This window comes from Kutzneria buriramensis (genome assembly GCF_003387475.1).
GTDB lineage: Bacteria > Actinomycetota > Actinomycetes > Mycobacteriales > Pseudonocardiaceae > Kutzneria > Kutzneria buriramensis.
Genome location: NZ_QUNO01000032.1, coordinates 1 through 56684 on the forward strand (window position 1 = coordinate 1; position 56684 = coordinate 56684).

At 69.9% G+C, this 56684-nt stretch carries 55 protein-coding genes (1 of these 55 running past the window's edge); 28 read left to right on the forward strand and 27 right to left on the reverse strand.

All coding sequences use genetic code 11. The features are described from left to right. Positions 1-169: 169 nt before the first annotated feature. Positions 170-610: a GNAT family N-acetyltransferase gene (locus tag BCF44_RS51120; protein ID WP_116181859.1), complete on the reverse strand. Its 441-nt coding sequence runs from the start codon at positions 608-610 to the stop codon at positions 170-172. A gap of 22 nt (positions 611-632) precedes the next feature. Continuing rightward, on the reverse strand, positions 633-1190 hold the full coding sequence (locus tag BCF44_RS51125) for a CGNR zinc finger domain-containing protein (protein ID WP_116181860.1): 558 nt from the start codon (positions 1188-1190) through the stop codon (positions 633-635). Positions 1191-1306: 116 nt separating this feature from the next. On the opposite strand from BCF44_RS51125, the gene BCF44_RS51130 reads away from it, so the two are divergent. The 6 genes from BCF44_RS51130 to BCF44_RS51155 all read left to right on the forward strand — a co-directional run bounded on the left by BCF44_RS51130 (position 1307) and on the right by BCF44_RS51155 (position 5635). Continuing rightward, positions 1307-1711, forward strand: coding sequence for a DinB family protein (locus tag BCF44_RS51130; protein WP_116181861.1), 405 nt, complete (start codon positions 1307-1309; stop codon positions 1709-1711). A gap of 31 nt (positions 1712-1742) precedes the next feature. Then, positions 1743-2714, forward strand: a complete 972-nt coding sequence (locus BCF44_RS51135) for a GlxA family transcriptional regulator (RefSeq protein ID WP_170218212.1) — start codon at positions 1743-1745, stop codon at positions 2712-2714. Continuing rightward, complete coding sequence (locus tag BCF44_RS51140) at positions 2707-2889, forward strand: hypothetical protein (protein WP_116181863.1); 183 nt, start codon at positions 2707-2709, stop codon at positions 2887-2889. Before BCF44_RS51135 ends, BCF44_RS51140 begins: the two co-directional genes overlap by 8 nt. Before the next feature lie 66 nt (positions 2890-2955). After that, the gene (locus BCF44_RS51145; RefSeq protein ID WP_116181864.1) at positions 2956-3480 is read left to right on the forward strand and encodes a D-alanyl-D-alanine carboxypeptidase family protein; all 525 of its coding nucleotides are present in this window, start codon (positions 2956-2958) and stop codon (positions 3478-3480) included. Between the two features lie 29 nt (positions 3481-3509). Then, complete coding sequence (locus tag BCF44_RS51150) at positions 3510-4199, forward strand: response regulator transcription factor (protein WP_116181930.1); 690 nt, start codon at positions 3510-3512, stop codon at positions 4197-4199. Then, positions 4196-5635: a sensor histidine kinase gene (locus BCF44_RS51155; RefSeq protein ID WP_116181865.1), complete on the forward strand. Its 1440-nt coding sequence runs from the start codon at positions 4196-4198 to the stop codon at positions 5633-5635. Before BCF44_RS51150 ends, BCF44_RS51155 begins: the two co-directional genes overlap by 4 nt. Here BCF44_RS51155 and BCF44_RS51160 read toward each other — a convergent pair. Continuing rightward, positions 5559-6380 carry an SDR family oxidoreductase gene (locus BCF44_RS51160; protein WP_116181866.1) on the reverse strand — a complete coding sequence of 274 codons (822 nt, stop codon included), beginning with the start codon at positions 6378-6380 and terminating at the stop codon, positions 5559-5561. The two genes, BCF44_RS51155 and BCF44_RS51160, sit on opposite strands and share 77 nt — an antisense overlap. Positions 6381-6452: 72 nt before the next feature. Here BCF44_RS51160 and BCF44_RS51165 point away from each other — a divergent pair, with 72 nt between their 5' ends. Together BCF44_RS51165 and BCF44_RS51170 are read left to right on the forward strand one after the other, a co-directional pair. Next, positions 6453-6899, forward strand: a complete 447-nt coding sequence (locus BCF44_RS51165; protein ID WP_116181867.1) for a MarR family winged helix-turn-helix transcriptional regulator — start codon at positions 6453-6455, stop codon at positions 6897-6899. A 149-nt stretch (positions 6900-7048) separates the two neighbouring features. After that, a complete protein-coding gene (locus BCF44_RS51170; protein WP_246016291.1) occupies positions 7049-8515 on the forward strand; it encodes a cellulose binding domain-containing protein in 1467 nt (488 codons plus the stop codon). Here BCF44_RS51170 and BCF44_RS51175 read toward each other — a convergent pair. Next, positions 8512-9987 (reverse strand): MFS transporter, encoded by a 1476-nt coding sequence (locus BCF44_RS51175; RefSeq protein WP_116181869.1) that lies wholly within the window; start codon positions 9985-9987, stop codon positions 8512-8514. The two genes, BCF44_RS51170 and BCF44_RS51175, sit on opposite strands and share 4 nt — an antisense overlap. Positions 9988-10300: 313 nt before the next feature. On the opposite strand from BCF44_RS51175, the gene BCF44_RS51180 reads away from it, so the two are divergent. Next, a complete protein-coding gene (locus BCF44_RS51180) occupies positions 10301-10642 on the forward strand; it encodes a histone-like nucleoid-structuring protein Lsr2 (RefSeq protein ID WP_116181870.1) in 342 nt (113 codons plus the stop codon). Between the two features lie 420 nt (positions 10643-11062). Here BCF44_RS51180 and BCF44_RS51185 read toward each other — a convergent pair whose 3' ends face one another. Then, positions 11063-11590, reverse strand: coding sequence for a dihydrofolate reductase family protein (locus tag BCF44_RS51185; protein WP_170218213.1), 528 nt, complete (start codon positions 11588-11590; stop codon positions 11063-11065). Positions 11591-11699: 109 nt separating this feature from the next. On the opposite strand from BCF44_RS51185, the gene BCF44_RS51190 reads away from it, so the two are divergent. From BCF44_RS51190 to BCF44_RS51195, 3 genes are all read left to right on the forward strand, one after another. Beyond that, complete coding sequence (locus tag BCF44_RS51190; RefSeq protein WP_116181872.1) at positions 11700-13436, forward strand: pyruvate dehydrogenase; 1737 nt, start codon at positions 11700-11702, stop codon at positions 13434-13436. A 321-nt stretch (positions 13437-13757) separates the two neighbouring features. Next, positions 13758-14024, forward strand: coding sequence for a nucleoside hydrolase (locus BCF44_RS55070; protein WP_147329003.1), 267 nt, complete (start codon positions 13758-13760; stop codon positions 14022-14024). 24 nt (positions 14025-14048) lie between these two features. After that, a complete protein-coding gene (locus BCF44_RS51195; RefSeq protein ID WP_116181873.1) occupies positions 14049-16292 on the forward strand; it encodes an ATP-binding protein in 2244 nt (747 codons plus the stop codon). On the opposite strand, the gene BCF44_RS51200 is transcribed toward BCF44_RS51195, so the two are convergent. Genes BCF44_RS51200 through BCF44_RS51210 form a run of 3 tightly spaced genes read right to left on the reverse strand, consistent with a single transcriptional unit; the run spans position 16234 to position 19801 of the window. Then, positions 16234-17130, reverse strand: coding sequence for a 3-methyladenine DNA glycosylase (locus BCF44_RS51200; protein WP_116181874.1), 897 nt, complete (start codon positions 17128-17130; stop codon positions 16234-16236). The two genes, BCF44_RS51195 and BCF44_RS51200, sit on opposite strands and share 59 nt — an antisense overlap. A gap of 20 nt (positions 17131-17150) precedes the next feature. Then, positions 17151-18590: a purine-cytosine permease family protein gene (locus BCF44_RS51205; protein ID WP_116181875.1), complete on the reverse strand. Its 1440-nt coding sequence runs from the start codon at positions 18588-18590 to the stop codon at positions 17151-17153. A gap of 59 nt (positions 18591-18649) precedes the next feature. Next, positions 18650-19801, reverse strand: a complete 1152-nt coding sequence (locus tag BCF44_RS51210) for an FAD-dependent monooxygenase (protein WP_116181876.1) — start codon at positions 19799-19801, stop codon at positions 18650-18652. Between the two features lie 110 nt (positions 19802-19911). Between BCF44_RS51210 and BCF44_RS51215 the strand changes: the two genes are divergently transcribed. From BCF44_RS51215 to BCF44_RS51230, 4 genes are read left to right on the forward strand one after another with little or no spacing between them, the layout of a single operon-like run. Then, on the forward strand, positions 19912-21252 hold the full coding sequence (locus tag BCF44_RS51215; RefSeq protein WP_211353638.1) for an extracellular solute-binding protein: 1341 nt from the start codon (positions 19912-19914) through the stop codon (positions 21250-21252). Continuing rightward, positions 21249-22199, forward strand: a complete 951-nt coding sequence (locus BCF44_RS51220; RefSeq protein WP_116181877.1) for a carbohydrate ABC transporter permease — start codon at positions 21249-21251, stop codon at positions 22197-22199. The genes BCF44_RS51215 and BCF44_RS51220 overlap by 4 nt, the downstream gene beginning before the upstream one ends. Beyond that, positions 22196-23044 carry a carbohydrate ABC transporter permease gene (locus BCF44_RS51225; RefSeq protein ID WP_116181878.1) on the forward strand — a complete coding sequence of 283 codons (849 nt, stop codon included), beginning with the start codon at positions 22196-22198 and terminating at the stop codon, positions 23042-23044. Before BCF44_RS51220 ends, BCF44_RS51225 begins: the two co-directional genes overlap by 4 nt. Next, complete coding sequence (locus BCF44_RS51230) at positions 23041-25848, forward strand: glycoside hydrolase family 2 TIM barrel-domain containing protein (RefSeq protein WP_116181879.1); 2808 nt, start codon at positions 23041-23043, stop codon at positions 25846-25848. The genes BCF44_RS51225 and BCF44_RS51230 overlap by 4 nt, the downstream gene beginning before the upstream one ends. 44 nt (positions 25849-25892) lie before the next feature. Here the strand turns inward: BCF44_RS51230 and BCF44_RS51235 are convergent, their stop codons facing one another. Then, a complete protein-coding gene (locus BCF44_RS51235; protein WP_116181880.1) occupies positions 25893-27122 on the reverse strand; it encodes a hypothetical protein in 1230 nt (409 codons plus the stop codon). 253 nt (positions 27123-27375) lie between these two features. After that, on the reverse strand, positions 27376-27642 hold the full coding sequence (locus BCF44_RS51240) for a hypothetical protein (RefSeq protein ID WP_116181881.1): 267 nt from the start codon (positions 27640-27642) through the stop codon (positions 27376-27378). Between the two features lie 262 nt (positions 27643-27904). Between BCF44_RS51240 and BCF44_RS51245 the strand changes: the two genes are divergently transcribed. After that, positions 27905-28783 (forward strand): DUF4436 family protein, encoded by an 879-nt coding sequence (locus BCF44_RS51245; protein WP_116181882.1) that lies wholly within the window; start codon positions 27905-27907, stop codon positions 28781-28783. Here the strand turns inward: BCF44_RS51245 and BCF44_RS51250 are convergent. The 15 genes from BCF44_RS51250 to BCF44_RS51320 all read right to left on the reverse strand — a co-directional run bounded on the left by BCF44_RS51250 (position 28780) and on the right by BCF44_RS51320 (position 42388). Further along, complete coding sequence (locus BCF44_RS51250; RefSeq protein ID WP_246016292.1) at positions 28780-30576, reverse strand: long-chain-acyl-CoA synthetase; 1797 nt, start codon at positions 30574-30576, stop codon at positions 28780-28782. The two genes, BCF44_RS51245 and BCF44_RS51250, sit on opposite strands and share 4 nt — an antisense overlap. A 43-nt stretch (positions 30577-30619) precedes the next feature. Further along, the gene (locus BCF44_RS51255; protein ID WP_116181884.1) at positions 30620-31108 is read right to left on the reverse strand and encodes a hypothetical protein; all 489 of its coding nucleotides are present in this window, start codon (positions 31106-31108) and stop codon (positions 30620-30622) included. Further along, entirely contained in the window at positions 31105-31584 is a 480-nt protein-coding gene (locus BCF44_RS51260; protein ID WP_116181885.1) for a hypothetical protein, read from the reverse strand. Before BCF44_RS51260 ends, BCF44_RS51255 begins: the two co-directional genes overlap by 4 nt. Positions 31585-31592: 8 nt before the next feature. Continuing rightward, positions 31593-32684, reverse strand: a complete 1092-nt coding sequence (locus BCF44_RS51265; protein WP_116181886.1) for an MCE family protein — start codon at positions 32682-32684, stop codon at positions 31593-31595. After that, positions 32684-33607, reverse strand: a complete 924-nt coding sequence (locus BCF44_RS51270; RefSeq protein ID WP_116181887.1) for an MCE family protein — start codon at positions 33605-33607, stop codon at positions 32684-32686. The genes BCF44_RS51265 and BCF44_RS51270 overlap by 1 nt, the downstream gene beginning before the upstream one ends. Continuing rightward, complete coding sequence (locus tag BCF44_RS51275) at positions 33607-34578, reverse strand: MCE family protein (protein WP_147329004.1); 972 nt, start codon at positions 34576-34578, stop codon at positions 33607-33609. Before BCF44_RS51275 ends, BCF44_RS51270 begins: the two co-directional genes overlap by 1 nt. Further along, positions 34578-35564: an MCE family protein gene (locus BCF44_RS51280; RefSeq protein ID WP_211353639.1), complete on the reverse strand. Its 987-nt coding sequence runs from the start codon at positions 35562-35564 to the stop codon at positions 34578-34580. The genes BCF44_RS51275 and BCF44_RS51280 overlap by 1 nt, the downstream gene beginning before the upstream one ends. After that, on the reverse strand, positions 35561-36568 hold the full coding sequence (locus BCF44_RS51285) for an MCE family protein (protein ID WP_116181890.1): 1008 nt from the start codon (positions 36566-36568) through the stop codon (positions 35561-35563). The genes BCF44_RS51280 and BCF44_RS51285 overlap by 4 nt, the downstream gene beginning before the upstream one ends. A 109-nt stretch (positions 36569-36677) precedes the next feature. Further along, positions 36678-37823 (reverse strand): MCE family protein, encoded by a 1146-nt coding sequence (locus BCF44_RS51290; RefSeq protein ID WP_116181891.1) that lies wholly within the window; start codon positions 37821-37823, stop codon positions 36678-36680. After that, positions 37820-38605, reverse strand: a complete 786-nt coding sequence (locus BCF44_RS51295) for an MlaE family ABC transporter permease (protein ID WP_116181892.1) — start codon at positions 38603-38605, stop codon at positions 37820-37822. Before BCF44_RS51295 ends, BCF44_RS51290 begins: the two co-directional genes overlap by 4 nt. Continuing rightward, on the reverse strand, positions 38605-39336 hold the full coding sequence (locus BCF44_RS51300; protein ID WP_116181932.1) for an MlaE family ABC transporter permease: 732 nt from the start codon (positions 39334-39336) through the stop codon (positions 38605-38607). Before BCF44_RS51300 ends, BCF44_RS51295 begins: the two co-directional genes overlap by 1 nt. Before the next feature lie 14 nt (positions 39337-39350). Further along, the gene (locus BCF44_RS51305) at positions 39351-40295 is read right to left on the reverse strand and encodes an ABC transporter ATP-binding protein (protein ID WP_116181893.1); all 945 of its coding nucleotides are present in this window, start codon (positions 40293-40295) and stop codon (positions 39351-39353) included. Further along, the gene (locus BCF44_RS51310) at positions 40295-40957 is read right to left on the reverse strand and encodes a hypothetical protein (protein ID WP_116181894.1); all 663 of its coding nucleotides are present in this window, start codon (positions 40955-40957) and stop codon (positions 40295-40297) included. Before BCF44_RS51310 ends, BCF44_RS51305 begins: the two co-directional genes overlap by 1 nt. A gap of 119 nt (positions 40958-41076) precedes the next feature. Beyond that, on the reverse strand, positions 41077-41556 hold the full coding sequence (locus BCF44_RS51315) for a hypothetical protein (RefSeq protein ID WP_147329005.1): 480 nt from the start codon (positions 41554-41556) through the stop codon (positions 41077-41079). A gap of 85 nt (positions 41557-41641) precedes the next feature. Then, positions 41642-42388 (reverse strand): DUF427 domain-containing protein, encoded by a 747-nt coding sequence (locus BCF44_RS51320; RefSeq protein ID WP_116181896.1) that lies wholly within the window; start codon positions 42386-42388, stop codon positions 41642-41644. 174 nt (positions 42389-42562) lie between these two features. On the opposite strand from BCF44_RS51320, the gene BCF44_RS56295 reads away from it, so the two are divergent. Continuing rightward, positions 42563-43801 (forward strand): DUF6801 domain-containing protein, encoded by a 1239-nt coding sequence (locus BCF44_RS56295; RefSeq protein ID WP_170218214.1) that lies wholly within the window; start codon positions 42563-42565, stop codon positions 43799-43801. 80 nt (positions 43802-43881) lie between these two features. Here the strand turns inward: BCF44_RS56295 and BCF44_RS56300 are convergent, their stop codons facing one another. Further along, positions 43882-44835 carry a DUF6801 domain-containing protein gene (locus tag BCF44_RS56300; protein ID WP_170218215.1) on the reverse strand — a complete coding sequence of 318 codons (954 nt, stop codon included), beginning with the start codon at positions 44833-44835 and terminating at the stop codon, positions 43882-43884. 263 nt (positions 44836-45098) lie between these two features. On the opposite strand from BCF44_RS56300, the gene BCF44_RS51340 reads away from it, so the two are divergent. Continuing rightward, positions 45099-46241, forward strand: a complete 1143-nt coding sequence (locus tag BCF44_RS51340; protein ID WP_116181900.1) for a PucR-like N-terminal domain-containing protein — start codon at positions 45099-45101, stop codon at positions 46239-46241. A 10-nt stretch (positions 46242-46251) separates the two neighbouring features. Continuing rightward, complete coding sequence (gene paaI / locus BCF44_RS51345) at positions 46252-46626, forward strand: hydroxyphenylacetyl-CoA thioesterase PaaI (protein WP_246016293.1); 375 nt, start codon at positions 46252-46254, stop codon at positions 46624-46626. 6 nt (positions 46627-46632) lie between these two features. Here the strand turns inward: paaI and BCF44_RS51350 are convergent, their stop codons facing one another. Continuing rightward, a complete protein-coding gene (locus BCF44_RS51350) occupies positions 46633-47625 on the reverse strand; it encodes a glycosyltransferase family protein (protein WP_116181902.1) in 993 nt (330 codons plus the stop codon). 445 nt (positions 47626-48070) lie between these two features. On the opposite strand from BCF44_RS51350, the gene BCF44_RS51355 reads away from it, so the two are divergent. The 8 genes from BCF44_RS51355 to BCF44_RS51390 form a co-directional block, all read left to right on the forward strand. Next, positions 48071-49564, forward strand: coding sequence for a sugar transferase (locus BCF44_RS51355; RefSeq protein WP_379801634.1), 1494 nt, complete (start codon positions 48071-48073; stop codon positions 49562-49564). Positions 49565-49595: 31 nt separating this feature from the next. Further along, entirely contained in the window at positions 49596-50477 is an 882-nt protein-coding gene (locus tag BCF44_RS51360; protein ID WP_170218216.1) for an NAD-dependent epimerase/dehydratase family protein, read from the forward strand. 67 nt (positions 50478-50544) lie between these two features. Continuing rightward, complete coding sequence (locus tag BCF44_RS51365) at positions 50545-51213, forward strand: polysaccharide deacetylase family protein (protein WP_116181933.1); 669 nt, start codon at positions 50545-50547, stop codon at positions 51211-51213. A gap of 65 nt (positions 51214-51278) precedes the next feature. Then, positions 51279-52193: a glycosyltransferase family 2 protein gene (locus BCF44_RS51370; protein ID WP_116181905.1), complete on the forward strand. Its 915-nt coding sequence runs from the start codon at positions 51279-51281 to the stop codon at positions 52191-52193. Continuing rightward, positions 52193-53242, forward strand: coding sequence for a GNAT family N-acetyltransferase (locus tag BCF44_RS51375; RefSeq protein ID WP_116181906.1), 1050 nt, complete (start codon positions 52193-52195; stop codon positions 53240-53242). The genes BCF44_RS51370 and BCF44_RS51375 overlap by 1 nt, the downstream gene beginning before the upstream one ends. Before the next feature lie 64 nt (positions 53243-53306). Next, positions 53307-54638, forward strand: a complete 1332-nt coding sequence (locus BCF44_RS51380; protein ID WP_116181934.1) for a nucleotide sugar dehydrogenase — start codon at positions 53307-53309, stop codon at positions 54636-54638. Continuing rightward, on the forward strand, positions 54628-55806 hold the full coding sequence (locus tag BCF44_RS51385; protein WP_116181907.1) for a glycosyltransferase family 4 protein: 1179 nt from the start codon (positions 54628-54630) through the stop codon (positions 55804-55806). The genes BCF44_RS51380 and BCF44_RS51385 overlap by 11 nt, the downstream gene beginning before the upstream one ends. Then, positions 55803-56684 carry the 5' portion of an acyltransferase family protein gene (locus BCF44_RS51390; protein ID WP_116181908.1) on the forward strand. The gene runs 210 nt beyond the window's last position, so 882 of the gene's 1092 nt are visible here — the first part of the coding sequence; its start codon is at positions 55803-55805; its stop codon lies off the right edge, out of view. Before BCF44_RS51385 ends, BCF44_RS51390 begins: the two co-directional genes overlap by 4 nt.

Sequence of the window (56684 nt, forward strand, 5' to 3'; positions counted from 1 at the left end):
ATGGAGACCAGGAGCAGTGGGAGGACGAGGACGGCCAGGCCGATCCATTCGCGTCGTCCGGCGAGGTGGGGGGTTTGCGTGGCGTGTGTCATGCCCAGAACCATACACACGTCCCACACATTTGTATAGTACGTACGTTTAAACTGGCCTTGACCTGCGGTGATGGCCCTCAGATCAGCGGATGGTCGTAGCTGATGAAGCCCCGAAAGGTGGCCACCTTGTCGTAGAGGGCGCGGGCACGGTCGTTGTCCTGCTTGGTGTGCCAGTACAGCCGGGCCGCGCCGCGGGTCCGAGCCTCCTGCGCGACGTGCTCGATCAGCGCCCGCGCCGCGCCCTGGCCGCGCGCCGCCTCGTCCACGTACAGGTCCTGGAGGTAGCACGAGCCGGACGACCACGGGTTGGCGTGGAACAGATAGTGCGCGATGCCGACCACCGGTCCGCCGTCGAGCCGCGCGGCACAGCCGAAAACGTCCTCGGCCCGCAGCAGCCGCTGCCAGGTCCGCTCGTACTCCTCGTCGGACACCTCGGTCCGGTAGAACTCCTTGTATCCGCGCGCCAACACTTCCCAGCGGTCCCGGTCCTCCGGCCGCAGCGGACTGATCTCGATCATGCCGCCATTGTGTCCCGGAGGATCAGTTGGCGGGGGCGAGATTGCCGCGCTGGCGGGCCCGGTAGGTCGCGCCCTTGACCTTGTTGCCGCAGGTCGTCATCGAGCACCATTCCCGCCGGAAACCGCGGGACCGGTCGATGAACACCTGATTGCACTCGGGCCGCTGGCATTCCTTGAGCAATTCCACATCGGGTCCGCCGAGCAGTTCGATGGCGGCTCGAGCGACCATGGACAGCCCCTGCCGCGCGGTGGCCTCGACCCGGCGGCCGGCCGGCGTGAGCTCGACGACCCCGGGCACGGGCCGGGCGTACTCGTTGAGCATCGCCACGTCCGTGTCGTTGCGGACGTCGCCGAACAGCCGGACCGCCACCAGCGCGTATATCGACTCCCGCAGCGCGATCGCGCTGGTCAGGTCGGGCACGGAGGCCGGCGGGCCGGCGTCGATCAGCTTCGACTCGCGGAACCAGGCGTCGAGGGCGGCGGGCCCGTCGAGCATCTCCAGCGGGCCCTCGAAGCGGCGGCCGCGCAGGGTGCCGACGAAGTCCAGCGCCGGGTGGTCGCACGGGAAGCGGTGAACCATGCGCACCAGTTTGACAGGTGCGCGGACCCCGTGCAACGCTACGCACCGTTCTAACCGGTGCGCAAAGGTCGCGGCGAACTCCGCACCGGTCCGACAGGTGCCGACTGGAGGCGTTTGTGATCACGCGAGCGCAGTACCTCGACTTCTTCGCCAACGCGCTGACGGGAATGTCCGACATCGTCGCCGAGCTGGGCGACGACCGGGCCAACCGGCGGCTGCCGCAGCCCGGCTCGAACACGCCGTACGCGCTGCTCACCCACTGCCTCGGCGCCATCGACTACTGGGTCGGCGAGGTGGCGCTCGGCCGGCCCGCGCACCGCGACCGGGACGCCGAGTTCACCGCGTCCGGGCCGGTCGCGCCGCTGCTCGATCGCGTGCAGGCGACGATCGACCAGCTGGCCAAGGACGTCGCCGCCGCTCGCGAGGACGTCGACACCGGCGGCGCGCTGCTGCACGTCTACACCGACGTCGTCCAGCACCACGGCCAGCTCCAGATCACCCGCGACGTACTCGTCGCATGAGGCCGTCATGCAGATGAAGGCCCCTTTGGCGATGAAATCCCCTCCGGTCTCCCGAGGCCGCGACCGGCACGTGATCGCGGTGCCGGTCCTGCCGGACTCGGTGCCGTTGGAAGTGGCTGTGGTGCAACAGGTTTTCGGCCGCCGCCCGTTCCCGGGCGCGGGCGACCTGTCGAGCCGCTACCGGGTCGTGCTGTGTGGCGAGCGCCGTCGGCAGCCCCTGTACTGCGGCGTCGACCTGGGCGATCTCGCCCCGTTGGAGACCGTCCTGACCGCCGACACCGTGCTGGTCCCCGGCGTCGAAGATCCGTTCGCGCCGCGCAGCCGGTCGCTGCTGACCGTGCTGCGGGCCGCTTTCCTCGGCGGGGCGCGGATGGTCGGCCTGTGCGGCGGCGCGTTCCTGTTGGGCCGCGCCGGCGTGCTCGACGGCCGGCGCGCCACCACGCACTGGCTGTACTCGCAGGCGTTCCGCGAGGAGTTTCCGTTGACCCACGTCGAAACCGACCGCGTCCTCGTCGCCGACGGGACCGTGCACACGTGCGCCGGCGAACTGTCCACTGCGGACATCGCGCTGCACCTGCTGTCGCTGGACATCGGCGACGCCTACGCCGAGGCCATCGGCCGGCTGCTGGTCGTGCCCGGCGAACAGCGGTCCCAGCACGACCGGTTCATGGAGGATTTTCTCAGCTGGCTGCGGGAACACGTGCACGAACCGCTGACGTTGAACCAGCTGGCGGCCCACGCGCACGTCAGCCAGCGCAGCCTGGTGCGGAAGTTCCGGCAGGCCACCGGAACCAGCATCTTCGACTGGATCGGCGCCGAGCGGGTGGCCCGCGCCAAGACGCTGCTGGAGACCACCGACCACCTGATCGCCGACATCGCCGTGATGGTCGGCTTCGGCTCGGCGGAATCGCTGCGCCGCAACTTCGACAAGCACGTCGGCACCTCGGCCCGGGCCTACCGGGCCAAGTTCCGGCCCACCAGGAAAGGCGTCGATCATGGCTGACACGACCACCACCGCGGGGATCACCGACGAAGAGGCCGCCGCCCGCCGCCGCGAACGCTTCGGCACGCTGCCCGCGCGGGTGCCGGCCGACCACACCGTCGAGACGGTGCCGCCGGACCGGTTCGAGTTCGGCGTCGACCCCGACACCGAGTGGATGATCCGCTACAGCGCCTGAGTGACTGTCACAAACCCGTGACACTCCTAAGCCGGGGTGCGCACACAGGGTCTTCACGCTGGGCACATGACCCGAACGACCCTGCTCGAGATCGCCGCCAAGGCGCTGGCCCGGCTGTTCCTGCCGGCCGCCGCCGTCCGGCATCCGCGCCGCGGCCGCCACCACGCCGCCCAGTGGGCCCTGGGCCTGCGGTTCCCGCGGGAATGCCTGGACGGCCTGCACCCTCACACCAGGGCCGCCTTCGAGGCGGCCCGGGCGGAGGCGTTCTGGCGGGACGGTCAGCTGATCGGCCTCACCTCGGGTCACCGCGACGCCGCCGAGCAGTACCGCCTGTACACCGAAGCTGTGCGTGCCGCCGGCTCGCACCAGGCAGCCCGGCACTGGGTGCTGCCGCCGAGCGAGTCGTGCCACGTCCAGGGCACGGCGCTGGACGTCCGGCCGTCCGAGGGGGCGGCGTGGCTGGAGCGGCACGGCGACCGGTTCCACCTGTACAGCCGGTACGACAACGAGCCCTGGCACTTCGAGCTGTGGCCGGCGCGGCCGGCCCGCCAGCCGCATCCCGGTGCGGCGCCGTTGCGCCGTTCGTGCTAACCACTGTGTATCCGAACGAAGGAGGCACGGTGGCCGAACTGTTGCTCGTCGAGGACGACGCCGTGCTGGCCGAGGCCCTGTCCCGCGCGCTGACGGCCCTCGGCCACCAGGTGACGGTCGCGCCCACCGGCGAACTCGCCCTGGAGGCGTTGTTCGAGCGGCGCTCCCCCGCCGATCTGGTGCTGCTCGACGTGATGCTGCCCGGCATCGACGGCTTCGAGGTGTGCCGCACGATTCGAGCCAAGTCCACGGTTCCGGTCGTGCTGCTGACGGCCCGTGGCGATCCCGTGGACATGGTCGTCGGCCTGGAAGGCGGCGCGGACGACTACGTGGTCAAGCCGGCCGAGCCGCGGGTGATCGATGCCCGGATCAAGACCATTCTCCGCCGCGCGTCCTCGTCACCCGCGCCGAGCACCGCGGTGCACACGTTCGGCGACCTGACCGTGGACAGCGACGCGATGATCGTCAGCCGCGGCGGCGAGGAACTGCACCTGACGTCGACGGAGATGCGACTGCTGCTGGAGTTCGTCGATCACCCGGGCCAGGTGCTGTCCCGGCAGACCCTGCTCAAGCGGGTGTGGGACTACGGGTTCGCCGGCGACTCGCGCCTGGTCGACGCGGCGGTGGCCCGGCTGCGCGCGAAGATCGAGCCGGACCCGGGCAACCCGACGCTGCTGCGCACCGCGAGAGGGCTCGGCTACCGCCTGGTCAAACCGTGAAGCGGTGGCATCCCGGCCTGCGCACGTCCATCGTCCTGACGGTCATCGCGGTCACCGTCGCCGCGACCGGCGCGATGGCGGGACTGTCGTACCAGTTGCAGCAGAGCAGCGTCCGCGACCGGTTCAAGTCGGCCGCGCTGGCCGACTTCGACTCGGACGCGCAGCAGATCCACCAGTGGCTGGTGAACAGCCGGGCCACCGATGAGTCCAAACTGGACAGTGTCGCCCAGTACCTCAACGGCCGACTCTCGCTGGACTGGTCCATCGTCAACCTCAACCCTGCCATCGGCCCGCAGTCGCCGTTGTCGAACGGCGGCTACGCCGCGGTGTCCGGCGTTCCCTACACGCTCTCCCAGGAGCAGGTCGACACGGCGTTGCGGAGCCAGGAACACAAGACCTACGACGTCAACTTCCAGGGCAGCCTGCAACTGATCATCGTCGGCCAGACGGAGCCGAGACTGCTGCTGGTCGAGTACTACGACACCAAGATCATCGACTCCGAGCTGGCCAAGGCCCGCCTCGAGCTGGCGGCCGCGTCCGTGCTGGTGATCCTGGTCGGCAGCCTGCTCGGCGTGCTGGCCGCGCGCCGGATCCAGCGCCGGGTCCGGGTCGCCGCCGGCGCCGCCCGCACGCTCGGTGCCGGTGATCTCGACACCCGGCTGGCCGTGCAGGGCACCGACGAGTTCGCCGATCTCGCCGGCTCGTTCAACGCGATGGCCGAGCGGCTCGGCGAGTCCATCGCGGAACTTCGCCGCAAAGACGCTCAGCAGCGCCGTTTCGTCGCCGACGTCGCGCACGATCTGCGTACGCCCATGGCCGTGCTGATCGCCGCCAGCGACGGCCTGCACGGACCCGAGCGGGAGCGTTCCGCCGAACTCGTCGCCACCCAGACCCGGCGGCTCAGCGCGCTCGTCGAGGACCTCTTGGAGATGTCCCGCTTCGACGCCGGCGCCGCCGAGCTCCGGCCGGAACACCTCGACCTGCAAGAGCTCTGCGTGGACGTGGTGGAGATGGTCGCCGCCGACATCCCCGTCACCCTGCGCGGCAACGGGATCGTCGTCGGCGACCCGCGGCGGCTGCACACCGTCGTGCGCAACCTCGTCAGCAACGCGCTGCACCACGGCGCGCCGCCGATCACCATCACCGTCGACGGCACCGCCGAATTCGAGGCGCGCGTGATCGTCCGGGATCACGGGCCGGGGCTGCCGCCGGAGCTCGCGCCCGTGGTGTTCGACCGGTTCGTACGCGGCGACCGCTCCCGCCGCAGCGAGGGCAGCGGCCTGGGCCTGGCCATCGGGTACGAGAACGCCGTGCTGCACGGCGGCCGGATCGACGTGGCCAGCCCCGGCGGCGCGGAGTTCACTCTTGTGGTGCCTCGAATTCCGCCCGGTGGTCCTCGACCCAGCGACGGAAGTCCCGCGCCGGCGCACCCGTGATCTCGCGGACGGTGTCGGTGATCCGTGCCGGCACGTCCACGTGTCGGGCGTAGGCGTCCAGCAGCGACTCCATCACCTCCACGGGGAAGTGCGCCGGGCTCCGGTCGAGGAACTGCTGCCGGCTCAACTCCGTCACGGAAACGGTCCGCCCCAGCACCTCCGCGAGGATCTCCACCTGGCGGCGGATCGTCAGCGCCTCGGGACCCGTAAGCAGCAGCACCTCGCCGAGATGCCCGCCCGAGTCGAACAGCTGCTGCGCCACCGCGGCGATGTCGTCCTGGTGGATCGGGTTGAACCAGGCGTCCGGGTAGGGAACCTCCACTGTGGACTTCGTCCGCACGGATTCCGCCCAGCCCAGCGAGTTCGTCGCGAACGCGCCGGGGCGCAGGATCGTCGCCGGCAGCCCGGAGCCGAGCAGGGCGTCCTCGACGGCCTGGTGCCGGATCGCGATCGAGTTGGTGGCGGCCCCCGGCTCGTCGATCGCCGACGACGACACCAGCACGATGTGCCGGACGTCGTGCGCCGCCTTGAGAAACGCCTCGATGCCGTCGGGCTGGGTGTACAGCAGCACCCGGTCGACGCCGTCCAGCGCCTCCGCCACACCCTCCCCCGTGCTCAGATCGAGCCGGACCTCCCCCGGTTCGGGACGGCTGCTCGCCGCCCGGAACGGCGTTCCCGCGCTGGTCAGGCGGGTGATCAGGGCCCGCGCGATGCGGCCGTGCGAGCCCGTGACAAGGACGGTCATGGTCGTGTCCCCCTACGATGAGCCGTCGAGAAGTATTAGCTTTGCAAGCAAAGCTAGTTTGGAGTCAAAGGTATGTCAACGGTGGACGACAGCGTGCGCGAGCTGCTGCTGCTCACGCCGAGGATGGTCGGGCGGGCCAAGAAGCTGCGCATCCCCGACGAGCTGCGCGGCTTCTCGCTGGCGCCGCGGCACATCACGCTGATGGCCTACCTGCTGTTCGACGGGCCGCTCACCGTCAACGAACTGGCCGCGCGGCTGGAGGTCGCGCCGACCACCGCCAGCCTGATGGTCGGCGAGCTGAGCCGGCAGGGCGTGCTGGAGCGCACCGAGTGCCCGGTCGACCGCCGCCGCACCATCGTCAGCATCGCCGAGAATCACCGCCCCGCCGTCGAGACGTGGTTGTCGGCCGGGGCCAACGCGTGGCGAAAGGCCCTCGCCCCGCTCACCGCGCAGCAACGGGAGCTTTTCGTCGCCACGATGCGCGCCTACGAGCAGGCCGTCGCCGACGAGACCGCCTGACCTGCGGCTTTGCCCACCTGAAATGGATCGGGAAAACCCTTGACGTTTTCCTGATTCACATACGTGGAGTTACCCGAATCGACCATTGCCTGGCCGTCAACGCCACTTGACAATCCGGGAACCCCGCCCTGCATTTCGGAGGTTCACCCGTGATCCGAGCACGAATGCCGGCGCTGCTGGCGTCGGCCGGCGTGGTCACCGGGCTGCTGGTCGTCGCGCACCCCGCCGGCGCGACCGCCCCGCAGGCCACCGGCCCACAGCTCACGGCCCAGTTCGGTCAGACCTCGACGTGGAGCAACGGCTACAACGGCAGCTACACCATCGCCAACGGCGGCACCGCCGCCAGCACCGGCTGGGCGGTCGAGTTCGACCTGCCCAGCGGCTCCACCGTGACGAAGGCGTGGAATGCCACCCTGACCAGGACCGGCCAGCATTTCAAGTTCGCCGACGTCAGCTACAACGGTGCGGTCAAACCCGGCGCCAGCACGAGCTTCGGCTTCAGCGTCAGCGGTCTGGTCACGCCGACCGGCTGCGCCGTGAACGGCAGCGCCTGTGACGGCGGCACGACCACCACCACCACCACAACGACAACTACAACCACCACTACGACGACCACGACCACGACGACTCCGCCGACCGGTCCGACGGTGAACGTCGCCACCGCCGCCGAGCTGATCGCCGCGCTGGGCAACGCCGCGCCGGGTCAGGTGATCAAGCTGGCTTCCGGCACGTACCACGGTTCCTTTGTCACGCAGCGAGCCGGCACCGCCGCGCAGCCCATCACGCTCACCGGCCCGGCCGACGCGGTGCTGATCAACGACGGCCCCGCCGGCGACCCGCCGGACTGCGCCGCCCCGGGCGCCCCGGGTTACGACTCGGGCTACGGCCTGTGGCTGTTCAACGCGCCGTACTGGAACCTGGACGGCTTCACGGTGACCGACTCCAAGAAGGGCATCGTCGTCGACGACTCGCCGCACACCGCGATCGACGGCGTCACCGTGCGGCGGATCGGCGAGGAAGGCATCCACTTCCGGCGCTCGTCGGCGGACAGCGTCGTGCGGAACTCGACGGTGACCGACACGGGCCTGGTGCAGCCGGGCTACGGCGAGGCCGTCTACATCGGATCCGCGAACTCGAACTGGGCGTGCTACGGCAACACCGACGGCGTCGACCGCGGCGACCGGGTACAGGTGCTGAACAACCATCTGGGACCGAACGTCGCCGCCGAGCTGATCGACGTCAAGGAGGGCACCACCGGCGGCGTGATCAGTGGCAACACGTTCAACGGCCAGGGCATCAGCGGCGAGAACTCCGCCGACTCGTGGGTCGACGTGAAGGGCACCGGCTACACCATCGAGAACAACACCGGCGCCTTCGCGAGCCCCGGCACCTTCGCCGACGGCTACCAGACGCACAACGTGAGCACGACGCCGTCGTTCGCCAGCGGCTGCGGGAACGTCTGGCGCGGCAACACCTCCGACCTCGGCGGCGTCGGCCAGTACGCCATCGACGTGACCTCGGTGTCGAAATGCGCCGGCGTCCCGAACGTCGTCTACGCCTCGAACACCGTGACCAACGCCGTGAAGGGCCTCACCAACATCAACGTCACGCCCTAGTCGCCGGCGGCCGGCCGGGCGTCCGCCCGGTCGGCCGTGGTGGCGCGGCGCAGTTCGTACAGTGCGATGACTATTGCCACGAGCATGAATCCGATGGCGCAGAGCAGCGTCCTGGACACCGCGGCGGTCGGATTGCCGATGCCGGCGTAGAAGACGGTCGCCAGCACCGCGGTGCCGATCGCGGTGCCCATCCGCTGACCCGTCTGCAACGCGCCGCCGGCCACGCCGGCGATCCGGTTCGGCACGCATTCCAGCGTCAACGTCGTGTTGGGCGAGATGACCGCGCCGCCACCGATTCCGGCGACCAGCAATGGGAAGGCGATCGCGCCGCCAATCACGTCTTGCGGGGCCAGTCGCACCACCACCGCGACCGCGGCCAGTCCTATCGTGATGAGACTCAGTCCGCCCACGGTCAGCTTGCGACCCAGTCGGGAAACCAGCCGGCCGGCCACCGCGGCCATGATCGAGGAACCGACCGCGAACGGTGTCACGGTGAGTCCGGACTGCAACGGCGTGTAGTGCAAACCCTTCTGGAGGAACAGCGACATCACCAGGAAAATGCCGGCGAACCCGCAGAAGTAGACGGAGCCGAGCAGCAAGCCCGACGAGTAGCCGGAAACGTCGGTGAACAGCCGCAGGTCCAGCAGCGGCTTGCCGCCGCGGGCGGACACGCGCTGCTCCCAGCGCACGAAGACGTAGCCGAAAACGGGGGTGGCGACCGCCAATAGCCACAACGGTCCGGCGCCACCGCTCTCCGTCTCCACGATCGGCAGCAACACGCCGAGCACCGCGAGTCCGAGCAACAGCGCGCCGACATGGTCGATCTCGTCGCGCAATTGCACCTTGCCGCGGTCCGAGCGCGGCAGCCAACGCAACGCGAGCACGAAGGCGAGGACACCCACCGGCACATTGACGAAGAACACCCAGCGCCAACCCGTCTCGTCGCCGAACACGGCCAGGATCAGGCCGCCCAGCACGGGTCCGGTCGCCGTGGAGATGCCGATGGTGGCGCCCAGCAGGCCGAACGCCCTGCCCCGTTCCGCGCCGCGGAACAGGTCCTGGATCAGGCCGGAGTTCTGCGGCGAGAGCAGGCCCGCGGCCAGTCCCTGCAACAGTCGCGCGCCGATCAGGAGCGTCTCGTTCGGAGCCGCGCCGGCCAGCGCGCTGGTCACCACGAATGCCGTCAAAGCGACCAGGAACATCGTGCGACGGCCGAGCACGTCACCCAACCGGCCGCCCGCCACCAGTGACAAGCCGAAGGTGAGCGCATATCCGGAGACGATCCACTGCACGGATCCCGCCGAGGCGCCCAGACCGTTCTGCACCGACGGCAGCGCCACGTTCACGATGCTCACGTCGAGCAGGGTCATGAAGCCGGCGGCAAGGCTCACCGCCAGCGCTTTCCATCGGCGGGGATCGGGTTCGCTCACCGCTCCATCCTGCTCCCGGCAAGGCGGGCGCGCGCGGTGCATCGGAATCCGGACGGGCAACGAATCCGGACCTAACGCACTTGCGGGCGGCCACCTGATCCGGTGAAGAATCGGTGACGACATGTTCCCCGCTGGTCTGTTCGGCGTACCGGGACCGGATCGACCTCTTGACAACTACAGCCAACTCCTGCCGGGCGGCGTGACCGACCCCACCGGTTTGGCGCTCAATTCGGTATCGAGTCGGTGAGTCATTTTGTGCGGAGTATCGACTAGACTGGCGCCAGTCGCGTCGACGGGGCACGCCTCTTTGACAGCGAGTATTACGCCACGTTCCGACCCAGACGGAGAAACGTCCATGGCACAGAAGACCATCGTCCAGCTGATCGACGACCTCGATGGCGGTGAGGCCAACGAGAGCGTGTCCTTCGGCCTTGACGGCGTCGAGTACACGATCGACCTGTCCGAGGAGAACGCGAAGAAGCTCCGCGAGAGCCTCGTCTCGTTCGTCGAGAAGGCGCAGCGTGTCGGTGGCCGCAAGCAGCGGGGTGGCGCCACCACCGCCGTGAAGGCCGGCGGCGACCGCGCGCAGAACCAGGCCATTCGCGAGTGGGCCCGCAGCCAGGGGGAGAAGATCTCCGACCGCGGCCGCATCCCCGCCGAGCTGGTCGCCAAGTTCCAGGCCGCCCACGGCAGCTGACTCCCGGTTCTTCCCGCCGATGGCGCCCACCCCACCCCCGGGGCCGGGCGCCATCGCCGTTCCCCCCGGTTGGAACCCCCGCGAGTCGCGCTCTGGGACACACCGAATGTAGGTTTCAGGCAGATCCGCCCGCCCGGTCAACCCCCAGCTCAGCGTCACACCGAATGTCGGTCCCGTGCAGATCAGACCGGGCGAGTCGCATTCGGCAGCGGACCGAATCCGGTTTCGGGCCGATCGTGGCCGCCGGCAACCGGACCAGTCGGGCAAGTCCACGGCGGCGTCCGGTCGGCTTCCGGATCTGCCGGAAACTGACATTCGCTGTGTCTGTGAGCGCGACTCGCCGGGGTGACGGCCGGCGTGCACGCTGCCCATCTGCACCAAATCGACATTCGGTGTGTCTGTGGGCGCGACTCGCGGGGGTCAGCGGGTGTAGCGGAGAGTGGTGATGCCGGAGGGGTGGGAGCGGGACTGGAGGAGGGTGAGGTCGGCGCGGCGGCGGGTGAACAGGGGCTGCCCGTCGCCGATGGCGGTGGGATAGACCTTGAACCAGTACTCGTCGACCAGGTCCAGCTCCACGAACGCCTGGGCGGTGGCGACGCCGCCGAACAGCACCATGTCCCGGCCGGGCTTGGCCTTGAGCTCGGCGACGGCGGCGGTCAGGTCGGGCGTGGTCGACCGGGAGAAGACGACCTTCGGCGTGTCCAGCATCCAGTTCGCGAAGTCGACCAGCGCGGGCGGGCTGGCCGGATCGGCGGCCTCGGCGCGGAAGTTGGCCTCGAACGCGTGGTGGATCACCCGGCCCTCCAGGATCGTGTCCACCCGCGCCCGCAGCTCGCCGGTGAGCTCCTCGTTCATCGCGGGATCGGGCCTCATGAAGTCCAGCTGACCATTCGGTCCGGAGAGCTTGCCGTCGAGCGTCAGATTGACGAACAGGATCACGTCGCGCATCGCGGGCTCCTTCGGTGTGGGGTACGAAGAGGTAGAGCCGGCGGCCCTGGCCGACTCATCGGCGCCAAGCTGTGACGCGCGCCACATCACATGAGCGGAGGGGGTTCCGATGGCGCCGACCGTCGCCGATCAACTCATCGAGATCCTCCGACAAGCCGGCGTACGCCGGGTGTACGGCCTGGTGGGCGACAGCCTGAACCCCATCGCCGACGCGATCCGGCGCACTCCGGACGTCGAGTGGGTGCACGTCCACAACGAGGAGGCGGCGGCGCTGGCCGCGGCGGCCGAGGCGCAGCTCACCGGGCGGCTGGCGGTGTGCGCCGGCAGCTGCGGCCCCGGCAACACGCACCTGATCCAGGGCCTGTACGACGCGCATCGCACCGGCGCGCCGGTGCTGGCGATCGCCTCGCACATCCCGTCCACGCAAATCGGCACCAACTATTTCCAGGAGACGCACCCGCAGCACCTGTTCCTGGAATGCAGCGCCTACTGCGAGTTGGTGTCCCGCCCCGAGCAACTGCCCCGGTTGCAACGCATCGCCATGCAGACGGCGTTGGCCAAACAGGGGGTGGCGGTCCTGGTGCTACCGGGTGATCTGACGGCGGAGCCGGCTCCGAATCCCACCGGCCACAGCCATCTCGTCGAGACGCGAGCGGTGGCCGTGCCGGCCGAGGAATCCGTACGGGCATTGGCCGCCAAGATCAACCAAGCCCGGACGGTGGCATTGTTCGTCGGCGCCGGCGTCCGGGACGCCCGCGCCGAAGTGCTGGAACTGGCCGCCAAGGTGCACTCGCCGATCGGGCATTCGCTCGGCGGCAAGGAGTGGATCCAGTACGACAACCCGTACGACGTGGGCATGAGCGGCCTGCTCGGTTACGGCGCGTGCTACGAGGCGACGCACGAGGCCGACCTGCTGATCATGCTCGGCACCGACTTCCCGTACGACACCTTCCTGCCGCAGGCGCACACCGTGCAGGTGGACCGCGACGCCGCCCGGCTCGGCCGGCGGACCCGGCTGGACCTGGGTGTCGAGGGTGACGTCGGCGAGACCCTGCGCGCGGTGCTGCCGTTGATCCACCAGAAGACGGAGCGGGCGTTCCTGGACCGAATGCTGCGCAAGCACGCCGACGCCCTGGAGAAGGTCGTCTCCGCGTACACGGCCAAGGTCGACAAGCTGCGGCCGGTGCATCCGGAGTACGTGGCGGCGGTGCTCGACGAGCTGATCGCCGACGACGCCGTGATCACGGTCGACACGGGCATGTGCAACGTGTGGGCGGCGCGGTACCTCACGCCCAACGGCCGGCGGCGGATCATCGGCTCGTTCCGGCACGGCACCATGGCCAACGCCCTGCCGCACGCGATCGGGGCGGCGCATGCCCAGCCGGGGCGGCAGGTCGTGTCGATGTCCGGCGACGGCGGGCTGACCATGCTGCTGGGCGAACTGCGCACCGTGCGGGAGCGCCGGGTGCCCGTGAAGATCATCGCGTTCAACAACGGGTCGCTGGGCATGATCCGGCTGGAGATGATGGTCGCCGGCTATCCGTCGTTCGAGACGGATCACGGGGTCGCCGACCTCGCCGCGATCGCCCGCGCCTGCGGCGTGCCGGCCGAGGTGGTCGACGATCCCGCCGACCTCCGGCGCGCGCTGGAGACGGCGCTGGCCGCCAACGGCCCGTTCCTGGTGGACGTCCGCACCGACCCCAACGCCCTGTCCATCCCGCCGCACATCACCGCCGCCCAGGTCCGCGGCTTCGCCCTGGCCGCCACCCGCACCGTCCTCGACGGCGGCGTCGGCAAGATGATCGACCTCGCCCGCAGCAACCTCCGCTCCATCCCCCGACCCTGAACCCCCGCGAGTTCGCCCAGAAATAAAGCACAGTCAGACACACCGAAATACGGTCTCAGGCACAAACGAGACCGGCAGGTCTCAGATCTGCACGAAACGCACATTCGGTGTGCCCCAGAGCGCGACTCGCGGGGGTGCGACACGCCGGCAAGGCGGGGGCCGGGGCTGAACCCGCCGCTCCCCTCGACCAGCGGGTCCAGCCTCCCCAAATCCCCGGTACGTCAACTATCGGGCGGGTGGGGTCGCGGTGGCCAGGGGTGGGCCGTTGCCAACCCAGGAAACACCCCGGTCGACGCCGGTTCTCGCTCGCACAATCGGCACGTGCCGCTCGTCGTGGACACCGATCCCGGCGTGGACGACGTTTTCGCGCTGGTCGGTCTCCTCGCTGGCCACGTACGAGGAACACGAGGTGGTGGTCGAGCTCCAGGGCCACCTGCGCGGGCGACGCCGGTCGACCGCCGTGAGCAGCGGCTACCGGGCACGGAGCTGCCGAAACGCCGTCCGGTGCGGGTGGCTGTGGCCGCGGACACAGCCCGGATTCCGGCCGAGTTGCTGGAGGACATCGCCGAGCTGGGGCGGTATGTGTAATACCCTCGGTTACGGGGGTAAGGAATGCGAGAGAGCTTCGGCCACCACGTGCGGGCGCTGCGCACGCGGCGCGCGCTGTCGCTGCGCGGCCTGGCCGAGGCGGCCGGCATCACCCCCGGCTACCTGAGCAAGATCGAGAACGGCCGGCTGCCGTCGGTGGACATGGCCCGCGCGCTGGACGTCGCGCTCGGCGCGGACGGCTCGCTGCTGGCGGTGCTGACCGTCGACCAGCTCCCCCGCCCGGCGCAGCTGCCGCTGGCGATGAGCGGCTTCGTCGGCCGGGACGCCGAGATCCGGGACCTGACCGCGGCGCTGGAACGCCCGGACAGCAAGGTGCCGCTGATCATCGCCGTGGACGGCCCGCCGGGCGCCGGCAAGACGACCCTGGCGCTGCACTTCGCGCACCGGGCCATCCCCCAGTTCCCGGACGGCCAGCTGTACGCCGACCTGCGCGGCCACAGCCCGCACGACCGGCCGGCGCTGCCCGGCGAGGTGCTGGCCGACCTGCTGCGGGCGCTCGGCGTGCCGGCCGCGGGCGCCGCCGACGTGGAGCACCTGGCCGCGCTGTACCGGTCGGCGCTGGCCGAGCGCCGGATGCTGATCGTGTTGGACAACGCGGCCGACTTCGCCCAGATCGAGCCGCTGCTGCCGGGCACCGGCCGTTGCGCGGTGATCATCACCAGCCGGGAGCGGCTGTCCGGCCTGACGCTGCGGGCCAGCCCGCACCGCCTGACGCTGGGCCCGATGTCCGCGGACGAGTCGCTGGCGCTGCTGACGAACGTGCTCGGCAAGGAACGCGCCGACCGCGAGCCGACGGCGCTCGTCTCGCTGGCCGACCGCTGCGGCCGGCTGCCGCTGGCGCTGCGGGTCGCGGCGGAGCGGGCCGTCACCACGCCGGACTACGACCTGCGCGATCTGGTCAGCGAGCTGGATTCGGAGCGACTGGACGTGCTCGGCGTGGAGGACTCGGACGTCCGCACCGTCTTCTCCTGGTCGCTGCGACGCCTCGACCCCGACGCGGCGCGGCTGTTCCCGCTGCTGGGCCTGCACCGGGGCCCGCAGATCAGCGGCCGGGCGGCGGCCGCGATCGCCGGCATGCCGCAGTCCTTCGCCCGCCGCGCCACCGCCCGGCTCACCCACGCGCACCTGCTTCGGGCCGTCGGCCGCGACCGCTACACCTTCCACGACCTGATCCGCGACTACGCCGCCGAGCTCGCCCACCGCGAGGTCGCCGACACCGCCGCGGCGGTGCACCGGCTGGTCAGCTGGTACCTGCACTCCGCCACGGCCGCCTGCCATGTGCTGGCGCCGTTCCGGTTCGACCCGATGGCCAAGGACGAGCTGCCGACCGGAGTGCATCCGCTGGCCTGGACCTCGGACGACGCCGGCGCGCTGGACGCGCTGCGCTGGTGCGACGCGGAGCTGCCCAACATCGTGCCGGTCATCCAGATGGCCATGGACCACGGCCACTACAAGCTGGCCTGGCAGCTGCCGATCACCTTGTGGTCGTACCTGTTGCAGCGGCGGCCGTGGAGCGTCTGGATCCGCAGTCATGAGCTGGCGCGGCAGGCCGCCCGCCACGTGAACGACCGCGCGGCCGAGGGCTGGGTGGTGACCAACCTGGCCGAGGGCTATCGCCGGATGGGCGACCTCACGCAGTCCAGCCGCCTGTACGAGGAAGCCCGCGCGCTGCGCGCCGAGGTCGGCGACCGCTACGGTCTGGCCTGGGCGCTGGCCGGCTCCGCGTTCCTCGCCGCCGACCTCGGCCACGACGTCGAGGCCCTCGAGCTCTCCGACGAGGCGACGCGGATCTTCGTGGAGTACAAGGACTTCCAGGGCCAGGCGCTGTGCCTGATGACGCGCGGCGACGTGCTGCGGCTGCGGGGGGACCTCGACGGCGGCCTCGCACTGTGCGGGCTGGCGCTGGGCATGATGGTGGACATCGCCTCGCTGGAGGGGCAGGCCCAACTGCTGCGCAAGATGGTCGAGATCCACGTGGAGCGCAAGGACTTCCCGTCGGCGCTGACGCTGCTGACGATGGCCGTGACCACCGCCCGCGAGCTGCGCGACCGGTGGGCACAGGCGGAGGCGCTGACCCGCCGCGGCGAGGTGCTGGTGGAATTGGACCGCCGCGATGAGGGCCGACTGGCCTGGCAGGACGCGTTGGCGCTCTACGACGAGCTCGACGACACCGCCGGCAGCCGCGGCGTCAGGGAGCGGCTGGCAGCTGCGCTTCCCGCCACCGCAGCACGTCCCGGCACACCGTGATCAGCCTCTGCCGCAACGGTTTCGCCCGCTCGGCGAAGTCCGCCTGCTGCCGCGCGTACTCGGCACGACCGGCCGGCGTCTCGATCCGCACCGGCTCGTAGCCCAGCGCCGACAGGTCGTACGGGCTGGCCCGCATGTCCAGCTCGCGGATCCGGGACGCCAGCTCGAAGCAGTCGGCGACGAGCTCCGACGGCACGTACGGCTCCAGCTTGTACGCCACCTTGTACAGGTCCATGTTGCCGTGCAGGCAGCCCGGCTGCTCCAGCTCGACCTGCGATTCCCGGGTGGGCTGCAAGGCGTTGCGCGGGCGGGCCGGCGGCGTGAAGAACCGGAACGCGTCGAAGTGTCCACATCGGACCTGCGACGACTCCACCAGCGCGTCGGTTCCGTTGTGCCCCAACCGGAGCGGCCAACCGAAGTGCCGGACCTGCTCCGGCGTCTGCCGGTACACCATGGCCCACTCGTGCAGGCCGAAGCAGTTCAGCCGCGGCGGCCGGGACACGGTGGCGGCCAGCAGCCCCAGGTAGAACTCGGCCGTGCGCACGCGGGGTTCGGTGCAGGCGGCCGGATCGAGCGTCACACCGTCATCCGTACGGTGATAACCCCGGTAGTCGAGGAACTCGTCGGCGCCTTCCAGCACCACGCCGAGCCCCGGGTGCCACCGCTCCAACCGGCCCGGCCGGTGCGAGTAGTACGTGAACAGGAAGTCGTGCACCGGGTGCTTTTCCTTGGCCAGCGACCGTTCCTTGTGCGGCAGCGTCCAGCGCCGGACCCGGTCGACGTGCGCGCGCTGCCGGGCCCGCCACTCGGGTTCGGTCAGCACCGTCGTCGCGTCCACCCGACAACGGTAACCGGAGCTCAGCTCGCGACGACCTCCTGGGCCACCGACCTGGTCCGAAGCGTCAGCGCGGCGTACAACAGGCCCGAGAGCAGGAAGCCGAAGACGATGCCGAGGTTGGTCATGGCCAGCGGGCTGTTCAGCATGCTCGACGGCATCAGGAACGCCGTCACCACGGCCAGGTGCGGGTCGGCGGAGGTGACGAACCCGAGGCCGACCACCGTGCCGACGACCATGGAGCCGATGCCGGCCCAGTTGAAGCGCCCGTACCGTCCGTTCGCGTCGTCGAGGGCCTCGGTGTCGTAGCCGTCACGACGGTGCAGCCACAGGTCGACCAGGAACACCGCCGCCCAGGCCGCCGCGGCGGTGCCCGTGATCAGCAGGAACGCCACGAAGACGCTGGCGAAGGTGGGCGCGACGAACACCATGTAGACACCGCCGATGATCATCAGCACGCCGTCGATGCCGGCCAGCACCGGCCGCGGCAGCCGCACGCCGATCGCCTGGAGCACCAGGCCCGAGGAGTACAGGTCGACCGCGCCGGCGGCGGTGACGCTGATGATCACGCTGATCAGGTACGGCACCAGGAACCAGGTCGGGGCCTGCGCGGCCAGCGCGCCGATCGGGTCCTTGGCGACCGCGCCGGCCAGCACCGGGTCGCTGGTCGACAGCAGCACGCCGACCAGCACCAGCAGGCCCTGGGTGACGCCGCCGCCGGCGGCCGTCCAGCCGAGGACGGCGCGCGAAGGCGTGTTTCGTGGCAGATAGCGCGAGTAATCGGCGCCTGCCGCCAGCCAGCCCAGGCCGGTGCCGGCCATGGTCAGCACGACGCCGCCGAGGAAGATCACGCCCGTGCCGGCCTTGCCGCCGCTCAGGTCGAAGTGCAGCCGGGGCAGGACCACGATCAGGTACACCACCGTGACCACGGCGGTGATCAGCGTGAGCCAGCGCTGCACCCGCTGGATCACGTGGAAGCCGTAGACGCCGAGCACGATGGTGCCCAGGGCGATCACGGCGAACGCCACCGCCACCGCCGCGGTGCTCCCCAGACCGGGTGACAGCCGTTCGAGCACGGTGCGGGTGGCCAGCGCGCCGAGCGCGACGCTGACCGTCTCCCAGCCGACGACCGTGACGTAGGTGATCAGGGTCGGCAGCCGGCTGCCGAGCACGCCGAATGCCGCCCGGCTCAGCATCATCGCCGGCGCGCCGCCCCGCGTGCCGGCGATCGCGACCGCGCCGACCAGCGGATACGACAGCGCGATGCCGATGACCACGGCGAGCATCGCCTGCCACCAGTTCAACCCGACGGCCACCACGAACAGGCCGTAGCCGACCGGCAGCATGCTCAGGTTGGCCGCCGACCACACCCAGAACTGGCGCCGGGGCGTGCCGTAGCGCTCCTCGTCGGGCACGTGCTCGATGCCCCGCTGCTCGACTGCACCGCGGTCGACGGTCACCATGCGTGTCTCCTCGTTCACTCGCCCGGGATCACCGTAGCGGGGGGACGGGTCGGGAAGGATCACGCCACCGGTTCGGCCCAGTCGATATGGTGCCCGTACAGCCACGCCCGCGACTGCTGCCGGTCGTTGAGCTGCTCCGACAGCACCTCGCTCTGCTGCGTGGCCCCGTCGTTGGCGCTGGTCGCCACCAGCCGCTCCACCCGCTCCCGCCGGATCCGCACGTACGCCTCGAAGGCCTCGTCCCGCGGCAGGTCGCGCAGGCACTGGGCCAGCACCACCGCGTCCTCCAACGCCATCGACGCGCCCTGGCCGGCGGCCGGGGACGCGGCGTGCGCGGCGTCGCCGACCAGCACCATCGGCCCGCGGTGCCAGGACGGAGTGGACGGCACGTCGTAGGCGTTGCCGCCGATGATCTCTTCCCAGGTGGCCTCGATGATCCGCTTCGACGGCGTGTTGTCGGCGGTGAAGAACTCGGCGGCTCGCCGCCGCCAGCCGTCCACGGTGGTGCCGTTGATCTGGTCTCGGGTCAGCTCCGGGCCCGGCAGCCGGGCGAACCAGAACGTCTCGCCGCGCGGGGAAGTCGTGTAGCCGAAGAAGGCCCGCTTGCCCTGGATCATCCGGTACGAGTCGGTGGACACCGGCAGCGCCGGGTCGTCGGTGTAGCCGTACAGGACGTTCAGTCCGGTGTAGCGGGGCGTGGGCGCGGCCGGGTCGATCAGCGACCGCACCCGGGATCCGATGCCGTCCGCGCCGATCAGCACGTCGCCGACCGCCTCCGAGCCGTCCTCGAACACGGCCACCACCCGGTCGCCGTCCACGACCGCGTCGACGAGCCGTTTCCCGTGGCTGACCGGAATGCCGCGGCGCTCTGCCTCTTCGGTCAGCGCCCGGTAGAGCGCCGACCGGCGCAGGGTGCGGGGGTCGTGGCTGGTGGAGATCTGGCCGGCGATGTGCTGTTTGGCCAGCAGCCGGCCGGCGCCGTCGAGGAACTCCACCGTGGTCGCCGGGAAGGAGACGGCCTCGACCGCCTCGGCGGCGTCGATCGCGGCCAGCGCGTCCATGCCGTTGTTCATGATCGTGAGGAACGCGCCGACGTCCTCGCCGCCGACCGGATAGGCCTCGTAGACCGCCGGTTCCAGGCCGGCCTTGCGCAGCGCCAGCGCCGCCGCCGGCCCGGCGACGCCGCCCCCGATGATCAGTACCCGCCCCATGGCACCTCCCGGGCGTGAGCGTACCGGCACCGTTCGTGCTGGTCCGATCGCCAAATCTATGATTGTGTGAACAAACTCGCCGCCGCTGCGTGATCGAAAGGGGGCTCCGAGTGACCATCGGTCGCCGCCGCCTGCTGGGACTCGGACTCGGCGCGCTGGGCGCCGCGGCACTCGCCGGTTGCGCGCCGCCGGGCGCGAACCAGGTCAACACGGCGCCGGTGATCCCGGCCGCCGCGCCCGGCGAGAAGATCACCCTCACCTACTGGGCGTGGCTCAAGGACCTCCAGAAGGTCTGCGACATCTGGAACGCCAGGAACCCGAACGTGCAGGTCGAGGCGGTGTTCAGCCTCGGCGGCGCGAACGGCGGCTACCAGAAGATGTACTCCGCGCTGGCCGCCGGCGGCGGGCCCGACCTGGCCCAGGTGGAGCTGCGGACAGTGCCGGAGTTCATGCTCGTCGACGGCCTGGTCGACCTGAGTCGCTACGGCGCCAAGCAGTACGCCTCGCGCTACGACGAAGCCGCGTGGGGGCAGGTGAGCTTCAACGGCGGTGTGTTCGCGATCCCCCAGGACACCGGGCCGATGGGCTGGTACTACCAGCCGGCCGTGCTGGAGAAGGTCGGCGGCAAGCCGCCGACCACCTGGGACGAATGGGCGCAGCTGGCCCAGGAGCTGCACGCCAAGGATCCCGACGTGTACCTGGAATCCTTCTCCGTGGCCGATTCCTCGCCGTTCATCTCGTACGCGGCCCAGGCCGGCGCGAAGTGGTTCACCCCCACCGACAACGGCTGGCTGGTCAACCTCACCGACGACGCTTCCCTGATGGTGGCGCGGTTCTTCGACAAGGCCGTGGACAACAAGTGGGTGCAGACGGCATACGACGCCTACAGTCCTGGTTGGACGGCCGCGGCCGGCAACGGCCAGATCGCCGCGCTGACCGGCGCCTCCTGGGGCGACGCGCTGGTGGAGACGATCGGCACCGGCAGCGGCAAGTGGAAGGTCGCGCCGATGCCCAAGTGGTCCAGCGGTTTCGGGTCGACGGCGCTGGGCGGGTCGAGCGCGGCGGTGCTGGCCAACAGCAAGCACCCCAAGGAGGCCATGGACTTCGCGGTGTGGATGACCACCAGCCGGGAGGGCGTCGACGCGATGATCAAGTACTGCGGCATCGGCTGGTCCCCGGCCCGCGACTACATCGGCGCGCAGCGCCAGCAGCCCAGCGACTTCTTCAGCGGCCAGAACTACAACACCGAGGTGTTCGTGCCGGCCGCGAAGCAGCAGCCCACCGACTGGAAGTGGTGGCCGATCACCCAGCGCACGATCAACGCGCTGTCCGACCAGTTCCGCCGCAAGCTGACCGCCGGCCAGTCCTTCGTGGACAGTCTGCACATCACCCAGAAGACCACCGTGGACACGCTCCGCCAGATCGGCCTGACCGTGCAGGAGGCGAAGTGACCGCCACCGAGACCGTTGCCGCGGAACGGGCTTCCGCCCCCGCGCCGGTGCGGCCGCGCCGTCGCCGCAAGTTCCTCGGCGCGCCGTGGATCCTGCTGGCGCCGTTCCTGGCACTGTTCGTGCTCACCGTGCTGGCGCCGGTGATCCTGGCCGTGGCGCAGAGCTTCACCCGGATCAACCGGGCCGGCATGTTCGGCGAGAAGGGCGTCACCAGCAGCTTCGCCGGCTTCGACAACTTCACGCAGGCGCTGACCAACAGCAACTTCATCCAGGCCATCGGACGAGTGCTCCTGTTCGGCGTCGTGCAGGTGCCGGTGATGACGGTGTTCGCCACCGTGCTCGCGTTGCTGCTAGAGTCGGCGTCCGCGCGCTGGCCGGCGTTCTTCCGCGCGGCCTACTTCCTGCCGTACGGCATTCCCGGCGTGATCGCGACCATCCTCTGGTCCTTCCTCTACGTGCCGGGGCTGAGCCCGCTCGTCGACGCCGGCAAGCTGGTCGGGCTGGACATCGACTTCCTCGGCCCGAACACCGTGCTGTGGTCCATCGCCAACATCGTCACCTGGACCTACACCGGCTACAACATGCTGATCGTGATCGCCCAGCTGAAGTCGATCCCGTCCGACATCTACGAGGCAGCGCGGATGGACGGCGCGTCGCCGCTGCGCATCGCGACCTCCATCCAGCTGCCGCTGATCCGGCCGGCGCTGGTCCTGAGCCTGGTGTTCAGCATCATCGGCACGCTGCAACTGTTCGTGGAACCGCAGGTGCTGCACACGGTGTCGCCGGCGATCGTCAGCGAGTACACGCCGAACCTCAGCGCGTACACCAATGCCTTCGCCTACAACGACTACGGCATCGCGTCGGCCGAGGCCGTGATCATCGCGGTGGCCGCGTTCGTGCTGTCGTTCGGCTTTCTGGCCTGGACCAACCGGAAGGGACGGTCATGACCACCAGGAGCACCGGCTGGACCGTCGCGGTCACCGGCCTGCTGACCGTCGTCGCCCTGTACTTCCTGGTGCCGGTGTACTGGGTGGTGATCGCCGCGACCAAGTCGTCCGGCGACCTGTTCACCACGCCCGGCTTCTGGTTCGGGCGCACCATGGAGCTGTGGAACAACGTGGTGCAGGTGTTCACCGCGTCCGACCACATCTACCTGCGGTGGCTGCTGAACAGCGTGATCTACGCCGGTGGCGGCGCGCTGGTCGCCACCTACCTGGCGGCGGCCGGCGGCTACGCGCTGGCCAAGTACGACTTCCGCGGCCGCAACCTGGTGTTCGGCATCGTGCTCGGCGGCGTGCTGGTGCCCAGCACCGCGACCGCGCTGCCGCTGTTCCTGCTGTTCAGCAAGCTGGGGCTGACCAACACGTACTGGGGCGTGCTGCTGCCGGCGATGGTGTCGCCGTTCGGCCTGTACCTGTGCCGGATCTACGCCGCGGCCACCGTCGAGGACTCGCTGCTGGAGTCGGGCCGGCTGGACGGCGCGGGCGAGCTGCGCATCTTCCACTCGCTGGTGCTGCGCGGCATGGCGCCCGCGCTGGTCACCGTGTTCCTGTTCCAGCTGGTGGGCATCTGGAACAACTTCCTGCTGCCGCTGATCATGCTCGCCGACGACAAGCTGTACCCGATCACGCTGGGGCTCAACGCGTGGCGCAGCGAAGTCGACCGGTCACCGGAGTTCTACCCGCTGACCGTCGGCGGGCTGCTGGTGTCGGTCGTCCCACTGGCGATCGCCATGATTTTCCTCCAGAGGTACTGGCGCGGCGGCCTGACGGATGGTGCGGTGAAGGGGTGAGCTACTACGAGGACTTCTCCCCCGGTTCGCCGCACCGGCTGCCGCCACGCTCGTGGGTGCGGTCCGGCGCGCCGACGCTGTCCCTGAACGGGGACTGGAAGTTCAAGCTGTGGCGGTACGCCGACGCGCCGCTGGAGGACCCGGCCGACTGGGACACGCTGCCGGTGCCGTCGCACTGGGTGCTGCACGGTGACGGCAAGTACGGGCGGCCGATCTACACCAACGTCAAGTACCCGTTCCCGGTGGATCCGCCGCACGTGCCGGACGAGAACCCGACCGGCGACCACTTCCGCACGTTCACGCTGCCGGACTGGGATGTCGACCGGTTCGTGCTGCGGTTCGACGGCGTCGAGTCCACGTACAAGGTGTGGCTCAACGGGACCGAGGTCGGCGTCGGCAAGGGCAGCCGGCTGGCGACCGAGTTCGACGTGACGGATCTCCTGGTGCCGGGCCAGAATTCGGTGCTGGTCCGGGTGCACCAGTGGTCGTCGGCGACGTACCTGGAGGACCAGGACCAGTGGTGGCTGCCCGGCATCTTCCGGGACGTCACCCTGCTGGGCCGCCCGGCGGCGCGGGTCGACGACGTGTGGATGCAGGCGGAATTCCTCGACGGGAACGGGGTTGTCACGGCCGAGGTCGCCGGCACGTTCCCGATCACGTTGTCCGTGCCCGAACTCGGCGTCTCGACGACGTGGCAGTCGGCCTCCGACGTCGCCCCGCTCGAGGTCGGCACGGTGGAGCCGTGGAGCGCGGAGTCGCCGCGGCTCTACGACTGCACGGTGGCCTCGGCCGGCGAGACCGTCCACTTGCGACTCGGCTTCCGGACCGTGCGCATCGAGGGCGACCAGTTCCTGGTCAACGGCCGCAAGGTGATGTTCTACGGCGTGAACCGGCACGAGACGCATCCCGTGTTGGGCCGGGTGTTCAACGAGGAGCACGCCCGGCGGGACCTGCTGCTGATGAAGCAGCACAACATCAACGCCATCCGCACCAGCCACTACCCGCCGGACCCGCGCGTGCTGGAGCTGTGCGACGAGCTCGGGCTCTGGGTGATGCTGGAGTGCGACCTGGAGACGCACGGCTTCGAGTTCGACCCGTCCATCGCGGACAACCCGAGCGACGATCCGCGCTGGCGGGACCAGTTCCTGGACCGCATGCGGCGCACGGTCGAGCGGGACAAGAACCACCCGTCGATCGTGATCTGGTCGCTGGGCAACGAATGCGCCACCGGCCCGAACATGGCGGCGATGGCGCAGTGGACGCACGAGCGCGATCCCGGCCGGCCGGTGCACTTCGAGCGCGACCACGCCAGCGCCTACACCGACATGCACTCCCGGATGTACGCGACGCTGTCCGAGCTGGCCGAGATCGGCACCACCGGCTGCGCGTTCGGCGGCATCCGGCCGGAAGAGGCCGTGCGGCAACAGAATCGGCCGTTCGTGCACTGCGAGTTCGGGCACGCCATGGGCAACGGCCCCGGCAGCCTGGCCGACTACCAGGCCGTGTACGAGCGGTATCCCCGCCTGCACGGCGGCTTCATCTGGGAGTGGCGTGACCACGGCATGCTGACCAAGACCGCCGACGGCACGCCGTTCTACGCCTACGGCGGCGACTTCGGCGAGGTCGTGCACGACGGCAACTTCGTCATGGACGGCCTGGTGCTGTCCGACGGCACACCGTCGCCGGGGCTGGCCGAGTACGCCGCCGTGATCGCGCCGATCGTCTTCGGCGACGAGCCGGGCACCCTGCGCAGCCGCTACCACTCCATCGACACCTCGGACGTGCGCTTCACGTGGACCCGCGAGGTCGACGGCGTGCTGGTCGGCACCGGCGAGCTCGAGATCCTCCCGGTGCCGCCGGGCGAGTCGGGGCTGTTCGAGCTGCCGGAGGAGGCCCTGGACCTGGCCGTCGACGGCGAGACCTGGCTGACCCTGGAGGCGCGGTCGGGCCACGTCGTCGGCTCCCGGCAGTACCAGCTGTCTCGACGGCCTTCGGTTTCCGTCGTGCCGGCGAAGGGTCTGGGCGGTGCGGAGTTCGACCTCCGCACCGGGTCCTTGCTGCGCATCGGTTCCGTCGAGATCGGCGGTCCACGCCTGGAGTTGTGGCGTGCGCCCACCGACAACGACCGGCGGGCCGGCGAGTGGCTGTGGCGCGAGCGTGGGCTGGACCGGCTCGAACACCGGATCCGGGACGTGCAGATCGGCGACGACGCCGTGACGGCGCGCGTCCGGGTCGCCGCCGCGACCGCCGGCCGGTGTGTCGAGGTCACGTACCACTGGTTCGGCGTTGCCGACGGCGTGGCGCTGCGCGTCGACGCCGTGCCCAGCGCCGGCTGGGACTGCACGTGGCCGCGCCTCGGCGTGCGGTTCACGCTGCCCTCGGTGGATGCCGTGTCGTGGTTCGGAACCGGGCCACTGGAGTCCTATTCGGACAGTGACTCGGCAGCACGGGTCGGCCGGTTCGCCAGCACGCTGGACGACCTGAACGTGGCCTACTCGCGGCCACAGGAGACCGGCCACCGGCCGCAGCTGCGGTCGCTGGACCTCGACGGCCGGTTGCGGGTGAGCACCGTGCCCGACCGCACCGGTCACCGCCCAGGATTCAGCCTGTCCCGGCACACCCCGCAGCAGATCGCGGCCGCCGGGCACCCGCACGAGCTGCCGCCGAGCGACCAGGTGTACCTGTTCGTGGACAACGGCCAGCACGGTCTCGGCTCCGCCGCCTGCGGCCCGGACGTACTCCCCGAGCACGCCCTCTACCCCGCCGCCCACTCCTTCACCCTGCTGTTCACGCCGCTCGGCTAGCGTGGTGACGGGGCTTTCCTCCCGAGGAAAGCCCCGTCATCGCCTCACGGCACCAGCAGGACCTGCGTCACGAACGGCAGCAGCCGGCGCGCGGCGGGGTCGGCGTCCAGCGGCACGGCGACCGGCGTCCGCCCGGTCGTCACCGCCAGCGACTTCGCCAAAGCGTCCACATCGGACGGTGTGGAGCCGTCGGCCCAGCGCCGGATCGGCCCCACCGGGTCCCACTGCGCCTCGCTGTGCGCCTGCAACCCGGCGGCCACCGCGTCGTGCCAGCACAATCCGGCGGCCACGCCGACCGCGGCGTGCGGGCCGTCCTGCTCCAGCCACACCCGTCGGCGCGCGCCGGTGATCAGGTCGGTGCCCCAGACCCAGCCGCGCCCGGCGGCCAGCGCCCCATAGGTCGCCATCGCGGCGAGCACGCCGCGCACCTTGGCGGTCTCGGGATCGTCGGCCCAGCCGAGCACCCGGTGCGCCGGCCAGCGCCGATGCGGATCGGCGACGGTAATCCAGCTGACGACGCCGGCCTGCTCGACGGCGGTGAACACGCCGACGTGCGGGTCCACGAAAGGCGGCAGCCGGTCGAGCAGCTCGTCCGGGGCCACCGGATCGGCCGGCGGAGCCTCGGCGATCGGCCCGCCCCACTGGTAGCGGTGCTCGGTGATCGCCAGGGTGTCGCCGTCCAACCGCAGCAGCACCGGGTCGGCGGCGACGGAAGCGCCGGTCAGGTAACCGAAGCAGGTCAACGCGACCTGGGCGCCGATCAGCGCGACGGCGGCGAGCCCGATCTCGCCGCCGCCCGCCGACGGCGCGAGGCGACGCCAGGCGGCCTCGACCGGCAGTCCGCCGGCCGGATGCACCGGCGTCAGCCACGCGTCCGGGCCGCGCAGGTAAACCTGCGCCAAGGACACATTCGCGGCGCGACAGCGCCGGCACATCTCTATCAGCTCGCCGAAATCGGCGGTCACGTGCACGACCAGATCGGTGTCGTGCAGATGCACGTTCATCCGCTCCGGCGAATCGGACAACACGTGCTGGAATTCGTCACGCAATGCGTATTCGGGCACGTCGTCGGCGAGCACGGTGATGCGCCGCCACCCGGCACCGATGCCGGCGCGCAGCACCGCGCCGAGCGCCGGACCGTCGCCGACGACCAGCACGTGAGCCTGGCGCAGTCGGTAAAACCCCTGCTCAGCGGGGGCGTTCTCGATCTCGGAGCGATATTCGACGGCCTCCGCGGCGCTGAGACCGGTGGTTGTTCCGGAACACTGGCTCATGACGGCTCACCGAGCCGCGCCCGGGGCAGCGCACTGCACCGTAGGTGAACAACGAATGAACAATGTGCCATGAGCACTTATTTCCGGGTGGCCGCGGAATTGGCCGGCCGCCATCGCTGCACGCGACATGAATGCCTCGTTTCGGTGTGGTCCTACGTTAACACCGACTGTAGACATTCTGTTCCGACAATGATCGCGCCGCCGACCGGTCGGCCATCGAAGGCGACCCGAACTCACCGCCTCATGGTCTGGATCACAGGGTCTGAACCAGTACGCGCACCTCAGGGTCGCGCAGTTCGAACACCTCCAGCACGCCGATGCGCTCCAGCGCCGGCTTCAGCTCCCGCAGCTGCGCCACGATCGCCTCCCACTGAGGGGTGCTCGGCTCCGTCGCGGCGAGCGCGCGCACATTGCCGACGAACGCGGCAACCGAGCCCTTGCGCACGTATTCGCCGTACATCTCGGTGCCGTCCTGGCCGTCGGGCAGCACATCCTCCGGCTTCACGGGCTTGACGTCCACGGTTTCCTCCTTCAGCTTTGCGTGTCAACTGCACGCAACGCTAGCCCGACTTGCGTGCCGGTTGCACGCATACGAGGGGTGATGCGCGTCACACATCTCGACCGTCCGGAATGGACGGGCAACGCGACCTGCCCGCAGAACCGGGCGTCCTTGACTTTCCGGACACGTCTGTCCACGATGCACACCGTCTTTCCCCTGTCTCCCTTGCCTTTTCCGGCCTCGGCCGAAGCACTGGAGCGCGTCCGTGGCACGAAAGGTGGACATGAGCGAGGAATCAACGGCCGGCCCGCGGCGGCGGCGCTGGCTGTGGGTGGCGGTGCCGGCGGTGCTGGCCCTGGGCATCACGGCGGCGAGCCTGAGCGTGTACTTCGCCGAACGCGCGCAGAGCCAGTCCCAGCAGGTGCTCGGCGACGCCGGCTCCGCCGACCGGGTCGATGTCCTGTTCTACGTGCAGAAGCTGGATCCGGTGAGCCAGACGCTGTCCGCACAGGTGTCCATCGATCCCAAGGGCCGCCTCGCCGACAGCGACGGCAATCCCGCCAAGGACATCACCGTGCACCTGGCCGCGTTCAAGGGCGACACGCTCACCTTCAAGGCCGCCAAGTTCCCGACCGTCAACGACGTGCAGGTGCCGCTGTCCGACGGCGTGATCACCGACTACCCGTTCGACAGCTACAAGGTCGACTTCGCCTTCTACGCCGAGAGCGCCGGCGACACCGCGCCGGTCGCCGTGACCTTCGCCAGCGGCGACACGTTCTTCGCCCTGAACCCGCGCGATTCCAAGACCACCGACGGCGTGTTCACGTTCTCCGCCGACGCCGGCCGCACCGCCGGCATGTTCGCGTTCGCGGTGTTCATCATGCTGTTCATGTGGTGCCTCAGCGTCGCCGCGGTGATCGCCGCGACCTTCGCCATCGCCGGCCGACACGGCCTGCTGTGGCCGTCCATGAGCTTCATGGGCGCGCTGCTGTTCGCCCTGGTCCCGCTGCGCAACGCCGTCCCCGGCGGCCCGCCGATCGGCTCCGTGATCGACTTCGCCGCGTTCTTCATCGCCGAGGCCCTGATCTCGCTGTCGCTGATCTGCACGGTGGTCATCGGCTACCGCGTCGAGCTGCGCAAACGGGCCGAGGCCGCCGCCTAGACGCGGACGCGGCCGGCGGCGACCTCCCCGGCGTACTCGTCGTACCGCGGCACGTAGCCGTTCTCGGTGAGCACGTAGACCGGGCCGTCGCCGGCGTAGCCCTGCTCGCGCAGCGCGACCTTGCGGCTCTTGAACGTGGACGTCTGCTCGACCTCGTCGATCACCCGGAGGAACAGGGGAATCGCGTAGCCGGGCAGGCGATCCGCGAGATGCCTGGCCAGCGCCGGCCCGTCGAGCTCGGCCCGTAGCTTGATCGCGGCCATGCCGGCCTTGCCGTCGGCTCCGGGCACCTCCACGCCGTAGACGACGGCCTGCTCGATCGCGGGCCACTCGTCCAGCGCCCCCTCGACCTCGGTGGTGGCGACGTTCTCGCCCTTCCACCGGAAGGTGTCGCCCAGCCGGTCGACGAACGCCACGTGCGACCAGCCCTGGTCGCGCACCAGGTCGCCGGTGTTGAACCAGCAGTCGCCGCGGCGGAAACCGTTGCGCACCAGCTTGCGCTCGGACGCGTCCTGGTCGGTGTAGCCGTCGAACGGGGCGCGGTCGGTGACCTTGGTGATCAGCAGCCCGATCTGCCCGGCGCCGACCCGGCGCAGGTGCCCGCCGGCGTCCCGGCTCGGCTGCCCGGTGTCGGCGTCGAAGGCGACAACCGCGTACGGCAGCGGGCACAGCCCGGCGGTGCGCTCGATGTTCAGGGCGTTGATGAAGGCCAGGTTGCACTCGCTGGCGCCGTAGAACTCCGCGACCCGCCCGATGCCGAAGCGCTGCGTGAACTCGTCCCAGATCTCCGGCCGCAGCCCGTTTCCGACGACCACGCGCACCCGGTGCGTGCGCTCGTTGGGCCGTACGGGCTGGTTGAGCAGGTATCGGCACAGCTCGCCGATGTAGCAGAACGCGGTGGCACGAGTGCGTTCGATGTCGTCCCAGAACCGCGACGCCGAGAAGTTCCGTCCCAGAGCCAGAGTCGCGCCCGCGCCGAGCACCGACGACAGCGACACCGTCAAGGCGTTGTTGTGGTACAGCGGAAGGCAGCAGTACAGCGTGTCGCCGGAGGTGAGCCGCACGCCGAGGTGGCCGAGGCCGGTCATCGCCTTGAGCCACCGGAAATGGCTCATCGAGCTCGCCTTCGGCAGGCCGGTCGTGCCGGAGGTGAAGATGTAGAACGCCTTGTCCCGCGCGTGGATCAGCGGCGTCTGCACGGGATCGTGGTCGTCGGCGCTGATCGCCGCCTCGTCCATGTCGAGGTACCCCGGCAACGCGTCGTCGCCGTCGGGCAGGCAGAGCACCTTGCCGCGGATCTCCTCGGACGGCAGGGATTCCAGCGCCTCGCGGCACTCGCTGCCGACGACCAGCACGGTGCTGTCGAGCAGCTTCTGGCTGTGGTTCAACACATCGCCGCGCTGGTGGTGGTTGAGCATGCCCGCGGTGGCCCCGAGCTTGACCACCGCCAGCACGGCCAGCAGCGTCTCCGGGCGGTTCTCGGCCAGGATGCCGACCGTGCGGCCCGGCCGCACGCCGTGGGCGTTGAGCACGGCGGCGTACCGGTTGACCCAGAGATTGGCCTGGCCGTAGGACAACTCGGTGTCCTCGAAGCGCAGGAACGGCCGCTCCGGGTGGCGGTGCGCGACCCGCTGGAACACGTGACCGACCGAGTCGCGGCTGGTCGGACCGATGGTGACCAGGCCGATCGCGCCGTGCAGCAGGCTCGGCGCGTCCAGCGCCAGGCCGGGCAGCGCCCTGACGACTTCGGCCAGGCCGATCCGGTGTGCCGCTGACTGCTCCGTCACGTTCACCCAGGCCATGCTACCGACCGGTAGGTATCCGGACAACGGTCCGTTACCTCGTCCGCAGGTCCGTGATCACCCAGTGGTCGCCCTGACGCTGCGCCGTCACGGTGAGTTCGGCGGCGGCGAGGGTGCTCTGGTTGTTGTCGCCGCGGGTGGCCGACTGGTCGAGGAACACCAGCAACTGGGCGTGCTCCCCCTGCAGCATCGTGACGCCGCTGTCGACGACCTTGGTGGTGAGCAACAGCTTCTGGGACGGGGCCTGCTGTTTCACCTGCGCGAAAAGGTCGTTGTACTGGCCGAGCGCGTTGCCGGCGAGGGTCTGCTTGGCGGCCTGCTCGGTCACCGCCGTGTTGTCGTACCGATAGGAGAACACCCTGCCCAGCGCGGCATCCACGTCCTCGACGACCTTGCTCGTGGCGGCCGGGTCGACCAGCGCCTGATTGTTCGTCGCGGGGTCGTCGTACAGGCCCACGGCTTCCAGCCGGAACCAGATTCCCAGTGCGGTCAGGATGATCGCGGCGGCGACGAGGTACCTCACGACTGCACCTGGACGGGTGCGAGGGCGCTGACCTGCCAGTCGTTGCCGGTGCGGGTCAGGTCGGCCTGGAACCGCGTGCGCTTGGACGTCGCCTGACCTTGGGACGGCGTGACGTTGAGCTGCACCGCGGCGATCAGCTTGGCGGTGCCGGCCCGCTGGTCCAGCGCCGTCACGGCGGTGTCCATGACCTGCGCGGTGGTGACGGTTTTGGCCTGTTCCAACTGTTTCCGGCTGTCCGTGCCGGTCTGCGCAAGCTGGTCGTGCAGCGTGCCGGTGGACACCTTGAGCCACGCCTGGAGACCGTCGTCGACCTTGCGGTAGTCGAGGGTGTTCAGCGTGGCGATGTCGTGCTGCGCGGCCTGCGTGACGGCCTGCCGGTCCAGCGCGAACTGCCGCGCGTCGTCGTGGGCGGCGCTCCACCAGGACCACCCGCCCCACGCGGCGAACACCGCCGCCAGGATCACCACGATCTTCATGTCGGCTCCTATCCGTTCGGGGCGTTCTGGGCGCCGCGGACGCCGGTGCCCGAGGCGGCCGGCAGGGCACAGCGGGCCTGCGTGTTCAGCGGCGCGCCGGCCCCGGTGTCGAGCCCGCTGCGCCGGTTCGTGCCGTCGTAGCCGGCGGTGCAGCCCAGCGGGTCGAAAAACGTCAGCGACAGGCCGAAGTTGGCGATGCCGTTGCCCACCGTGTTCGAGCCGGCGGCGATCGCCGGCGGGGCGGAGACCAGCAGCTCCTGGATGGCGTCGGTGCGGCCCAGCGCCAGCGTCGAGGTCGTCAGCAGGTTGGCGATGAGCACGCCGAGGCTGGGGTCGGTGTCCCTGATCAGGGCGCTGACCTGTGAGGACAGCTGCGGCACGGTGCCGATCAGGCGCCGCAGGTCGCCGTCGGACCGGTCCAGCTGCTCGGCGATGAGCCTGGCGTTGGCGCCGAACTGGGTTAGCGCGGCCGACTCGTCGTTCTGGGTCTTCAGCACGGTCGCCGAGTCGGTGACGAGCTGGGTCAGCTGCGGCAGGTGCTGGGTCGTGGCATCGACGAAGGAATGCGTGCTGTCCAACAGGGTTTGCAGATCCGGCGTGGCGCCGCGGGTGGCCGTGTCGAGCTCGTCGACGAGCGTGTGCAGGGAATCCGCCGGCACGCTGGCGACCAGGCTGTCGATGTTGGTCAGCAGGGTCTGCACCGGCAGCGGCGTCTTGGTGGCGCTCTGTGGGATGACCGATCCCTGGTGCAGGGTGGGGCCGTCGGGCTTGCGGGGCTTGAGATCGACGTACTGCTCGCCCACCGCGGAGCGGTCCGCCACCACCGCGTCGACGTCGGCCGGGATGCCGTACTGGATCAGGTCCAGCTCGACGTCGACGCCGTCGTCGGTGAGGTCGAGGGGCCCGACGCGGCCTACGGGTACGCCGCGGTAGGTCACCTCGGCGTTGGTGAAGATGCCGCCGGCGTCGACGAGCCTCATGGTGACGGTGTATCCGCCGGTGCCGAACAGCCCGACGTAGCGGCCGGCGACGTAGGCGACCGCGGTGAGGCCGACCAGCAGGAACGCGGCGACCTTGATCCGTATCCGGGACGTCAGCATCAGTGGTCCTGGAGGTAGACGTTGAGGTAGTCGCCCTTGATGTCGTCGAGGACGGCGTCGGTGAAGGGGAAGGTCACCAGCACCTGCAACGCCTTCGGCAGGCTCTGACCGGCGGCGGCGAGCTGTTGCAGCGTCGGTTGCAGGGCCTTGAGGTCGGCGACGAGGTCGTCGCGGCTCTGGTTGACGGTGGTGACGGCGACCTTGGCCAGCTGGTCGAGGGCGTCGACCATCCGGGTCAGTTTGCCCCGCTGCTCGGCCAGGACCGCGATGCCGGGGGTGAGGCCGTCGATGGCGCCGGTGATCTGGGTCTTGCGGTCGTCGAGCGTCTTGGCCAGCTTCGCCATGCCGTCCAACGCCTTGGTGATGTCGTCGCGGTGCGCGTCCAGGTGGTTGACAAGCGCGTCCACTTTGGACAGCAGGTCGCGGACGTTGCCCTCGTTGCCGTTCAGGGCGAGGTTCACCTGCTGGGTGATCGTCTGGAGCTGGGCGACGCCGCCGCCGTTGAGCACCATCGACAGGGCGCCCAGCACCTCCTCCACCTGAGGGTTCCGGTTGGTGCGGCTGAGCGGGATGGTGGCGCCGTTCCGGAGCGGCGGCTTGGTGGTGTCGTTCGCCGTGAGTTCGACGAACTTCTCGCCGAGCAGGCTGGATTGGCGCAGGTAGGCGTGGGCGTCGGCGGGCAGGCGGACGTCGCCGTTGACGGTCATCGTGACCAGCGCGCTCCAGCCGTCGGGGGCGAGCCGGACGGTGTCGACCCGGCCCACCGGCACGTCGTCGACCTTCACGGCGGCTTGCGGCACCAGATCGAGCACGTCCCCGAACTGGGCGGTGACCTGGTAGGACCGGTTGCCGACGTCCGCGCCGCCGGGCAGGGCGCAGGCGGTGGCGAGCAGAATCGTCGCCAGCACGAGGTAGTTGCGCATCAGCCCACCGCCGGTAGGGGGAGGGCGGGTTGCGTGCCGGGCGAGAACTCGCGGATGTCGGCCCGGCCGGCGAGGGTCTTCGTCGCCGGGTCGTAGGCGTTGAGCACGTTGCGAAGCGCGAGTGGGGCTACCTTCAACGCTTCGTCCAGTGAAGCCCTTTCCTTGACCAGCACCTGACTCACCGCGGCTAGCTTGTCCACATTGGACTTCAGGCGGCCGCGGTTGTCCTGGATGAACTGCTTCACCGCCGCCAAGGCGGTGGCGAGCTGGTTCAACGCGGCGCCCAGGTCGTCCCGGTTCGCGGCGAGGAAGGAGGACACCTGCGAGAGCCGGTCGGTGACGTCCCGGACCTGGTCGTCGCTGGCCGCCAGGGTCGCGGTGAACTTCTGGAGGCCGTCCACCGTGCCGGTGAAGTCGTCCCTCGACCCGGACAGCGTGCCGGCCGCCGCGCCGAGCTGCTTGATCGTGTCGTTGAGCTTGGCCCCGTTGCCGTTCAGGACATCGGCACCGGTTCTGACCAGGTCGGACAGCGCCCCGTCGGCGTTCGCGCCGCTCGGTCCGAGCGCGGTGGCCAGCTGGTTCAGGCTCCCGTACAGCTGGTCCAACTCGACCGGCGTGGCTGTGCTGTCCTCGTGGATCATCGCGTCCGGCGGCAGTTGCGGGCCTGTCGTGTAGGCCGGCGCGAGCTGCACGAACCGGTCCGAGACCAGGCTCGGCGCCATGATGACCGCCTTGACGTCGCTGGGGATCCTGACGCCCGGGTCGACCGTGAGCTGGACGCGGACCTGCGTGCCGGCCGGCCGGACCTCGTCGACCGTGCCGACCTTGACGCCGAGGACCCGCACGTCGGAGCCCGCGTACACGCCGACCGTCTCGGCGAAGTAGGCCGTCAGGTGCAGCGGTGGAGTGTCGTCGAGGGGCCAGAACACCGTGCTGGCCACCACGAGGATCACGCTCACCAGTCGGTTCATCAGTTGCCCTTCGACCCGGGCGGTGTGCAGTCCCGGCCCGGCGTCGCCGGCACCAGGCCACACAGATAGGTGTCGATCCAGCGGCCGTTGCCCAGCGCGTTGTCCAGCAGGCGGTAGTACGGCCCGATCAGGGCCAGCCCCTTGTCCAGATTCACCTGGTTGCGTTGCAGCACGGCCGTCATCTGATCCAGCTGGGTCAGCGTCGGTCCGAGCTGGGCGTTGTTGTCCTGCACCAGCCCCGCGAGCTGGGTCGCCAGCGCCTTGCTGCCCGTCAGCAGCGCCTCGACCGCCTGCCTGCGCTGCTGGACCTCCCGCAACAGCAGCGCGCCGTCGCCGATCAGCCTCTGGAACTGGTCGTCGCGGTCCGCCAGCGTCTGGCTGATCTTCTTGGTGCCGGCCAGCAGCTGCCGCAGCTGCTCGTCCCGTGCGGAGATCGACTTCGACAGGCTGGACAGTCCATCCACCGTAGACCGGATCTCCTGCGGCGCGTTGCGGAAGGTGTCGGACAGCACCTGGAAGCTCTGCGCCAGCTGGGTCGAGTCGATCTGGCTCACCGTGCCGGCGAGGTCGTCGAACGCCGCCACCACGTCGTACGGCGATGCCGTGCGCTGCTTGGGGATCGGCTGCGCCGGGTCCTGCGGGCCGCTGCCCTGCGGGTTCAGCTCCAGGTACTTCTGCCCCAGCAGCGTCTTGATCTCGATCGACGCCGTCGTCCGGTCGCCGATCCAGGCGTCCCTGGCGCGGAAGGCCACCCGCACCTGGTCGCCGGCCAGCGTCACCGCCGTCACCTCGCCGACCTTCACCCCCGCCACCGCCACCTCGTCCGACGGCTTCAGGCCCGCCGCCTCCGTGAAGTAGGCGGAGTAGCCGATGGTCCCGAACGGCAGGTCGTCGGCGAAGAAGACGCCCGCCGTGACCAGCGCCGTCACCGTCACACCGACCGCAGCGACGGCAACAGGACTGCGTTCCAGGAAGCTCCGTTTCACTTGCACCTCCCCGCCGTCACCGGGATTCCCGGGGTCGCCCCGCCCGGTGGCGCCGGCGCGTCCGTGGTCGCGCCGCACAGGTAGAAGTTGAGCCACGAGCCGTAGGACGCGGTCCGGCCGATGGCGTCCAGCTTCGCCGGCAGGTTCGTCAGGAACTGGTCGACGAGCCCCTCGTTCGCGGCGAGGTTGGCCGCCACCCCGCCGAGCTGCGCGATGTCGTCCTTCAGCGGCTGGCGGCCCTGCTGGAGCAGGTTCGTGGTGGCATCGGCCAGGCCGGCGAGGCCGCTGACGGCGTCGCCGATCGCGCCGCGGTCGGCCGACAGACCGCTGACCAGCTGCTGGGTCGTCGTCACAAGCGTGGACAGCTGGTCGTCGTGCGTGTTGACCTGCGCCAGCACCGAATTCAGGTGGTCGATCACCTCGCCGATCACCTGATCCCGTTGCGCCAGTGTGGAGGTCAGGGAGGCCGTGTGCGCGAGCAGGTCGTCGACGGTGCCGCCCTCGCCCTGGAGGACCTGCACGATCTCGCCGGCCATCTGGTTGACGTCCCCCGGCGACAAGGCGCGCAGCACCGGCTTGAACCCGTTGAGCAGCGCGGTCAGGTCCAGCGCCGGCGACGTCCGGGCCAGCGGGATCCGGCCGCCCGGCGGCAACATCTGGTTCGGGTCGCCGGCCCCCTCGCCGAGGGCGATGTACCGCTGCCCCACCAGGTTCCGATACTTGATCGCCGCCGTCACGGACGCCGGCAGCGGATGGTCGCGCTCCACCGAGAACTCCACCTCCGCGACCCGCTGCTCGGCCACGGAGATCCGGTCCACCTGCCCCACCTTCACCCCGGCGATCCGCACGTCGTCCCCCACCGACAGCGCGATGGCGTTGCTGAACCGCGCCGAGTACTCCGCGGTGTCCCCGCTCCCCGGATTGGCGATCGCCACCCCCAACGCCCCCGTGGCCACCCCCGTCACCACCACGAACACCACACTCTTGACCAGCGTCGCCCTCACAGCCACCCCCGCGAGTCGCGCTCTGGGACACACCGAATGTAGGTTTCAGGCAGACCGAACCCTCGCGAGTCCCGCTTAGCGTCACGCCGAAAACCGCACTCCGGCACACTCATCCGACCGTCACCTCCGCCCCTCGGTACAGCGGCCCCACCAGCACACTTCCCCAGCTGGGCATGTCCCTCCCCGTCAGCGCGCCGATGAAGGTGTTCTCCTGCGCCGAATTCGGCGCGGCCGTCACGGGATAACACGTCGGGCCGCCGTGGTCGTCGTAGACGGGAGCGTCCTGGCCGGGGAGGTACTTTCCCTTCGCCGGCTGGACATTCACCGTCACGTGCATGCCGGGCTGACCGGTCCCCCTGCCCAGCACCTTGTCCATCTCCGGCTCGAACGCGGTGAGCGCACGCAGCATGCACGGATACTCGGGCGAGTACCGCGCCAGCAGGTTGAGCGTGGGCACGCTGGCCTGCGACAGGCGAATGATGTTGGCCCCGTTGCGTTCGAGGAAGGTCGCCAGGTCCTGCGAACCGGTGGTGAGGTTCTGGAACAGGCCGGCGAGGTTGGCCCGCTGGTCGGCGATGGTGCGGCTGGTGGTCGTCAGATCCGACAGCGCCTGCACGACGTCCGGCGCGATCTTGCTGTAGTTGTCGGTGACCTGGGCGAGCTCCCGCAGACCGGCGGTGAACTCGTCCAGGTGCGGGGTGAACCGGTCCACGTCGCTGCCGAGCCAGGTCAGGGTCTGACCTAGCGCCGCGCCGCGGCCGGCCAGGCCACCGGCCAGGGTGCTGAGGATGGACGACAGCTTCTGCGGCTGCACCGCCTGCAAGGTGGGCATGAGATCGCCGACGACCTGCTCGACCTCGACGGCTGACGCCGAACGGTCCTGCTGGATCACGTCGCCGGCGGCCAAGCGGCTCGAGGATTTTCCCGGTGACGCAACGAGATCCACGTAGCGTTCGCCGAACAGCGTCTTCGGCAGCAGGCGGGCGGTCACGGCGGCCGGGACCCGGGCGATCATGTCCGGGCGCATCGCCAACGAAACCTCGGCGCCGGATCCGTCCGTGCGGACGTCACGAACCGCGCCGACCACCACGCCGCGCAGTTTCACCTCGGCGTCGAGATGCAGCTGGTTGCCGACGTGATCGGTTCGCAGCGTCACCATCGCGGTCGGCGTGAAGTCCTTGCGGTACACGGCAACCGCCAGCACGACGACCAGCGCCATGATCAGCAGGTAGACCGCGCCGAGGAGCCGCTTCATCCCGCGACCTTCACGGTGGTCGTCGCGCCCCAGATGGCCAGGCTCAGGAAGAAGTCCAGCATGCTCACCGCGACGATGGTCGTCCGCACGGCCCGACCGACGGCGACGCCGACCCCCGCGGGGCCGCCGGTCGCGCGGTAGCCGAAGTAGCAGTGCACCAGCATCACGACCACGCTGAACATCAGGACCTTGCCGAACGAGAACAGCACATCGTCGGGCGGCAGGAACAGGGCGAAATAATGGTCGTAGGTGCCGGCCGACTGGCCGTAGAAGACAACCGTGATCTCCCGTGACGCCAGGTACGAACACAGCAACCCGATGGCGTACAAGGGAACCACGGCGACGAAGCCGGCGACGACCCTGGTGCTCACCAGGTACGGCAGGCTGCGCACGGCGATCACCTCCAGCGCGTCGACCTCCTCGGCGATGCGCATCGCCCCCAGCTGCGCGGTGAAACCGGAACCGACCGTCGCCGACAACGCCAGCCCGGCCACCAGCGGCGCGATCTCGCGGGTGTTGAAGTACGCCGACATGAACCCCGAGAACGCCGCCACGCCGATCTGGTTCAGCGCCGAATACCCTTGCAGGCCGACGACGACGCCGGTGAACACGGTCATGCCGACCATCACGCCGACGGTGCCGCCGATCACCGCCAGCGCCCCGGACCCGAAGCCGACCTCGGCCAGCAGCCGGACGACCTCCTTGAAGTACCGGCGCACCGCGAACGGCACCGCCGCCAGCGCGCGCAGGAAGAACAGCAGCTGATCGCCGAGCGCCTCCATCACATCCCCTTCGGCGGCACGATCCGCAGGTACACCGCGGTGATCACGGCATTCACCAGGAACAGCAACAGGAACGTGATGACCACGGACTGGTTCACCGCGTCGCCGACGCCCTTCGGACCGCCCCGGGGATGCAGCCCGCGGTAGGACGCGACGACGCCGGCGAGGAAGCCGAAGATCATCGCCTTGAGCTCGCTGACCCACAGGTCCGGCAGCTGGGCCAGCGCGGCGAAGCTCGCCACGTACGCGCCGGGCGTGCCGCCCTGCATGATCACGTTGAAGAAATAGCCGCCGGCGACGCCGACCACGCTCACCATGCCGTTGAGCAGCACCGCAACCGACGTCGCCGCCAGCACGCGCGGCACGACCAGCCGGTGCACGGGCGAGACGCCGAGCACCTCCATCGCGTCGATCTCCTCGCGGATCGTGCGCGACCCCAGGTCCGCGCAGATGGCCGAGCCGCCCGCGCCGGCGATGATCAGCGTGGTGACGATCGGGCTGGCCTGCTGGATGATCGCCAGCACGGACGCCGCGCCGTCGAAGGACTCCGCCCCGATCTGGGCCGTCAGCGAACCCAGCTCCAGCCCGATCACCGCGCCGAACGGGATCGACACCAGCATCGACGGCAGGATGGAGACGCTGGCCACGAACCAGAACTGCCCGAGCAGTTCCCGGTACTGGAAGGGGCGACGCAGGAGTTGGCGCAGAACCTCCAGGCCCAGCGCGAACATCTGGCCGACGGCGGTCACCGCGGCACGCCCCAGTTCGCCAGCACGTGCTCGCGGGCCGCCGGCGACAGCGTCGGCAGCATCACCCGTACGCGCTCCTGCCGGCGCTGGATCGCCTGTCGTGCCGGCAATCCCGGGCTGGGCGTCAGCTGCGGCACGATCTCCGGCACCGTGCTCGGCCACGTGCCCTCGGCGGCATCGGTCTCCTCGCTCATGCCGATCGGGCCGTGCCGGTGGCCGCCGAGGAACTGGGCGACGACCGGTTCCTCGCTGGTCAGCAGGATCTCGCGGGGCCCGAAGCCGACCAGCCGCCGCCGGTAGAGCATGCCCAGGTTGTCCGGCACGGTCCGGGCCACGCTGATGTTGTGCGTGACGATCAGGATCGTCACGTCGACCTGGGCATTCAGGTCCACCAGGAGCTGGCTGAGGTAGGCGGTGCGGACCGGGTCGAGCCCGGAGTCGGGTTCGTCGCACAGGATGATCTCCGGGTCCAGCACCAGCGCCCGGGCCAGGCCGGCGCGCTTGCGCATGCCGCCGGAGAGCTCGCCGGGCAGCTTGCGCTCCGCGCCGACCAGGCCCACCAGCTCCATCTTGTCGTTGACGAGCCGCCGGATCTCGGCCTCGGTCTTGCGGGTGTGCTCCCGCAGCGGGAACGCGATGTTGTCGTACACGGTCATCGAGCCGAACAGCGCGCCGTCCTGGAACAGCACCCCGAACAGCTTGCGCAGCTCGTAGCGCTCGGACTCGGTGCAGCGGCACAGGTCCACGCCGTTGACCATGATCCGGCCGCGCTCCGGCCGCAGCAGGCCGACGAGGCACTTGAGGAACACGGACTTCCCGGTGCCGGATGGTCCCAGTAGGACACTGAGCTCGCCGGCCGGAACCGTCAGCGACACGTCCTGCCAGATGTTCTGACGGCCGAAGGACTTCGCCAGACCGTGCACCTCGATCTGCACGCCCATCAATGCTCCTCGCAGGTGGTGGCGCCGCCGCAGAGGAACGTCAGCACGGTGCGCAACGTGTTGCCGGGCCCGGAGACCAGGCCGGTCATGAGCGGGTCGAGGTTCTCGGTGGCGCCGGAGTGGTGGAACGGCGGGATGGTGAACGTGCCGGAGATCGTGCCGGTGGACAGCGGGCTCGCGAACGGCCCGGTCTGCACGATCGCCGTCTCGTCGCTGCGGCAGTTCGCCCCGAGGTTCAGCGGCACGCCGTGCACCCTCGCGTTGGTCAGGGCGAAGACCAGGCGCGTGGTGGCGGTGAGAGTTCCGTTCTGCAGCACCGAATCCACCTGCGCGGTGGACGTGACGGTGACGGTCGTGGTGGCCGGCATGAAGCCGAAGGTGACGAAGTAGCTGTCGGCCGGCGGCAACGCGAGCGTACCGGTGATGTCGACCCGGAGGGTGCCGGGCGTGATCACGAACTGGCCGTCGAGGCGACCCGGACCGATGATGAGGTCCGAGCCGAGCTTGGCCACATGGGTCGTGGTGTCCACGCGATAGTGCACCGGCGTCGGCGGATTGTCGTCCGCCGGCCGAGTTGTAGTCGTCGGGGCGGCGCTCGCCGACGTGCCGAGGCCGATCGCGCAGCCGACCAGGACGGCGACCGCCAACCACCGCTGTGCCATGCCGGCGGACGCTACTCACGAGTATCCTTGCCCACAAGGAAATCCCCCGCCGACCACGGAAATTGTCAAGGCCGCGCAATTTCCGCGCCACGGACCTTGCGCAGGGTCGACAAACGCCGTCAGCAGTCCACGGCCTTGGCGAACGCCCGGTCCAGGTCCTTGTTCTGACGGAGCGTGGCCTTCGGGTCGCCGGCGTCGTCCAGCCCGGCCATGCCGGTGTTGACGTCGGCGACGGCCTGCTGGAGCCCGCCGTCGTCGCCGGGCTTGACCGCCGCGAGCCTGGACCTGGCCTGCTGCAACGACTTCTGTGCGGCGTCGATGGTGCCCAGGGCCTTGTCGACGACCGCCTGACCGCCCGGCACCGGCGGCGGCCCGGCCGCGCGTATGCCGGCCGCCTCCTTGCCCAGGGCGGTCGACACCGTGTCGAGGAACGCGACCAGGTCCGCCGACGTCTGCTGCGGCGCGGCGGCGATCCTCGGCGTGGCGTCGCAAACCCTGGCTGCCCAGGCGATCGCCGGGGCGTCCGGGTCGGGTGCCGGTGGCGGCGCGGCGCAGGCAGCGATCAACATCAGGCTCAACAGCGGCGCGAGGCGAATCATGCCGGCAGCGTCGACCACCCGCCGGCACGCGACAAGGCGGCCGACGGAATTTGTCACGCGCGCACAGCGCGCCCCGCGAGAACCGTTACGAGAAGTGCGTTTTCGGCCGTTCCACCTCGACGCCGTCCAGGAAGATGTCCACCTTCTCGTTGTAGAACGCGATCAGCCCGGCGATGGGCAGCAGCTGCCGGGTCGGGAAGTCGTAGCACCAGGCCAGGTCGGCGTGCACGGTGTCGCCGGTGCTCACCGACCAGTAGCCGGTGGTCCTTCCCTTGTACGGGCAGGCGGTCTCCGTGTCGGACGGCACCAGGTGCTCGAAGTTCACCTCGGTGCGGTTGAGGTAGTAGCGGGTCGGCAGGCCCGTCTCGAACACCAGCACCGGCGACGAGGATTCGGCCAGCACCACACCGTCCAGTTCCACCCGAACGGTGCGGGTCGAGCGCAGCGCGTCCACCCGCGCGTACGGATTGCGCGGATGGACGAAGATCTCCTCGTCCTCCTCGAACCAGGAATCCAAGGCGTCCCAGTCGAATTTGACGAGTCCGTCCTCGAACACCCTTACCGTGCCGGGCTTGCTCACCTCGCCCACCCGCAGGCCGTGCCGGCGGGCCTTGCCGTGGCGCAGGTTCTGCACGTGCTCCTCGTCGACCAGGACCTCGGGATCGACGTCGGCCAGCGGGATGTAGTACTGCGGATAGAACGGCCATTCCCAGACGTAGCGGGCGTTCGTGGTGTCGAAGACGGTCCGGCCGCCCAGCACCGCCCGCACCCGGCGCGGCGCCGGCTCGCTGTGGCCGGCCTGCACCGGCGCCTCGGGGTAGTCGCGCGTCACACCGTCGACCCTAGGTTCTTGTCACGGCATGAGCAATTCCCATGGGGGTGAATCTGTCAGCTGCCCGCAACTTTCCCACCCGTTCTTGCCGGCGGTAAGCGCCCTCATTAGCTTCGGGTCACGCTCCGGTAAACGCGGTTCTCCTTGCTGTTGACACAGGAAAGTAGGACGACTGTGAATCATCGAACATTGGGGGCGGCCACGCTGGCCGCGCTGGTGCTGACGGGCCTTGCCGTCGGCGCCGGCGTGTCCACGGCCGCGTCCACTCCCGTGGACAAGACGCTGACGTTCACCTGCCCCTTCCCGCTGATCGGCAACCAGACGCTGGCGGTTCGGATCCAGGCCACGATGTCCACTCCGGACACCGTCGGCGGCGATCTCGTGACGACCAACTTCTCCGCCACCGCAACGGTTCCGCCCACCGCCACGCAGGGGTTGGCGTTGGTCGGGGCCACCACGATCGAGGGCACGGCGCAGGCCGGCGTCTCCTTGAACGAGGCCGGCACGCCGCTGGACATCACCATTCCCGGCCTGACGATCCCGTCGACACCCGTGCCGGCCTCGGGTTCGTTCGACACCGTGGCATCCGGTCCGGTGCCGACGGCGACGATCACCAAGGCGGGCACCACAACCGTGTCGGTCGGCGGGTTCTCGACCACGTTGACGCCGAAGAAGGCCGACGGCACGCCGACCGGGCTGGGCACCTTCACGTCCGACTGCACCCTCAACAGCGGCCAGGACGCGCAGCTGATCAGCTTCACGGTGGCCGACGCGCCGCCGCCGACCACCACGACCACGACGCCGCCCCCGACGACGACAACGACGACCACTCCCCCGCCGACCACGACCACTACCACCAAGGCCCCGCCGCCGACGACCACCACGACGTCGGCCCCCGGCACCATCACCTACAGCTACGACATCAAGGGCAGCTCGGAGATCAAGAGCCTGCACGGCACCGTGCCCATCACCGGCGGTATCACCGCCAAGCTCGACCTGGGCACCGCCAAGTACACCGCCGACCTCGCCCTGGACCCGACCAGCGCGCGGTTCACGCTGTTCGGTTTCCTGCCGATCACCACGAGGATCGCCTTCCAGCCGGTCGGACAGACCACCGGCTCGGTCAGCGGCGGCGCGCTCGACGCCACGTCCAAGCTGACCATCAAGATGCCGCGGATCAGCCTGTTCGGGCTGCCGATCAGCCAGTCCCCGAACTGCGGCACCAGCCGGCCGTCCATGGTGAAGATGACCTCCGGCCCCGGCTTCGACGTGCTCAAGGGCGGCGCGCTGTCCGGCGGCTACGCGATCGCGCCGCTCACCGGCTGCGGCCCGTTCACCCCGTTCATCAGCGCCCTGGCCAGCGGCCCCGGCAACACCATCGACCTCACCCTCACGGGCAAGCCCACCCACTGAAGTTCTTGCTGGGAAGGGCCCCAACCTGGCGTTGAACGTCCAGGTTGGGGCCCTTCCCAGCATCAGAATCTGCCTGAAACCTACATTCGGTGTGTCTGAGAGCGCGACTCGCGGGGGTGTCGGCGGCGGAGCAGGAGGAGGCCGGCGGCGATGAGGAGGAAGCCCAGGCCGGTGGGCAGCAGGATGGAGGCACCGGTGAACGCCAGTGGGGGCGAGGGGTTGGCCGCCGGCAGGATGGCGACATCCGTGGTGGAAGGCTCGCCGGGAGTGAGGGTCGTGGGTTCCACGGTGGTCGGCAGGTCCGTGGTGGTCGTCGGCTGAGCCGTGGTCGTGGTTGGCAGGTCGGTGGTCGTGGTCGGCGGCAAGGTCGTGGTGGTGGTCGGCGGAGTAGTGGTGGTCGTGGTGGGCGGCGGGGTGGTCGTCGTGGTGGATCCACCGCCGCCGACCGTGAAGCTGATGAGTTGGGCGTCCTGACCGGGGTTCAGGGTGCAGTCGGACGTGAACGTGCCCAGACCGGTCGGCGAGCCGTCCGCCTTCTTCGGCGTGAGGGTGGTCGAGAAACCACCGACCGTCACGGTGGTCGCACCGGCCCGAGTGATCGTCGCCGTCGGCACCGGCCCCGACGCGACCGTGTCGAACGAGCCCGAGGCCGGCACGGGTGTCGACGGGATGGTCAGCCCGGGAATGGTGATGTCCAGCGGGGTCCCGGCCTCGTTCAACGTCACCCCGGCCTGCGCGGTGCCGGCGATCGTCGCGGCCCCGACCAGCGCCAGCCCCTGCGTGGCGGTGGGCGGAACCGTTGCGGTAGCGGTGAAATCCGACGTCACGAGGTCGCCGCCGACCGCCGACGGCACGGTCATGACGGCCTGGATCCGCACCGACAGCGTCTGGTTGCCGATCAGCGGGAACGGGCAGGTGAACGCCAGCGTCTTGGCCACCGGGGTGCCGGCCGCGGCGGCAGCGAAAGGCACCGAGCCGAGGGCCAGCGCCACACCGGCCACCGCGCACAGCCGGGACGACAATGTGAGAGCCATTTCTTCCTCCAGACAGGGCGAGGAAAGAAAAGTTACCGACGGGCACTCAAACGGAGCAATACTCAAATAACTACAACAAAACCGAGACTTGTCACCGCGCTACAAACTCCACGAGGGAAACTATCCACCATCTGACAAGAACCCGGGAACACTGCTCCCATCCGGTACACAATCACACCGACTTTTGACGGGAGGACCGCGCCGATTTTATCGTCGCAGCAGCACAATCCCCGGAGAACTCTGTCACAACGAGGTGGCGAGCGATGACGGCTGTCCGCACCGACGCGAGCCAGCTGTGGGCCCGCCTGCCCAGTCACCTCGGCAAGCGGTTCCGTCCCTACGCCGGCCGGCTGGCCCGCGACGTCGTCCGCGAGATCCAGCACTCCGTGCCGGACTACTCCCGGCCGCTGCGGGGCAAGTTCGGCCAGGTGCTCGTCGGCGGCGTGGAGCGGGCGATCGTGCACTGTTTCGAAAGCGTCGGCAATCCGACCGTCTCCAGCGCGGAGTGGACGGCCTGGTTCCGCTACATCGGACGGGTGGAGTTCACCGAGGGCCGCACCACCGACTCGATGCAGACCGCGGTCCGGGTCGGGGCCCGCGTCGCCTGGCGCAACCTGGCCGCCGCCGGCCGCGAGCTCGGCATCCCGCCGGACGTCCTGATGCTCACGGCCGAGGCGATCTTCGCCTACGTGGACGAGCTGTGCCGGGTGGCCGTGGAGGGTTACGCCGAGGCGCGCCACGAGGCGGAGGCCGGCGACGAGCGGCAGCGGGCGCAGCTGCTGCGGCTGATCCTCGCCGACCCGCCGACCTCGACGGAATCGATTGAGGCGCAGGCGATCGCCGCCAACTGGCCGCTGCCGCCCGAGGCCGCCGTCATCGCCCTGACCGAGGACACCGCCCACCCGCCGGAGGGCTGCCTGACCGACGGCGGCTGCGTGCTCACGCCGGATCCGGAACGAACGACGAGGCAGCTGCGGCCGCGGCTGATGGCCGTCGGCCCGACCGTGCCGCTGGCCCAGGCGCGGCAGTCACTGGCGCTGGCCCGGCGGGCGATCAACCTGGTCAGCCGGGGCGTCATCGCCGGGCCGGTCGTCCGGTGCGACGACCACCTGCTCACCCTGCTGCTGCACGCCGACGACTTCCTGCTGGCCGAGCTGAGCCGGCGCAGCCTCGCCCCGTTCGCCGAGCTCACCCCGAAGCAGCGCGAGCGGCTGTCGGCCACACTGCTCGCCTGGCTGGACACGCGCGGTGGCGTCAACGAGATCGCGACCAGGCTGACCGTGCACCCGCAGACCGTCCGCTACCGCATGCACCAGATCGACCAACTGGTCGGCGACCGCATCAACGACCCGATCCGGCGGCTGGAACTGGAGGTGTCGCTCCGCGCGCAGCTGCGACATGGTTGATTGTCACAGCATGTACGACAGCGACCACGCCAGCCACGCCCTGGGCATCGTCATCGAACAGGACGATCCCGGCACGGCCACCGCCACCATGACCGTCACCGCGCAGATGCTCAACGGCCACGGCATCGCCCACGGCGGTTACGTCTTCCTGCTCGCCGACACCGCGTTCGCCTATGCCTGCAACAGCTACGGGCCGGTGACCGTCGCCCAGTCGGGCCAGGTGACCTTCCTGCGGCCGGCCGCGCTCGGCGACGAACTGGTCGCAAGGGCAGCGGAACGCGATCGTTTTGGTCGAAACGGCATCTACGACGTGACGGTCACACGAACGGACGGCGTCGTGATAGCGGAGTTCCGCGGCCACAGCCGCGAGACGGCTCAGCGCTGACCGACCTCACCGTTGGGGGGCGACGACCGACGTCCAGCTGTGCAACGCCTTCTCCAGCGCCAGGGCGGAATCGCTGCTGTCCATCGCCTCGGTGGTGCGCAGGCCGCCGGCGGTGAGCCGGGTGCGCAGGTCGCGGTCCAGCATCAGGCGGACCAGCGACTCGGCCATCGTGTTCACGTCGCCGGCCTCGACCAGCAGGCTGTTGCGGTCGTGTTCGGCGAAGTCCTCGACGGCGCTGCCGCGGACGCCGACCACCGCCGAGCCGCACGCCATGGCCTGGGCGCTGCTCACGGCATCACCGAGGTGCACGGCGTCGCGCTGGTACACCTGCCGTACCAACTCGTAGGTGGGCAGCGCCCTCAGGTAGCGAATCCAGAGCGGCAGTCGCTCCGGGCGGCGACCGGCGCCGAAGGCGGTGACCTCCATGGTGGGCAGCAATGCCCTGGTCCGCTCCAACGCCTCCAACGCGGTCGCCGCCCCGGAGTCCGGTCCCACCAGCACGCTCACCCGGTGCCCGCGCGGCAGCGCCGGATGTGGCGGCCGGAAGACCGCTAGATTGAGACCCTGGGACACGACCGTCACGGCGGAACTGGGCACACCGAGTCCATTCAGGACGCCGGCGAGGCGCTCCGACGTGGCAATCTTGGGCACGGCCAGCCGCAGCCCGGGGTCCGCCTCCCACTGCTCACGGGACTGAACCAGCTGCCCTGCCCGGCCGTGGCGGTCGGACAACGCGGGCAGCAGCTTCGACGTGCTGGCGTCGGTGGCCAGCACGACATCCCCGTCCGGCACGACGTCCGGGGTCAGCCGCGCGGTCGTCACGACCCGCACCGAGGACGGCACACGACCCCTGCGCGACCAGCCGGGCACCCGAAGCCCGGCCCGCTCGCGCAGCCTGACCACGCTGATCTCGTGGCCACGAGCCGCCAACTCGTCGGCATATCCCTGGATCACCTGCGCACCGACAACCGGTGTCGGACACACAAAGGTGACGCGCATACCGGCACTCCACTCCACTAGAGACGTCAGATGCCCCGCACATCGAGCACGGGGCCCCGACGTTACGACCCCTGGGGGCCGCACCCGGTTCAACTGCGCCACCCCCGCCGGGGTTATGCGGCCGTTCAGCCCAATCCGCGACCACACCGCCGGATCCGCGGTCACGCTTGGTAGCCGAGGCGAGGGTCGTTGCGCTGAACGTCGCAGCGCCGCTGAGCTGAGCGGCGCAACCCATCCCTCGACCAGGTGATCAGCATGGATCTGTTGCCTGCCAAGCGAATCCTTCGCTGTAACGAGATCAGCGCGAAAGCCGAGAAGGATCGTGGACGTCCACCTGGAACTCCGCTGTTCATCACAGTTGACGCGCCCACGCGGCGCGAGGTCGTCGCAGTCGGTCCTGCACAAGGGAATGTGTATGAGAGGGCAACCGAGGGGGACCCCCAGGATGGCACTGCTGCCGCACGAGCACTCGCACCTGTTGGCTGTCACGTCCACCCGCTGGCACGGCCGGCACCGCCACCACCGGTCCCCGCTCACCGTATGGGAGAGCCGGTACCGGACCGCGGTGATCATGTCCGACGTGCTGGCCACCGCCATCGCCACGCTGCTCGCCACCGTCCTGATCGGACGCGAGCTGCCCGACTACCTGGGCCAGCTGCCACGGCTGGTCAGCGTCGCCGCTCTACTCATAGTGGTCGCCGCGCTGCCGGCGAACCGCGCGTGGGACCCGAAGGTGCTGGGTCAGGGCGCGGAAGAGTTCCGAAGACTGGGAAAGGCGCTCATCGCGACCGCCGTGACACTGTCGGTCGCCGGTGTCGCCTTCGAGCTGACCCACCTGCGGTTATGGGTGTTCTTCGTGGTGCCGGCGGTCGGGGCGGTCGCGTTCCCCGGCCGCTACCTGCTGCGCAGGCTGCTGCACAGCCGCCGGGCCAAGGGCGAGTGCCTGCTCCCGGTGATGGCGGCCGGCAGCGTGGAGTGGGCCGCCGACCTGATCGCCCGCACCCGCAAGGAGCCGCACAACGGCTGGCGCGTCGAGGCGCTGTGCACGCCGGACGGTTTCGGCGCGGACGGCGGCCAGGAGGTCGCCGGCGTGCCGGTCGTCGGCGGGCTCGGCGACCTGACCGAACGGGCACAGCCCGGCGGCTACCGGGTCGTCGCCGTGGCCGCCGATCCATATTGGACTCCCATGCAGCTCCAGCGGCTGGCCTGGGAGCTGGAGGACACCGAGTCCGAGCTGGTGGTCGCGCCGGTGCTGATGGAGCTGGCCGGGCCGCGGCTGCACGTGTCCGGTGTGGTCGGCATGCCACTGCTGCGGGTGCAGGCGCCGACCTTCGGCCGGGCCAAGCGGGTGATCAAGAACATCGTCGACCGGATCGGCGCGCTGCTGCTGCTCACGCTGCTCGCGCCGGTGCTGCTGGCCATCGCGGTGATCGTCAAGACCGACGACGGCGGCCCGGTGCTGTTCCGGCAGAAGCGGGTCGGCCAGGGCGGCAAGCCGTTCACCATGTGGAAGTTCCGCACCATGGTGGTCAACGCCGACGCGCTGCTCGACCAGCTGCGCGCCAGCAACCAGGGCGCGGGGCCGTTGTTCAAGATGCGCCAGGACCCCCGGATCACCGGGCCGGGGCGGCTGCTGCGCCGCTACTCGCTGGACGAGCTGCCGCAGCTGGTGAACGTGCTGACCGGCGCGATGTCGCTGGTCGGGCCGCGGCCGCCGCTGCCGCACGAGGTCGAGCAGTACGGCTCGGACGCCGGCCGGCGACTGCTCGTCAAGCCGGGGCTGACCGGGCTGTGGCAGATCAGCGGGCGCAGCGACCTGCCGTGGGAGGAAGCGCTGCGACTGGACCTGCGGTACGTGGAGGACTGGTCGCTGGCGCTGGACGCCATCATCCTGTGGAAGACCGTTCGCGCCGTGTTCAGCGGGGCGGGTGCGTACTGACATGGCCGGCTGGCAGGGAGTCAGGGCTCTGGTGACCGGCGGGACCGGCTTCATCGGTTCCCATCTCGTGCGACGGCTGGCCGGACTCGGCGCGGTCGTGCACGCGGTGAGCCGCCGGGTGCGAGAGCACGTGGACGGCGGGGAGACCTGGCACGTCGCCGATCTTTGCGACGCCGACCAGGTCGGCGAGGTGATCCGCGAGGTCGAGCCGGAGGTGGTGTTCCACCTGGCGAGCGAGGTGACCGGCGCGCGCGAGGTGCGGATGGTCCGGCCGACCCTGGAGAGCAATCTGGACAGCGCGGTCAACCTGCTGACGGCCGTCGCCGACGTGGCGCCGGCCGGCCGGCTGGTGCTGGCCGGCTCGGTCGAGGAGCCGCGGCTGTCCGACGGCGACACGGTGCCGTGTTCGCCGTACGCGGTGGCCAAGTGGGCGGTCTCCGGCTACGCGAGAATGTTTCACGAGCTGTGGCGCCTGCCGGTCACGACGCTGCGCATCGGCATGGTGTACGGCCCAGGGCAACAGGATCTGCGCAAGCTCATCCCGTATGTGACGACCGCGTTGCTGCGCGGTGAAGTCCCCGAGCTGGGCAGCGGAACCCGGCTGGTGGACTGGGTGTACGTCGACGACGTGGTCGACGCGTTCCTGGCCGCGGCGAGCTCGGAGCAGGCGCCGGGGCAAGCGTTCGACATCGCCTCGGGCACGCAGCTGTCGATCCGGGACACCGTCGAACTGCTGGCGAAGATCATCGGCGCCGAGCAGCAGCCGCGCTTCGGCGCGGTCGCGGACCGGCCGCTGGACCGGCCGCAGGTGGCCGACATCGCGCCGGCCGGTGAACTGCTGGGGTGGCGTCCGCGTATCGGTCTGGAGACCGGGCTGCGCCGCACGGCGGACTGGTATTCCTCCACACTGTAACGAATTCGGGCGGAACGTCCGATATAGCGGGTGATTCGACGTCGTGCGCTTGGAGGTGGGGACGATCATGTCTCGCTCGGTCGTCAACCTCACGGTGCACGGCGTCGGGCCGACCGACCGGCCGCTGGAGCCGAACGAGGACCAGACCTGGGTCACCGTCGAGCAGTTCGAGCAGGTGCTCGACGCGGCCGTGGGCCGGCCGGACGTGCGGATCACCTTCGACGACGGCAACGCCTCCGACGTCGAGATCGCGTTGCCCCGCCTGGTGGAACGCGGCCTCACGGCGGATTTCTTCGTGCTGGCGGGACTGATCGGGCAACCCGGCCGGATCGACCTGGACGGCCTGCACGAGCTGATGAAGGCCGGCATGCGGATCGGCTCGCACGGCTGGTCGCACCGCAACTGGCGGCGGCTGACCGACGCGCAGGCCCGCGAGGAGATCGTGCAGGCGGCCGACGTGCTGGCCGATCTCACCGGCGAAGTGGTCACCGAGGTGGCGATCCCGTTCGGCTCCTACGACCGGCACGTGCTGCGCCGGCTGCGCCGGGCCGGCGTGCAGCGGGTGTACACCAGCGACGGCGGCCGGGCCACTGCCGGCTCCTGGCTGCAACCCCGCAACAGTTTGCGCCACGACAGCGGGGCCAAGTGGGCGCACGAGGTGCTCACGGGGAGGCCATCCGTGCCCGTCCGGGCCCGCCGAACAGCCGCACGGGCGATCAAACGTCTGCGTGGTTGACCGGTAACTCGTTGTCGCGCAAGGGTTCCGGTAACGTGCGCCGCGCTGCGCACGATGACGTGCACATGAGGGCACGGACCGCGATCGTGGTCGTCACCTACAACAGCGCGCCGGTGCTGGCCGACTGCCTGCGCTCCTTGGCGCAAGGGGCCGATGGCGTCGAGCTCGACGCCGTGGTCGTGGTCGACAACGCGTCGCGCGACGGCACGCTGGAGTTGGCCGAGTCGTTCACCGACCTTCCGATGAGGACGGTCCAAATGGGCCGCAACGCCGGCTACGCCGCCGGCATCAACGCCGGCGTCAACGAGCTGGACCTGGCCGTGCTGGACTCCATTCTGGTGATCAACCCGGACTGCCGGCTCACGCACGGCGGCCTGGCGACGCTCGCGAAGACACTGACAGTGCCCGGATGCGGCATCGCGGTGCCGCGACTGGTCAATCCGGATGGATCTCTCCAGCCGTCGCTGCGCCGGATGCCCACTGTGCGTAGAGCGTTGGTGGAGGCCGTGATCGGCGGTGTGCGGGCCGGCCGGATCGGCAAGCTCGGCGAACTGGTCACCGACCCCCGGGAGTACGAGCGGCCGGCGCCGGCGGCCTGGGCGACCGGCGCGGCGATGCTCATCTCGGTCAACGCGCTGCTCCAGACCGGCCCGTGGGACGAGTCTTTCCTCCTCTACAGCGAGGAGACCGAGTTCGCGCTGCGCGCGGCCGACCGCGGCTGGGCGCTGTGGTACGAGCCGGATGCCGTGGTCGAGCACATCGGCGGCGACTCCAGCACGAATCCCACGCTGGCCGCGCTGTTGACGGTGAACAAGGTGCGGCTGTTCCGTCGCCGCCGCGGGCTCGTGCCGGCGCTGGCCTACTACTTCGCTGTAATACTTGGAGAGTCGGCACGGGCGATGGCCGGCCGGCAGACCTCGAAGGCCTCGGTCGCCGCGCTGCTGCGGCCGTCCCGTCGAATCCAGACCCTGGCCAGCTGATGCGCTGGTTGACGTTCGACGCGCTCGGGGCGCGTGAACTCGATGCGTGGCACACCTTGCGGGCCGGCAACGCGGCACTGGACAGTCCGTACTTCCACCCGGGTTTCGCCGCCGCCGTGCACGCGAGCGGTCGCACCGTGCACGTCGCGGTCGACTCCGACGCCGACGGCCGGATCCGAGCGTTGCTGCCCGGTCACCGTGAGGGATCGACGCTGCGGCCGGTCGGGTGGCCCGGCGCCGACTTCCAGGGGCCGATCCTGGCCGCCGGGGACTCCTTCTCCCCCTTGGCATTGCTCTCCGGTGGTGTGCGCTCGTTCGAGTTCGATCATCTGGTGGAAGGGGATGCGGCGTTCGAGCCGTGGATCCGGTCACGCCGGGTGTCGCCGTATCTCGACGTGCGCGGAGGTCTGGACGGCTACCTCGGCCGCGCGTCGAAGTCGGGACGGGACAACATCTCCCAGGCCCGGCGGCGCACGGCGAAGGCGGAGCGCGAGCTCGGGCCGGTGAAGTTCCAGGTGGACGTCGTCGACGAGGACCTGTTGCGCCAAGTGGTGGAACTCAAGCGCGGCCAGTACCGGGCAACCGGCGCAAGGGACTTCTTCGCGGAGCCCGATCGGCTCAACCTCTTGCACCGCTTGCTTCACACCCGCGAGGACGGCTTCGCCGGCATACTGTCCACAGTGCACGCCGGGCCGAACTTGATCGCGGCTCATTTCGGCATCCGCTCGGATTCGGTGCTGCACTGGTGGTTCCCGGTGTACTCGCCCGAACACGGAAAGCTCGCGCCCGGCTGGATGTTGCTGCGCGAACTAGTCATCGCCGCGCCCTCGCTGGGCATCGACCGGATCGATCTGGGCCGGGGCGACGACGAGTACAAGCGGCGGGCCAAGACCGGCGATTCCACCGTGTGTCAAGGAATCGTCACCCGCAGCTCCAGCCGGCTGGCCCTGCGCAAGCTCGGTGACTCCGTGGTATCGGGCGTGAAGTCCTCGCCCCTGGCGCCGGGACTGCGCCGAGTGGTGCGAGGGTTGCGGAACCTCAACAGGTAACGAGGCCAACACTTTCCCCGATCATAGGGGCGCGCGCACGTCGAGCGCGATGGAGGCTTCGCAGATGAAGATCAGCGTGTTCGGGCTCGGGTACGTGGGTTGTGTCTCGGCGGCATGCCTTGCCGGCCAGGGCCACCGCGTGGTGGGCGTGGACGTCAACCAGGTCAAGGTGGACCTGATCACCGCGGGCAAGGCGCCGGTGGTGGAGGAACGGATCGGCGAGCTGACGGCGGAAGTCGTGGCGAGCGGGGCGTTGCGGGCCACCACCGACGTGGCCGAGGCGATCGCGGAGACAGACGTGTCGCTGGTCTGTGTCGGCACCCCGTCGGCGCCCAACGGCAGTCTGTCCACCACCTATCTGGAGCGGGTGTCCGAGGAGATCGGCGCGGCGCTGGCCGCCAAGTCCGGCCGGCACACAGTGGTCTTCCGCAGCACCATGCTCCCGGGCACGTGCCTGGACCTGCTGCTGCCGATCCTGGAGAAGTCCTCCGGCCTGACCGCCGGCGTGGACTTCGGCGTCGCGGTGAACCCGGAGTTCCTGCGCGAGGGCACCAGCGTCCGCGACTTCTTCGACCCGCCCAAGACCGTGATCGGTGAGTTCGACACGGCCAGCGGCGACGTGGTGGCCGCGCTGTACGAGGGCCTGCCCGGCGACGTGTTCCGGGTGCCGGTGCCGGTGGCCGAGATGACCAAGTACGCGGACAACGCCTTCCACGGCCTCAAGATCGCCTTCGCCAACGAGCTGGGCGCGGTGTCGCGGGCGCTGAACCTGGACTCGCACCGGGTGATGGACGTGTTCCTGGCCGACCGCAAGCTCAACGTGAGCCCCGCGTACCTGCGGCCCGGCTTCGCGTTCGGCGGCTCGTGCCTGCCCAAGGACCTGCGGGGCCTGGTCTACGCGGCGCGGCGCGCCGACGTGTCGGTGCCGCTGCTGTCGCACGTGTTGCCCTCCAACGAGGAACACCTCAGGCGCGCGTTCGAATTCATCGCCGCGACCGGCCGCCGCCGGATCGGCCTGTTCGGCCTGTCGTTCAAGCCGGGCACCGACGACCTGCGCGAGAGCCCGCTGGTCGAGCTGGCCGAACGCCTCCTGGGCAAGGGTTACGACCTGCGCATCTACGACGCCAACGTGACCCTGTCCCGGCTGATGGGGGCCAACCGCGAGTACATCGAGGGCCGGCTGCCGCACCTGGGCGAGCTGCTGTCCAACTCCGTCTCCGATGTCATGGCGCACGCCGAAGTCTGTGTCATCGGATGCCGGGACGACGCCGTCCTGGCGGCGCTCCCCTCAGGCGATTCTGCCGAGCAAGGCGAGCGCGTGATCGTCGACCTCGTCCGCCTCCCCGACGCCGAGCTGCGCCGGGAACGACCTGGATACGTGGGCCTTGGCTGGTAAAGCACTCATCCTGGTGGAGAACCTGTCCGTCCCGTTCGACCGACGCGTGTGGCAGGAGAGCAAGGCGCTGCGCGACGCCGGCTGGGACGTGCACGTCATCTGTCCACAGGGGACTAAACAGGACCGGGAACCGTACGCCGAGATCGACGGGGTGAAGATCCACCGGTATCCGCTGAAGGCGGCGACCGGGGGCCCCAGGGGATACCTGTTCGAGTACTCCGCCGCGGTGTGGCACACCTTCCGGCTGGCCCGCAAGATCGGGCCGGTCGACGTCGTGCACGCCTGCAACCCGCCGGACCTGCTGTTCCTGGTGGCGCGCTGGCTCAAGCGCGGCGGCGCGAAGTTCATCTTCGACCAGCACGACCTGGTGCCGGAGCTGTACCTGTCGCGGTTCAACCGCGGCGAGGACTTCCTGTACCGCGCGGTGTGCCGGCTGGAGAAGTCCACCTACGCCACGGCCGACGTGGTGATCTCCACCAACGAGAGCTACCGGCAGGTCGCGCTCAAGCGCGGCGGCATGGACCCGGACAAGGTGTTCGTGGTCCGCAGCGCGCCGGCGGTGGAACGCTTCCACGAGGTGCCCGAGGAGGAGGAACTCCGCAAGGGCAAGCCGCACCTGCTGTGCTACCTCGGCGTGATGGGCCCGCAGGACGGCGTGGACTACGCCTTACGCGCGCTGGCCAAGATCCGTGACGAGCTCGGCCGCACCGACTGGCACGCCGTGTTCATGGGCGGCGGCGACACCTTCGACCAGATGGTCGCGCTGTCGCGAACGCTCGGCCTGGACGACCTCGTCGAGTTCACCGGTCGGGTCAGCGACGCCGACCTGCTGCGCTACCTGTCCGCCGCCGACGTGTGCCTGGCGCCGGACCCGCTCAACCCGCTCAACGACGTCTCCACCATGAACAAGATCATGGAGTACATGGCGATGTCCAAGCCGATCGTGTCCTTCGACCTGGTCGAGGCGCGCGTGTCGGCGGACGAGGCGGCCGTGTACGCCGCCGCCAACGACGAGTCGGAGTTCGCCAAGCTGGTGGTGAAACTGCTCGACGACCCGGCCGAGCGCAAGCGCATGGGCCAGCTGGGCCGGGAGCGCGTGGCCGGACCGCTGTCGTGGGAGAACTCCCGCAGGGCGCTGCTGTCCGCCTACGCCGCGGCGCTGGCATGAGCGAACGGACGGCGGTCGGCGCCCCCGAACGGGGCGCGGCCGCCGTCTCCGCGCGGATTCCGTCCCTGACCGGCCTGCGGTTCGCCGCGGCGCTGCTGGTGTTCGGCTTCCACGTGCACGCGGAGAACATCTTCCACGACCCGACCGCGCGGTGGCTGCTGGCCTTCGTGTTCGGCCAGGGCGCGGTCGGCGTCGGCTTCTTCTTCGTGCTCTCCGGCTTCGTGCTGTTCTGGTCCGGAAAACCGGGCATGCCCGCCCGCACGGTGTGGCGGCGGCGCGCCGCGAAGATCGTGCCCAATCACGTCGTGACGTGGCTGATCGCGCTGGCCGGCATCGTCTACGCGAGCCCGCGCGGTTTCAATGTGGTGTCGTCGGTCGTCGGGCTTTTCCTGCTCCAGGCCTGGGTTCCGGTGCAGGGCGTGTACTTCGGCGGGAACACGCCGGCATGGTCGCTCTCGTGCGAGGCGGCGTTCTACTTCGCGTTCCCGCTGCTGTATTTCTGGATTCGCCGGCTGGCCGAACGTCATTTGTGGCCGGTGGCCATCGCTCTGGTCGCCGCGGTGCTGCTGGTGCCGGTTCTGGTGCTGCCGCTGCCGACCTCGACGGCGTACTGGCTGTCCTATGTCTTCCCCGTCACTCGCGCGCTGGAATTCGCGCTCGGCATGGTGCTGGCCCGAATCGTCGCCAGCGGCCGCTGGATCCGCGTCGGGCTGCTGCCGTCGATGCTGCTGTGCGTGTTCGCGTACTGGCTGTGCGCCTACCTGCCCGGCATGTTCGGCAACGTCGCCGGCACGGTCATCCCGATCGCGCTGCTGGTCGCGGCGGCCGCCGTCGCCGACATCGAGGGCAGGTGGTCGCCGTGGCGGCACCCGGTGATG

What these genes read in the sequence shown, in the direction of transcription:
- BCF44_RS51380 (WP_116181934.1), top strand. Translation starts at nt 53,307, where the DNA reads ATGAAGATCAGCGTGTTCGGGCTCGGGTACGTGGGTTGTGTCTCGGCG.
- BCF44_RS51195 (WP_116181873.1), top strand. Translation starts at nt 14,049, where the DNA reads ATGCGAGAGAGCTTCGGCCACCACGTGCGGGCGCTGCGCACGCGGCGC.
- BCF44_RS51270 (WP_116181887.1), bottom strand. Translation starts at nt 33,607, where the DNA reads ATGCGCAACTACCTCGTGCTGGCGACGATTCTGCTCGCCACCGCCTGC.
- BCF44_RS51245 (WP_116181882.1), top strand. Translation starts at nt 27,905, where the DNA reads ATGAGCGAGGAATCAACGGCCGGCCCGCGGCGGCGGCGCTGGCTGTGG.
- BCF44_RS51235 (WP_116181880.1), bottom strand. Translation starts at nt 27,122, where the DNA reads ATGAGCCAGTGTTCCGGAACAACCACCGGTCTCAGCGCCGCGGAGGCC.
- BCF44_RS51185 (WP_170218213.1), bottom strand. Translation starts at nt 11,590, where the DNA reads ATGCGCGACGTGATCCTGTTCGTCAATCTGACGCTCGACGGCAAGCTC.
- BCF44_RS51190 (WP_116181872.1), top strand. Translation starts at nt 11,700, where the DNA reads ATGGCGCCGACCGTCGCCGATCAACTCATCGAGATCCTCCGACAAGCC.
- BCF44_RS51140 (WP_116181863.1), top strand. Translation starts at nt 2,707, where the DNA reads ATGGCTGACACGACCACCACCGCGGGGATCACCGACGAAGAGGCCGCC.
- BCF44_RS56300 (WP_170218215.1), bottom strand. Translation starts at nt 44,835, where the DNA reads ATGGCTCTCACATTGTCGTCCCGGCTGTGCGCGGTGGCCGGTGTGGCG.
- BCF44_RS51355 (WP_379801634.1), top strand. Translation starts at nt 48,071, where the DNA reads ATGGCACTGCTGCCGCACGAGCACTCGCACCTGTTGGCTGTCACGTCC.
- BCF44_RS51370 (WP_116181905.1), top strand. Translation starts at nt 51,279, where the DNA reads ATGAGGGCACGGACCGCGATCGTGGTCGTCACCTACAACAGCGCGCCG.
- BCF44_RS51120 (WP_116181859.1), bottom strand. Translation starts at nt 610, where the DNA reads ATGATCGAGATCAGTCCGCTGCGGCCGGAGGACCGGGACCGCTGGGAA.
- BCF44_RS51310 (WP_116181894.1), bottom strand. Translation starts at nt 40,957, where the DNA reads ATGGCACAGCGGTGGTTGGCGGTCGCCGTCCTGGTCGGCTGCGCGATC.
- BCF44_RS51160 (WP_116181866.1), bottom strand. Translation starts at nt 6,380, where the DNA reads ATGACCGTCCTTGTCACGGGCTCGCACGGCCGCATCGCGCGGGCCCTG.
- BCF44_RS51300 (WP_116181932.1), bottom strand. Translation starts at nt 39,336, where the DNA reads ATGTTCGCGCTGGGCCTGGAGGTTCTGCGCCAACTCCTGCGTCGCCCC.
- BCF44_RS51180 (WP_116181870.1), top strand. Translation starts at nt 10,301, where the DNA reads ATGGCACAGAAGACCATCGTCCAGCTGATCGACGACCTCGATGGCGGT.
- BCF44_RS51210 (WP_116181876.1), bottom strand. Translation starts at nt 19,801, where the DNA reads ATGGGGCGGGTACTGATCATCGGGGGCGGCGTCGCCGGGCCGGCGGCG.
- BCF44_RS51375 (WP_116181906.1), top strand. Translation starts at nt 52,193, where the DNA reads ATGCGCTGGTTGACGTTCGACGCGCTCGGGGCGCGTGAACTCGATGCG.
- BCF44_RS51205 (WP_116181875.1), bottom strand. Translation starts at nt 18,590, where the DNA reads ATGGTGACCGTCGACCGCGGTGCAGTCGAGCAGCGGGGCATCGAGCAC.
- BCF44_RS51315 (WP_147329005.1), bottom strand. Translation starts at nt 41,556, where the DNA reads ATGATTCGCCTCGCGCCGCTGTTGAGCCTGATGTTGATCGCTGCCTGC.
- BCF44_RS51125 (WP_116181860.1), bottom strand. Translation starts at nt 1,190, where the DNA reads ATGGTTCACCGCTTCCCGTGCGACCACCCGGCGCTGGACTTCGTCGGC.
- BCF44_RS51225 (WP_116181878.1), top strand. Translation starts at nt 22,196, where the DNA reads ATGACCACCAGGAGCACCGGCTGGACCGTCGCGGTCACCGGCCTGCTG.
- BCF44_RS51340 (WP_116181900.1), top strand. Translation starts at nt 45,099, where the DNA reads ATGACGGCTGTCCGCACCGACGCGAGCCAGCTGTGGGCCCGCCTGCCC.
- BCF44_RS51145 (WP_116181864.1), top strand. Translation starts at nt 2,956, where the DNA reads ATGACCCGAACGACCCTGCTCGAGATCGCCGCCAAGGCGCTGGCCCGG.
- BCF44_RS51275 (WP_147329004.1), bottom strand. Translation starts at nt 34,578, where the DNA reads ATGAACCGACTGGTGAGCGTGATCCTCGTGGTGGCCAGCACGGTGTTC.
- BCF44_RS51295 (WP_116181892.1), bottom strand. Translation starts at nt 38,605, where the DNA reads ATGGAGGCGCTCGGCGATCAGCTGCTGTTCTTCCTGCGCGCGCTGGCG.
- BCF44_RS51365 (WP_116181933.1), top strand. Translation starts at nt 50,545, where the DNA reads ATGTCTCGCTCGGTCGTCAACCTCACGGTGCACGGCGTCGGGCCGACC.
- BCF44_RS51165 (WP_116181867.1), top strand. Translation starts at nt 6,453, where the DNA reads ATGTCAACGGTGGACGACAGCGTGCGCGAGCTGCTGCTGCTCACGCCG.
- paaI (WP_246016293.1), top strand. Translation starts at nt 46,252, where the DNA reads ATGTACGACAGCGACCACGCCAGCCACGCCCTGGGCATCGTCATCGAA.
- BCF44_RS51290 (WP_116181891.1), bottom strand. Translation starts at nt 37,823, where the DNA reads ATGAAGCGGCTCCTCGGCGCGGTCTACCTGCTGATCATGGCGCTGGTC.
- BCF44_RS51135 (WP_170218212.1), top strand. Translation starts at nt 1,743, where the DNA reads ATGAAATCCCCTCCGGTCTCCCGAGGCCGCGACCGGCACGTGATCGCG.
- BCF44_RS51175 (WP_116181869.1), bottom strand. Translation starts at nt 9,987, where the DNA reads ATGCACCGCGCGCGCCCGCCTTGCCGGGAGCAGGATGGAGCGGTGAGC.
- BCF44_RS51260 (WP_116181885.1), bottom strand. Translation starts at nt 31,584, where the DNA reads ATGAAGATCGTGGTGATCCTGGCGGCGGTGTTCGCCGCGTGGGGCGGG.
- BCF44_RS51350 (WP_116181902.1), bottom strand. Translation starts at nt 47,625, where the DNA reads ATGCGCGTCACCTTTGTGTGTCCGACACCGGTTGTCGGTGCGCAGGTG.
- BCF44_RS51265 (WP_116181886.1), bottom strand. Translation starts at nt 32,684, where the DNA reads ATGCTGACGTCCCGGATACGGATCAAGGTCGCCGCGTTCCTGCTGGTC.
- BCF44_RS51305 (WP_116181893.1), bottom strand. Translation starts at nt 40,295, where the DNA reads ATGGGCGTGCAGATCGAGGTGCACGGTCTGGCGAAGTCCTTCGGCCGT.